The 57671-nt window shown below is 61.3% G+C and carries 45 protein-coding genes and 2 riboswitches (2 of these 47 cut by a window edge); of the genes, 27 read left to right on the forward strand and 18 right to left on the reverse strand.

Translation table 11 applies throughout. The features are described 5' to 3' along the window. The 3 genes from KVQ74_RS04180 to KVQ74_RS04190 all read right to left on the reverse strand — a co-directional run. Positions 1-988, reverse strand: partial view of a sterol desaturase/SRPBCC family protein gene (locus tag KVQ74_RS04180; RefSeq protein WP_217829740.1) — the 5' portion only. The gene continues 158 nt to the left of window position 1, outside the view; the window shows 988 of its 1146 coding nt (coding positions 1-988); its start codon is at positions 986-988; its stop codon lies off the left edge, out of view. Between the two features lie 110 nt (positions 989-1098). Next, the gene (locus KVQ74_RS04185) at positions 1099-1962 is read right to left on the reverse strand and encodes a LysR family transcriptional regulator (RefSeq protein ID WP_217829741.1); all 864 of its coding nucleotides are present in this window, start codon (positions 1960-1962) and stop codon (positions 1099-1101) included. Between the two features lie 119 nt (positions 1963-2081). Then, entirely contained in the window at positions 2082-3800 is a 1719-nt protein-coding gene (locus tag KVQ74_RS04190; protein ID WP_217829742.1) for a hydrogenase maturation protein, read from the reverse strand. Between the two features lie 352 nt (positions 3801-4152). Between KVQ74_RS04190 and KVQ74_RS04195 the strand changes: the two genes are divergently transcribed. Together KVQ74_RS04195 and KVQ74_RS04200 are read left to right on the forward strand one after the other, a co-directional pair. Then, positions 4153-4725: an antitoxin Xre/MbcA/ParS toxin-binding domain-containing protein gene (locus tag KVQ74_RS04195; protein WP_318837749.1), complete on the forward strand. Its 573-nt coding sequence runs from the start codon at positions 4153-4155 to the stop codon at positions 4723-4725. Further along, entirely contained in the window at positions 4722-5225 is a 504-nt protein-coding gene (locus tag KVQ74_RS04200) for an RES family NAD+ phosphorylase (protein ID WP_217829743.1), read from the forward strand. The genes KVQ74_RS04195 and KVQ74_RS04200 overlap by 4 nt, the downstream gene beginning before the upstream one ends. 109 nt (positions 5226-5334) lie before the next feature. On the opposite strand, the gene KVQ74_RS04205 is transcribed toward KVQ74_RS04200, so the two are convergent. Both KVQ74_RS04205 and KVQ74_RS04210 read right to left on the reverse strand, forming a co-directional pair. Further along, positions 5335-5649 (reverse strand): SCP2 sterol-binding domain-containing protein, encoded by a 315-nt coding sequence (locus tag KVQ74_RS04205; protein WP_019690779.1) that lies wholly within the window; start codon positions 5647-5649, stop codon positions 5335-5337. A gap of 48 nt (positions 5650-5697) precedes the next feature. After that, positions 5698-6408 (reverse strand): histidine phosphatase family protein, encoded by a 711-nt coding sequence (locus KVQ74_RS04210; RefSeq protein WP_217829744.1) that lies wholly within the window; start codon positions 6406-6408, stop codon positions 5698-5700. Positions 6409-6614: 206 nt separating this feature from the next. Between KVQ74_RS04210 and sohB the strand changes: the two genes are divergently transcribed. Together sohB and KVQ74_RS04220 are read left to right on the forward strand one after the other, a co-directional pair. Further along, positions 6615-7637, forward strand: coding sequence for a protease SohB (gene sohB, locus KVQ74_RS04215; RefSeq protein WP_217829745.1), 1023 nt, complete (start codon positions 6615-6617; stop codon positions 7635-7637). Positions 7638-7828: 191 nt separating this feature from the next. Further along, positions 7829-12709: an NEL-type E3 ubiquitin ligase domain-containing protein gene (locus KVQ74_RS04220; RefSeq protein ID WP_225929858.1), complete on the forward strand. Its 4881-nt coding sequence runs from the start codon at positions 7829-7831 to the stop codon at positions 12707-12709. 54 nt (positions 12710-12763) lie between these two features. Here the strand turns inward: KVQ74_RS04220 and KVQ74_RS04225 are convergent, their stop codons facing one another. Together KVQ74_RS04225 and KVQ74_RS04230 are read right to left on the reverse strand one after the other, a co-directional pair. Beyond that, positions 12764-13258 (reverse strand): DUF934 domain-containing protein, encoded by a 495-nt coding sequence (locus KVQ74_RS04225; protein ID WP_217829746.1) that lies wholly within the window; start codon positions 13256-13258, stop codon positions 12764-12766. Next, positions 13242-14900, reverse strand: coding sequence for a nitrite/sulfite reductase (locus KVQ74_RS04230; protein WP_217829747.1), 1659 nt, complete (start codon positions 14898-14900; stop codon positions 13242-13244). The genes KVQ74_RS04225 and KVQ74_RS04230 overlap by 17 nt, the downstream gene beginning before the upstream one ends. Positions 14901-15425: 525 nt before the next feature. On the opposite strand from KVQ74_RS04230, the gene KVQ74_RS04235 reads away from it, so the two are divergent. Further along, complete coding sequence (locus tag KVQ74_RS04235; protein ID WP_217829748.1) at positions 15426-16499, forward strand: ABC transporter substrate-binding protein; 1074 nt, start codon at positions 15426-15428, stop codon at positions 16497-16499. Between the two features lie 6 nt (positions 16500-16505). Here the strand turns inward: KVQ74_RS04235 and KVQ74_RS04240 are convergent, their stop codons facing one another. Beyond that, positions 16506-16724, reverse strand: coding sequence for a DUF2970 domain-containing protein (locus KVQ74_RS04240; RefSeq protein WP_217829749.1), 219 nt, complete (start codon positions 16722-16724; stop codon positions 16506-16508). 158 nt (positions 16725-16882) lie between these two features. Between KVQ74_RS04240 and KVQ74_RS04245 the strand changes: the two genes are divergently transcribed. Continuing rightward, positions 16883-22129, forward strand: coding sequence for a leucine-rich repeat domain-containing protein (locus KVQ74_RS04245; RefSeq protein ID WP_217829750.1), 5247 nt, complete (start codon positions 16883-16885; stop codon positions 22127-22129). A 49-nt stretch (positions 22130-22178) separates the two neighbouring features. Here KVQ74_RS04245 and metH read toward each other — a convergent pair whose 3' ends face one another. Continuing rightward, positions 22179-25889: a methionine synthase gene (gene metH, locus KVQ74_RS04250; protein WP_217829751.1), complete on the reverse strand. Its 3711-nt coding sequence runs from the start codon at positions 25887-25889 to the stop codon at positions 22179-22181. A 156-nt stretch (positions 25890-26045) separates the two neighbouring features. Between metH and KVQ74_RS04255 the strand changes: the two genes are divergently transcribed. The 3 genes from KVQ74_RS04255 (at position 26046) to nfuA (ending at position 30117) form a co-directional block, all read left to right on the forward strand. Beyond that, entirely contained in the window at positions 26046-28352 is a 2307-nt protein-coding gene (locus KVQ74_RS04255) for a fatty acid cis/trans isomerase (RefSeq protein WP_217829752.1), read from the forward strand. Positions 28353-28451: 99 nt separating this feature from the next. After that, entirely contained in the window at positions 28452-29474 is a 1023-nt protein-coding gene (locus tag KVQ74_RS04260) for an acyltransferase family protein (RefSeq protein ID WP_217829753.1), read from the forward strand. A 58-nt stretch (positions 29475-29532) separates the two neighbouring features. Next, positions 29533-30117 carry a Fe-S biogenesis protein NfuA gene (gene nfuA / locus KVQ74_RS04265; RefSeq protein WP_217829754.1) on the forward strand — a complete coding sequence of 195 codons (585 nt, stop codon included), beginning with the start codon at positions 29533-29535 and terminating at the stop codon, positions 30115-30117. A gap of 86 nt (positions 30118-30203) precedes the next feature. On the opposite strand, the gene cobM is transcribed toward nfuA, so the two are convergent. The 4 genes from cobM to KVQ74_RS04285 all read right to left on the reverse strand — a co-directional run bounded on the left by cobM (position 30204) and on the right by KVQ74_RS04285 (position 32363). After that, positions 30204-30950: a precorrin-4 C(11)-methyltransferase gene (gene cobM / locus KVQ74_RS04270; RefSeq protein ID WP_217829755.1), complete on the reverse strand. Its 747-nt coding sequence runs from the start codon at positions 30948-30950 to the stop codon at positions 30204-30206. A gap of 92 nt (positions 30951-31042) precedes the next feature. After that, entirely contained in the window at positions 31043-31456 is a 414-nt protein-coding gene (locus KVQ74_RS04275) for a cobalamin biosynthesis protein (RefSeq protein ID WP_217829756.1), read from the reverse strand. After that, positions 31453-32154 carry a CbtA family protein gene (locus KVQ74_RS04280; protein ID WP_217829757.1) on the reverse strand — a complete coding sequence of 234 codons (702 nt, stop codon included), beginning with the start codon at positions 32152-32154 and terminating at the stop codon, positions 31453-31455. Before KVQ74_RS04280 ends, KVQ74_RS04275 begins: the two co-directional genes overlap by 4 nt. An 11-nt stretch (positions 32155-32165) precedes the next feature. Then, positions 32166-32363 (reverse strand): CbtB domain-containing protein, encoded by a 198-nt coding sequence (locus KVQ74_RS04285; protein WP_007959524.1) that lies wholly within the window; start codon positions 32361-32363, stop codon positions 32166-32168. Between the two features lie 122 nt (positions 32364-32485). Next, a riboswitch (cobalamin riboswitch) is annotated at positions 32486-32704 on the reverse strand. Positions 32705-33243: 539 nt separating this feature from the next. Beyond that, a riboswitch (cobalamin riboswitch) is annotated at positions 33244-33455 on the forward strand. Between the two features lie 99 nt (positions 33456-33554). Between KVQ74_RS04285 and cobW the strand changes: the two genes are divergently transcribed. The 4 genes from cobW (at position 33555) to KVQ74_RS04305 (ending at position 40149) form a co-directional block, all read left to right on the forward strand. After that, complete coding sequence (gene cobW / locus KVQ74_RS04290; protein ID WP_217829758.1) at positions 33555-34625, forward strand: cobalamin biosynthesis protein CobW; 1071 nt, start codon at positions 33555-33557, stop codon at positions 34623-34625. Positions 34626-34628: 3 nt separating this feature from the next. Then, positions 34629-38399 carry a cobaltochelatase subunit CobN gene (cobN, locus tag KVQ74_RS04295; protein ID WP_217829759.1) on the forward strand — a complete coding sequence of 1257 codons (3771 nt, stop codon included), beginning with the start codon at positions 34629-34631 and terminating at the stop codon, positions 38397-38399. 65 nt (positions 38400-38464) lie between these two features. Continuing rightward, positions 38465-39466 carry an ATP-binding protein gene (locus KVQ74_RS04300; RefSeq protein WP_217829760.1) on the forward strand — a complete coding sequence of 334 codons (1002 nt, stop codon included), beginning with the start codon at positions 38465-38467 and terminating at the stop codon, positions 39464-39466. Then, positions 39448-40149, forward strand: a complete 702-nt coding sequence (locus tag KVQ74_RS04305) for a vWA domain-containing protein (RefSeq protein ID WP_217829985.1) — start codon at positions 39448-39450, stop codon at positions 40147-40149. Before KVQ74_RS04300 ends, KVQ74_RS04305 begins: the two co-directional genes overlap by 19 nt. 18 nt (positions 40150-40167) lie before the next feature. Here KVQ74_RS04305 and KVQ74_RS04310 read toward each other — a convergent pair whose 3' ends face one another. Then, positions 40168-41391, reverse strand: coding sequence for an NADH:flavin oxidoreductase/NADH oxidase family protein (locus tag KVQ74_RS04310; protein WP_217829761.1), 1224 nt, complete (start codon positions 41389-41391; stop codon positions 40168-40170). A gap of 79 nt (positions 41392-41470) precedes the next feature. Here KVQ74_RS04310 and KVQ74_RS04315 point away from each other — a divergent pair, with 79 nt between their 5' ends. Both KVQ74_RS04315 and KVQ74_RS04320 read left to right on the forward strand, forming a co-directional pair. Beyond that, complete coding sequence (locus KVQ74_RS04315; protein ID WP_217829762.1) at positions 41471-41899, forward strand: MerR family transcriptional regulator; 429 nt, start codon at positions 41471-41473, stop codon at positions 41897-41899. A 321-nt stretch (positions 41900-42220) separates the two neighbouring features. Then, entirely contained in the window at positions 42221-43780 is a 1560-nt protein-coding gene (locus KVQ74_RS04320; protein WP_217829763.1) for a TerC family protein, read from the forward strand. An 83-nt stretch (positions 43781-43863) separates the two neighbouring features. Here KVQ74_RS04320 and KVQ74_RS04325 read toward each other — a convergent pair whose 3' ends face one another. Further along, entirely contained in the window at positions 43864-44763 is a 900-nt protein-coding gene (locus KVQ74_RS04325; protein WP_217829764.1) for a hypothetical protein, read from the reverse strand. A 122-nt stretch (positions 44764-44885) separates the two neighbouring features. Further along, positions 44886-45317: a thioredoxin family protein gene (locus KVQ74_RS04330; protein WP_217829765.1), complete on the reverse strand. Its 432-nt coding sequence runs from the start codon at positions 45315-45317 to the stop codon at positions 44886-44888. Between the two features lie 336 nt (positions 45318-45653). On the opposite strand from KVQ74_RS04330, the gene KVQ74_RS04335 reads away from it, so the two are divergent. From KVQ74_RS04335 to KVQ74_RS04380, 10 genes are all read left to right on the forward strand, one after another. Further along, positions 45654-45902 (forward strand): type II toxin-antitoxin system Phd/YefM family antitoxin, encoded by a 249-nt coding sequence (locus tag KVQ74_RS04335; protein WP_217829766.1) that lies wholly within the window; start codon positions 45654-45656, stop codon positions 45900-45902. Then, on the forward strand, positions 45892-46173 hold the full coding sequence (locus tag KVQ74_RS04340) for a type II toxin-antitoxin system RelE family toxin (RefSeq protein WP_217829767.1): 282 nt from the start codon (positions 45892-45894) through the stop codon (positions 46171-46173). The genes KVQ74_RS04335 and KVQ74_RS04340 overlap by 11 nt, the downstream gene beginning before the upstream one ends. Before the next feature lie 296 nt (positions 46174-46469). Continuing rightward, on the forward strand, positions 46470-47318 hold the full coding sequence (locus tag KVQ74_RS04345; RefSeq protein ID WP_217829768.1) for a transporter substrate-binding domain-containing protein: 849 nt from the start codon (positions 46470-46472) through the stop codon (positions 47316-47318). Positions 47319-47369: 51 nt separating this feature from the next. After that, a complete protein-coding gene (locus KVQ74_RS04350; protein WP_217829769.1) occupies positions 47370-48032 on the forward strand; it encodes an amino acid ABC transporter permease in 663 nt (220 codons plus the stop codon). A gap of 9 nt (positions 48033-48041) precedes the next feature. Then, a complete protein-coding gene (locus KVQ74_RS04355; protein ID WP_217829770.1) occupies positions 48042-48704 on the forward strand; it encodes an amino acid ABC transporter permease in 663 nt (220 codons plus the stop codon). Then, positions 48701-49492, forward strand: a complete 792-nt coding sequence (locus KVQ74_RS04360) for an amino acid ABC transporter ATP-binding protein (RefSeq protein WP_217829771.1) — start codon at positions 48701-48703, stop codon at positions 49490-49492. The genes KVQ74_RS04355 and KVQ74_RS04360 overlap by 4 nt, the downstream gene beginning before the upstream one ends. A 31-nt stretch (positions 49493-49523) precedes the next feature. Beyond that, a complete protein-coding gene (locus tag KVQ74_RS04365; RefSeq protein WP_217829772.1) occupies positions 49524-49913 on the forward strand; it encodes a RidA family protein in 390 nt (129 codons plus the stop codon). Between the two features lie 153 nt (positions 49914-50066). Further along, positions 50067-50831, forward strand: a complete 765-nt coding sequence (locus KVQ74_RS04370) for an IclR family transcriptional regulator (RefSeq protein WP_217829773.1) — start codon at positions 50067-50069, stop codon at positions 50829-50831. Positions 50832-50870: 39 nt separating this feature from the next. Next, positions 50871-52088, forward strand: coding sequence for an amino acid deaminase (locus KVQ74_RS04375; protein ID WP_217829774.1), 1218 nt, complete (start codon positions 50871-50873; stop codon positions 52086-52088). Next, a complete protein-coding gene (locus tag KVQ74_RS04380; RefSeq protein ID WP_217829775.1) occupies positions 52088-53020 on the forward strand; it encodes a sugar kinase in 933 nt (310 codons plus the stop codon). The genes KVQ74_RS04375 and KVQ74_RS04380 overlap by 1 nt, the downstream gene beginning before the upstream one ends. 89 nt (positions 53021-53109) lie before the next feature. On the opposite strand, the gene KVQ74_RS04385 is transcribed toward KVQ74_RS04380, so the two are convergent. Beyond that, entirely contained in the window at positions 53110-53385 is a 276-nt protein-coding gene (locus KVQ74_RS04385; protein WP_003225447.1) for a peptidylprolyl isomerase, read from the reverse strand. Positions 53386-53436: 51 nt separating this feature from the next. Next, positions 53437-55974: a PAS domain-containing hybrid sensor histidine kinase/response regulator gene (locus KVQ74_RS04390; protein ID WP_217829776.1), complete on the reverse strand. Its 2538-nt coding sequence runs from the start codon at positions 55972-55974 to the stop codon at positions 53437-53439. A gap of 132 nt (positions 55975-56106) precedes the next feature. On the opposite strand from KVQ74_RS04390, the gene KVQ74_RS04395 reads away from it, so the two are divergent. Continuing rightward, positions 56107-57216 carry a PilT/PilU family type 4a pilus ATPase gene (locus KVQ74_RS04395; RefSeq protein WP_217829777.1) on the forward strand — a complete coding sequence of 370 codons (1110 nt, stop codon included), beginning with the start codon at positions 56107-56109 and terminating at the stop codon, positions 57214-57216. Positions 57217-57442: 226 nt separating this feature from the next. Then, a protein-coding gene (locus KVQ74_RS04400) for a hypothetical protein (RefSeq protein WP_217829778.1) crosses the window boundary here: on the forward strand, positions 57443-57671 show its 5' end (the start). The gene runs 3458 nt beyond the window's last position; the window shows 229 of its 3687 coding nt (coding positions 1-229); it begins with the start codon at positions 57443-57445; the stop codon falls past the right edge of the window.

Consider the following 57671-nt stretch of genomic DNA (forward strand, 5'->3'; position numbering starts at 1 on the left):
AGCGTGTGCCATTGCCCTCGGCCGAGCATTCGTAGGTCAACAGCAACGACAGGCCATGATCGCCCTGGGCCCGCGCGCACCAGCGCCGCCCCGGCAGGTATTCGCTGACCTCCCAGCTCAGGTGACCGTCACGGCCGCCGGCACGAATGTCCTCCTCGAAGCGCGACCCGGCATGCAACGGGCCGGCGGGGCCGTCGATCTTCAGCGACGACGGATGCCACTGTGGCCAGCGGCTGACGCTGGCGGCGTAGGCGAGGATGGCTATCGGGTCGCCAGCGATGTCGATCTGGTGCTGCATGCGGGTCATGGGCGTTCTCGAGTGGCTCAGGGGCGTGGGCTGCGGTTCCCAATAAAGGGTGCCGAACAGGTAGTCCATCAACGGCAGGACGATATTGAAATTGCGTTCCTGCATGCGCTCGCGGCGATGATGCAACTCGTGCAGGCGGCGCATCTGACTGACCCAGGGCAGGCGGGTCAGCGGGTTGGCCGGCGGCAGATGCTCCATGGCGTGAAACACTTCATAGGTCAGGTAACCCAGGACCATGCAGCCACCGAACAGCCCGGCGACGTTGGCATTGATCTGCGCGACCAGCCACCACAGCGGCAGGGTGATGAGCAGCGTATGCAGGACGATCAGCCACGCCGGGAACAGGATCACGCGCCAGTCGCGGGCGCTGTCGTAGGTCATGTGGCCGGGGGTGAAAAAGCTGTGATGGTCGCCGGCATGGCGGGCGTAGAACATTTTCGCGAAGCTTTTCTTGTGATGCCCCAGATGCCGGTGCACCACGTACACGGCGAAGTTGAAGAACAGCAGCGTCAGCGGCACCGTCAGCCATTCCAGCGCCCGCACCTGATACACGCCGCTCCAGAACGCACCGATCGCCAGCACGCCGAACAGCAGCACGAATGCGCCGTGCAGCCACGGGTTGTACAGCGGATGAATCGCCGCGCGATAGCGGCTGCGGAATGCCTCGGTGGTCTGCCTCACTGCGGTCACCTGTGGAATTGTTGTTATTCCAGCAGATTAGCCGATCCCGCCGCTCAGGCTTGATGTCACAAATGCCATGATCCGGTGTAAAGCGACCAGGGCGTCGAGGGTCAGCTCAACGGATTCCAGCGTTGCGACCAGTCGTCATCGTCCTTGATCACGTCGCGCAGCAGGTCGAATGCGTGCTGCAGGGTGGCCGAGTCGCGATCCCGGGAGTAGACAAGGTAGGTCGGGTAGCCGAATTCCGGGGCCTTGGTCACGGTTTCCAGAGCGCCGCTTTCCAGATAGGTGCGAACCACACGGGTGCGGAAATAGCCGCTGCCGCCGTTTTCCAGAATGTATTGCAGGGCCAGCGGGCCGAGGTTGAAGCTCAAGGCAGCTTTGGCTTTCGCCGGCAGGGCGGCGTCGTGCTGGCGACGGAAATCCGAACCCCAGTCGATGTAGACATAGGGATCGGGTTGTCCGGGCGTTCTGACCAGAATCAGCTTCTCTTCGAGGACTTGCTCGACCTGCAACCCCGGCCAGTATTCCGGTTGGTAGACCAGCGCGGCGTCAAGCACGCCGAGTTCGAGCTGGCGCAGCAGATTTTCGCTGTCGCGCACCTCCATGCGCAGGGCATGACTGGGGATGGCTTCACTGAGTTTGGCGGCCCAGCGCAGCATCAACGGGTTGCACAGACTGACTTCGCCGCCGATGTGCAGCACATCGCGATACCCCTCGGGCAGCGGCAGGTCGCGGCGGGCGGCCTCCCAGGTCTGCACCAGTTGGTTGGCATAGACCACGAACGCTTCGCCATTGGGTGTCAGTTTGGCGCCGGCGCGATTGCGCACGAACAGGGTGCTGCCCAATTGGCTCTCGAGCTTCTGTACCCGCGCGGTGATGGCGGTTTGCGTGACGAACAACTTCTGCGCCGCCGCCGCGAGGCTGCCGTGGCGAACGATTTCCAGAAAGGTACGGGCGAGGTCGATGTCCATGGGCGGGCCACTGCTTGAGGTGCGCGCATTGTAAGGGCAGCTTCGGGACCGCGTCATCGTTCAAAAAAACTGTACCCTTCCCACTCCCGGAGGAAGAGGGGAAGGGCAGACACCACCGATCAGCCCGCCAGTTCGACGTCACGCACCCGCGCCCAATCCGCGATCAACCGTGCCGGAGTCCCGCAAACCTTGCGCTTGTACACGAAATGGCGGCACTTCTCGGCAAACTGATTACGGTTGTACAGCATGTCCTCCTGCATCTCCTGCAACTCGGTGTCCCGGCATTGCCCGATCAGCACATGATCGACCCGCAACTTGCGCTCGCGCACGGCGGCGTAGGTTGGGTCGCCCAGAACGCCGTTGGCCCGTTGCAGCAGCCACAGGGCGAACTCTTCCGGGCAACGTGGCCCGATTTCCTGAACCATGCCCAGTTGCAACGCCTGGCGGGCGCTGACCGGCAGGCAGGCCTGGGTCAATTGCTCGGCCATGGCCGGGCCGACCGCCCGGGGCAGGCTGTAGGTCCAGTATTCCGAACCGTACAGCCCCATGCTTTTGTAATGCGGATTGAGCACCACGTCGGCCCGGGCAAACACAATGTCGGCCGCCAGCGCCAGCATCACCCCGCCGGCACCGGCATTGCCGGTGATACCGCTGACGACCAGTTGCCGGGCACTGAGCAGTTCTGCGCAGACGTCGTCGATGGCCTGGATATTGGCCCAGGCTTCGGCACCCGGATCCTCGGCGGCCTGAATCACGTTCAGATGCACGCCGTTGGAAAAACTCCCGCGTCCGCCCTTGATCAGCAGCACCTGAGTGTCGCGGGCCTTGGCCCAACGCAGGGCTTCGACCATTCGCCCGCATTGCTCGGTGCTCATGGCGCCGTTGTAGAACTCGAAGGTCAGTTCACCGACATGCCCGGATTCGCGGTAGCGGAGCGGTTGATAGGCCTCCTCGCAGAACGGCGAACGGGCGACCGACCAGTCCAGCACCGGCAGCCCCGCCAGTTGCCCGGCAAGCACATGCCGCGCCGGGCGTTTGAAGGTTTCCTCGCCGGGCTGCGGTTTGCGCCGCAGCGAGCCGATCCACAGACTCTGATCGCCGGTCGCTACCAGAATCGCATCGTCATGCACAGCGAGGATTTCCCCCGGCCTGCCGGTGCGCTCGTCCGGGTGTGCGTCGTACACGTAGTACTGCCCGCCGGCCAGACTCGCAAGGACGCCGGGCTGACCGTCCGCCGCATCGATGCAGCGCTTGATGAAGCGTGAGCAGTCATGCCAGCTGAAACTGCGATCGTCCTGCTTCATGTTCGGCTGCAAGCGCCCGCGTACTTTCGGATCGTTGTAATCGAGCGCTACCGGGACGAAACCGTCGATGAATTTCTCCACCACTTCGCGGATGCAGCGAATCGCCGCATCGCTGACCCGGCCGTTGTACAGCTCGGACTTGCGCAGCCCCGCCGGCAGATTGAATTCGCAGGTGGCCCACACCGGGCCAGCGTCCATTTCTTCCACCGCTTGCAGGGCGGTGACGCCCCACGACGGCAGCTCACGGGTGATCGCCCAATCCAGTGCGCTGGCGCCGCGATCACCAACGATGCCGGGGTGGATGATCACCACCGGGCGTTGCGGATGGCGCCACAGCGCCTCGGGTACGCGATCCTTGAGGAACGGGCAGATCACCAGATCCGCGCCGCTGTTTTCGATCTGTTCGCACACGGCGGTTGCGTCGGTGAACAGCACCACGCTGGGCGAATGCCCGGCCTCGCGCAGCTCCAGCCAGGCGCGTTGCGTCAGGCCGTTGAACGCCGACGCCAGCAGAATGATGTTGAGTGGTCGCATGCTTGCTCTTCCTTGAGGTGCTTTTCCTTGATGGGGACAGCCGCAGGCTCCCGGGGAGCCGTCCGTGGCTTTCGATGGAAGCGCAAGGGTAGAGAGTGTCGTCGACCGTGCCAGTGACCGAGATCAACGTTGTGTCAGCCAATGTTTCTGCGGCGACCAAGGGGCTTTTTTGCGGCTTTTTCGTTCGGAAAACCCATCGGCGTCCTACGGAAAGTGGAGATTTTTGCTCCTGGGGCGGGATATTTCCGACGACATTTTAGGGTTGGCCGTCGGAAGTGCGGTCGATAGCATCGGTCGTGACATGAAGTCACTGAGCGGCGTAAGCGCTCGGAGCCCTGACAACGGATGGATTATGCGAACCCTACCTATCGAGAACGAAACGACCTTTTATTCTCCTCGCCATTCCTGGCGCGATGACCGTGCCAGATGTCCCATGGAGGGCGATGCGATGCCACCAGCAAAAGCGCCCCGGCTCTCGGGGCTGAAGAGGGTCGAAGGCAAACCTGTCGAGGTACTGCTGCACGGCCGGCAATGGGACGAGGACCCGATGTATATCGTTCACTACACGCAGCAGGGCTTTGACCTGCGGGACGTGGCCAACATGATTTCGACCTCCGAGCTGTACCGGGAAAACGAGCTTGTCCAGCTCATCACCGGCAAGTCCGTCCCCACCGTGCGGCGTCTGCTCAAGGACGTGAAGCCGACTCGGCTCAGTCGGCAACAGAGCATGATCGCTTTCCAGTACGCACAGGCGCTGGAGCTGGCTGTCCACGTACTTCACGATCAGGAGCGGGCCGAGGCATGGTTGAACAAGGCGACCAAGTGGCTGAATGGCTACAGGCCGGTGGAACTGATCGAGAATCCGCTCGGATATAAAATGGTGGATGAGTATCTGAACCGGATCAAATACGGGGTTTATCAATGAACCCGCTGCCTTGGGATGAGCGCTGGTACGCGTGGCGGCTGGACCCCGAGGTGTATCGGTGTACCTGGGACAGCGGTATCGGTTCGGAACTCATGGGTGGGCGATGGAACCGACCTGGCCGGCGCGTCGTTTATGCGTCGGTCGATCCGTCCACGGCCATACTGGAGGTTGCGGCGCATGGCAGTTTTGATGCACTGGATAGAGAGCCCCATGTGCTGACGTGCTTTGAGGTGACCAACGCCGCTCAGGTCAAGATCGTCCAGCCGGAAGAGATGCCGAACCCGAACTGGCTGATCCCCGCGCAACCGTCGCCCAATCAGCAACACTTTGCCGATGCGTTGCTGGCCGAGCATCCGTTTGTGCTCGTTCCTTCGGCGGCAACCCGCCATTCGTGGAATTTGCTGGTGAGCTGCGAACTGGCGGAGGGACAGTTCAGGCTGGTGTCGCAAGAGCGCTTCGGCCTGGACACGCGGTTGCTGAAAGAACTGGCATTGGCCTGATCGGTCCCGATGGTTTTCTGCATCACCTGCGCACCGCTCAAGCTTGATCTACCCCTGAAACGACAAATCCCGCCACGGGGGCGGGATTTGTTTTTCGCTGACCGAAGTCTTACGAAGGGAACAGCTCGGACAGCTTCATGGCCAGCATCATGTCGCCTTCAGCGCGCAGTTTGCCGCCCATGAATGCCTGCATGCCGTCGGTCGAACCGTCGACGATGCCTTCCAGGGTTTCGCCGTCCATCACCAGAGTGACCTGGGCGTCCGGGTTCTCGCCTTCTTTCAGTTCGCAGGTGCTGTCCTTGACGATCAGCGAGAAGTTCTTGGTGTCGTCGATGCGGAAACCGAAGACCAGATCCAGACCGGCAGCAGCGGCTGGGTTGAACTTGGCTTTCATTGCTTGTACGGCATCAGCTACGGAGGTCATGGTTCGATCCTTTTTGGTTGATTGCAGCAGGGTCACAGTAATCCGGACTCAGCGGAAGGTGATGAGTTCCGGGGCCTTCAGCAGTTGCAGATGCGCATGACTGTTGAAGGAAGCCAGAGCCACCTCGCGACCGCGAAACTTCAGCTGGTTGAGCGAGGTGTTGACGATTTGCCAGTTCAGTTCAAAAGCCTGTCGGGCAGGCACTTGGGTAATCAGGTGGAGCAGGGCGGTGATGGTGCCACCAGAGGTGAATACCGCGATTTTCTGGGTGTTGTCGGCTTGTTCGAGGATGCGTTGCAGTCCGCCCTGGACTCGTTCGACGAACCCCAGCCAGCTCTCCAGGCCCGGTGTGTCGTAGGTGCCGGCCAGCCAGCGCTCGATGATCAGGGCGAAAATACGCTGGAACTCGCCACGGTTCTGTGCGGCGTTGCGCAGGATCTCGAGGGCTTCGGGTTCGTCCGGCAGCATGGCCGGGAGCAGGGCGCGGATCACCGCGTCGGCGTCGAACTCGTTGAAGGCGGAATCGATTTCCAGGGGTGGCACCGGCAGGCCGACGGCGGCGAACTGCTCCAGCGCGCTGTTGGCGGTGTGCTGCTGGCGACGCAGATCACCGGACAGGCAGCGATCGAAGCTGATTCCCAGCTCGGCGAGGTGCCGACCGAGGATTTCCGCCTGACGCACACCGGTGGGGGACAGGACGTCGTAGTCGTCTGCACCGAAGGAGGCCTGGCCATGTCGAATCAAGTAGATGCTGCCCACGTCCGCGTCATCCCGGTACGTTGAAGGTTGAGGCGAGGTTATGGGGATGCAGGTGAGCTGTCAATGAAAAAACATACGCTTGTTTGAAATGCCCGTTACAGGCCTGTTTCCAGAGGTTTCACGGCTGGCCGATGAAGCAGCGCATGGGTATGCTGGACGTTATCCCGCGCGTGTTACACATCGGCGCATCGTTTGAAGGAGTCCTCGTGGAGTTTTTGACTGAATACGCCAGCTTCCTGGCCAAGACCGTGACACTGGTCATCGCCATCCTGGTGGTGCTGGCCAGTTTTGCTGCGTTGCGCAGCAAGGGCCGCCGCAAGTCGGCCGGCCAGTTGCAAGTCAGCAAGCTCAATGATTTCTATAAAGGCTTGCGTGAGCGGCTGGAGCAGACCTTGCTCGACAAGGACCAGCTCAAGGCTCTGCGCAAGGGCCAGGCCAAATCCGAGAAGAAACAGAAGAAGCAACCCGATACCAAACCACGGGTGTTCGTGCTGGACTTCGACGGCGACATCAAGGCCTCGGCCACCGAAAGCCTGCGTCATGAAATCACCGCGCTGCTGACCCTCGCCACGCCGAAGGACGAAGTGGTGCTGCGCCTGGAGAGCGGTGGTGGCATGGTTCACAGCTATGGCCTGGCATCGTCGCAACTGGCGCGTATCCGTGAAGCGGGTGTGCCACTGACTATCTGCATTGACAAGGTCGCGGCCAGCGGCGGCTACATGATGGCGTGCATCGGCGAGAAGATCATCAGCGCCCCCTTCGCGATTCTCGGCTCCATCGGCGTGGTCGCGCAGTTGCCCAACGTCAACCGGCTGCTGAAAAAACACGACATCGATTTTGAAGTTCTGACCGCCGGCGAGTACAAGCGCACCCTGACCGTGTTCGGCGAAAACACCGAGAAAGGCCGGGAGAAGTTCCAGGAAGACCTGGATATCACTCACCAACTGTTCAAGAACTTCGTCGCCCGCTATCGCCCGCAACTGGCGATCGATGAAGTGGCGACCGGCGAGGTCTGGCTCGGCATCGCCGCGCTGGACAAGCAACTGGTGGACGAACTCAAGACCAGCGACGAGTACCTGGCCGAGCGCGCCAAACAGTCCGAGCTTTATCACCTGCATTACGCCGAACGTAAGAGCCTGCAGGAACGTATCGGCATGGCCGCCAGCGGTTCGGTGGATCGCGTGCTGTTGAACTGGTGGAGTCGCCTGACCCAACAGCGTTTCTGGTAAGTCCTGTCAGGAGTTCTGTTTGCAATACCGCAAACAGAACTCCATGCACTTTAAAAAGTGCGGTACATAGATACTTCAACGTTTCATATTGTTGTTGCCTGAGCCTATGTAACGATCAGCTATTCGCGCTTTTTCCGGAAAAACTTCAACCTTAAGCTGTGTGTTCTTAACAGCAAGAAGGTTGTTTTTACATGGAAGTTGAAAAAAACAATACCACCGTGCCCGGAATGACACCGGCCCAGCAAGGTGTATTTTTCGATCTGCTGAAAAAGCAGATACCCGCGTGGATGCTCCAGGCGCCGGAAGATGTGCGTACGGCGCTGTATAAAAGCCTGAAGTCCAGTTATCAATCGCGAAGCACCGTGCTTGACGAGTTGCGCGCCTTCAAGTCACCAGAAAAATTCTGTGCACCGTTGCTGGCCCAGGCCTTGTCAGCCAAGTTGGTTGAGCCTGTGCAGGTTGAAGGCGTGGTTTTCCAGCATGTGCGTTCGGCCTCCAGTCTGCTCGGGCTGCGCAAGAAACTGGTGTTGCCGATCGCCAGGGATCTGTTGACGGCGGCCTGTGAAAACTTTGAAGCCAGCGAGACTGACGCCGGCAACTATCACGAACGATCGCTGATATACATTCCGGATCGTATTACGGGTCGTGGCAATAAACTTCTCTCGATCGAACCCCATGAGTTTGCGCAATTGTGCCGCGCACTGGATCTGGGAAAAAGTTACCAGAATCACCTCGCTGCACTGTTTGGCAGTAAAAGCCAGGTTGGAAGTTTGCGGGAGAAATCCATTGCCTGTGCGAAAGATCAGTTTGAAGTTGAAAGGCATCTCGCCTACATGCAGAAGCATATAAGCGAAGATGTTTACACGATGTTGAAGTCCGTCAGCGAGAACAAGTCGTCGATAACCCTGGGTAAAAACTCGCTGGGTTATCAGCGTCTGGAAATGCTCGATATCAAACTCCACGGCCCGATGTTCGTCGGCCCTGTCACCGAACACAAGGATGGTGACTTCCGTTGCGTCGTCTACCTGCCGGGCGATCCGCTGCATCCATTGAAGGAGTACGCCTCGTTCTCTCAGTTTGAGGTGGAACTGAGCAGGCGCCTGCGAACGCCTGAGTTCCGCACGTTTTTCATGCGGTACATCAAACTGAAGGACCGGGCCACGTTTCTCTCCAATCTTGACCAACGCCTGATAACCGTCAGACACCCCAGCCTGCACAAGGAGTCGGTGTATGTGCAGATCAGTGGCTTCGATCTGGACACCGAGAACAAATACGATGTGTTTCTGGCGATGTTTCAGCATCACGCCGAGCAGGTGCTGGCCAACGCGCGTTTGCTGGTGGTGCCGACTGACGATGAGGACGAAAAAAGCCGACTGGCGAGGCTCGACACCTACCAGACCATCGGCTTCAACGCGGTGCTGTTCTTTGCTTCATTCGTTCCGGTGGTGGGCGAAATCATGTTCGCCGTGGCCGGTATCCAATTGCTCACGACGGTGTATGAGGGCATCGCCAGCTGGGCTGCCGGGGAGCAGGAACAGGCCACGGACTATTTGTTCGAAACCCTCGAAAACCTGATTCTGATGGCGGCGCTGGGGGTTACCGGCAAAGCGGTCAGCGGCACTTACAAGGCGATCATGGCGAGCGATTTTGTCCTGCGCTTGCGTGAGGTGCCGGTTTCACCCGGGGCGATGCGTTTATGGAAAAGCGACCTCTCGGCTTATCGTGAGCCTCAAATCATCCCCCGTGGGATCCGGGTGGACGAGCAGGGGCTGGTCTCACAGAAAAACAATCGCTACCTGCGCATCGGCGCGGACAACTTTGCCGTGCAACCCAGACAGCAAACCGATGTGTGGGAAGTCCAGCCTCCGCAACAGACTGGCAGCTATTTGCCGGTACTCGAAACCAACGGCGCCGGGGCATGGCGACATGATTCCGAGTTGCCCCAGGAATGGAATCTGCTGACCTTGTTCCGACGTCTGGGCTATCGCGAGGAAGAGGTGTCGGATGTGCAGGCCTTGCAGGTGTTGGCCGCCATCGGTGTCGATGAAAACCAGTTGCATCGTCTGTTTGTCGACCGGCGAAAACCGATGGCAACTCTGGTCGACACGGTCCGGCGATTTCGCGCCGATACTGCCGTCGAGCAGTTCATGCAAGCGCTGGGTGAAACCACATCCGCCCCCATGGCCGATGCCGATCTGCAGTTGTTTTTGCTGACTTCCGCCAGCAACTGGCCGAAAGATCTTGCCGTGAGCGTCGTCAGCGCCCTGGGTAACGAGATCACCCGCTACGGTCCGGCCAAGGCTTCGCGGCCTTTGAAGATTGCCCAGGATCTTTTGCACAAGGGGCAGTTCTATCCGGTGCTCCTGGCAGGCCTTGATAACCCGCAGCGCACGCTGCTACTGGGTACGGCGTCGAATGAACAGGCCAGCCAGATTTCCCGTCTCACGCAATTGCTCGCCAGGCAGGCCGGGCGCTCGCGTCTGGCGCTGTTCAACCGACTGGACCTGCGTACCGACATTGCCAAGGCGTCGATGGCCGCCCCGGTGCGCAAGGCGTTTGCCGGGTTGCCGGGTGCGGTGGTCGACGAACTGGCACTCAATGCCGATGCCAGCGAGTGGCTGGAACTTGAGGACGACAAGCTGCCGCTGCGCCTTGCCGAAGAGGCGCGACGCTATCAGCAAGTGGTGAACTTGAACCGTGTCTACGAAGGCCTGTACCTGGATGGAGCCAGTGACCTGAGCACCGATATGGTGGTGCTCGATACCCTGGGTAATCTGCCAGGATGGCCGCAGGATGTGTTTATCGAAATCACCGAGTGGGCGGTGCCGTCCGAGGACAAGGCCAGACTTGGCCCGGCCGATGCCCGCTACAAAGTGTTCATCGAGGCGTTCGAGGATCGTTATCAAGCGGTCGATGCCGACGAGAAGGTGCTGGCGAAACACTCCTCACGCACCCGCGCGCATTATTTTCAGACCCTGTGGCAAAGCCTGCCTGAACATGCGCGAAAGGCGCTGGGCGTGGAGGCGGACGACGCGGGTGTCGGCTTGCGCGAGAAGATCACTGCACTGGCCCTGCAACGACGTGAACTCGTTGCGCGACTGGTGAGTAAGGAATCTCTGCGCGTAGGCTACCGCTCGCCCATGGGCCTGGCTGATCCACGAGTCGTGCGTCTGGTGAGTCTGACCCAATCGGCACCGGTTGCCCAGGTGGCGCGGTCAGCGGCGCTGGCTCGACGGGCGCGGGAGCTTTACCCCTTGCAGTCGCCTGCGCAGATTGAAAGCTTTCTGACGTCCCTGGGCAGCGATGACGTGGTGGCAATCCGCACCCTTGAAGGCCTCAGGCAGCAATACCTGACGATACGCAACACACTGGAGCGCTGGGTGCACCGTGAAACCCACTATCAGACAGGGGACGGCCCACGCCTCACGGTGCCCGCGCACAACAAGGCGCGGGCAGCCCAGGCCATCCTGCTGGCTTGGCGCAGGGAGTCGGGAACCGCCGGGCACCCTTCGGAAATGCTCGACAACCTGACGTTCGACGCACAGCCGCTGGGTGAATTGCCAGCGATCATCGGTGACTTCCGACACATTGGCGTGCTGGAGATGGACAACGTCGGCGCCAGCGCCGGGTTGAACACGTTTTTGCACAACTTTCCCAACCTGCACTCGCTGAGCCTGACCGGCAACGGCCTGACCCGTGTGCCCCAGGCGATCGATGCGATGTCGCGCCTGACCCATCTGGACCTGAGCAACAACCAGATTTTCCTTACGGCCGAGGCGGCGGTGTCGCTGGGTGCCAAGGATCATCTGCAATGGCTCAATCTGAGTTTCAATCCTTCGCTGGGGCGGATGCCGACGGTCTCGGCGATGCGCAAGCTGCAGCACCTTGCCCTGCGCGGCACCGGTATCAGCGAGTGGCCCGAAGGGCTCGACGAACTGCTGGAGCTGCAAACCCTGGACTTGCGCGACAACCTGATCGAGACGCTTCCGGAGGCCGTCTTCAAGGCTCGACAGGCGCTGAATCATGGCACTAACGTCGATGGCAACCCGCTGTCTGCCACCAGTCTGGCGGCGATTGCCGATTACCAGCAGGCCGAGGGCGCCAGCCTTGGCGTGATCACCGCCGACTACATCGATCCGCCTGTCGCTGCGTCGGGTTCCGACGCACGCGGCGCCCATTGGGTGTCCGGTCTGTCGCTCGATGACGTGGTGCAGATGCAGGCAACCTGGGCTTCGCTGTCGGCCTATCCGAATTCCCGGGATTTCTTTCTGGTCCTCGAACAGTTGCGCAATACCGCCGACTACACCCGCCAGCACACGCTATTGGCCGCGCGAGTGTGGAATGTGTTGCAGGCAGCGGCAGAAGACGACAGCTTGCGCAGCGCACTGTTTCGCATGGCCCGGATCGGCCGGGTCAGTGCCAATGAGCCATCGGGGTTGTTCAGTGATCTGGAAGTCAGGGTGCTGTGCTATCGGGCCACAGAAGCGGCGCGTACCGGCGTCCAGTCCCTGGAGGGAGAACTGGTGCGTCTGCTGCGTGGGCTGTTCCGTCTGCAGGAGGTGCAGAAACAAGCGATGATCGACATCGGCATCCGCGTGCTCGACGACTCGATCACCCGCCAACAGGCGCTGGAGCTGAGCCTGAGTTACCGGGTCAGGCTGGCGCAACGCCTGGATCTGCCGGCCCAGCCCCGGGCGATCAACGTGCAACTGGATGTCGAGGTCACCGAGCAACAGTTGGACAAGGCTTACAAGGAAGTGGCGAAGGCGGAAAACTCACCTGCGTTGCTGGAGTCGATCAATGCGCAGTCGTTCTGGTCCGATTACCTGAATACGACCTATCGCGGGCAATTTGTGGCCGTGCTGGCGCGTTCTGCCGATGCGCTGGCTGAGCTGGAGGCACAGGCTGATTTGTCGCGCGCAGCGGCGACGCAGCGGATGATGGCGATTTTTGAAAACTATCGGAACGAGAACCTGCAGTTGCGCAAACAGTTGACGCAACAGGCGCTGGCGCGCCATCCGGGCCTGGCGATGCCCGCTGCACCGACGCCGGGGCGGCTGACGAAGGGCTGAGGCGAAGGCGAAAAAAAACCTGAGTCCGGGCAACCGGACTCAGGTTTTTTTGTATCAGCGGCGACGGAACAGCGGCAGCGGTTCGTCGGTGGCGGCCTGGTAGGTCACCGAGAAGTCCTTGAGGCTTTCCAGTGCGTCGTACGGGTCTTTGTCGGCGCGCAGGGCGAAGGCATCGAAACCGCAACGGCGCATGTAGAACAGCTGGTCGCGCAGCACGTCGCCAATCGCCCGCAATTCACCTTTGAAACCGTAGCGGTCACGCAGCAGGCGCGCGTTGGAGTAGCTGCGGCCATCGGTGAACGCCGGGAAGTTCAGGGCAATGACCTGGAACTGTGCGACGTCGTCACCGATTTCCTCGGCTTCTTCATCGGCGTCCAGCCATACACCCAGGCCACCATCGCGGGCCTTGAGCATGCGCCCGTGTTCGCGCCACAGCTGCAACGGGACGATGTAGTCGTCGCAGTTGCTGATCTCATCGATATTGAAATCCTTGGGCAGCAGGTGCCAGGTTTCGTCGATGACCTCGTTGTTCTTAATGATTCGCTGCATAGACGCGTTCCTTGAAGAGGTCGATGCCAATACGCTGGTAGGTGTCGATGAAACGCTCGTCTTCGGTGCGTTGTTCAACGTACACGTCGATCAGCTTGGAGATCACATCCGGCATGTCGTCCTGGGCGAAGGACGGGCCGAGGATCTTGCCCAGGCTCGCGTCACGGCTGGCGCTGCCGCCGAGGGACACCTGATAGAACTCTTCGCCTTTCTTGTCCACCCCGAGGATGCCGATGTGGCCGACGTGGTGGTGACCACAGGCGTTCATGCAGCCGGAGATGTTCAGGTCCAGCTCGCCGATGTCGAACAGGTAGTCCAGGTCGTCGAAACGGCGCTGGATCGATTCGGCGATCGGGATCGATTTGGCGTTGGCCAGGGAGCAGAAATCACCGCCAGGGCAGCAGATGATGTCGGTCAGCAGGCCGATGTTCGGCGTGGCGAAACCTTGCTCGCGCAGCTCGCCCCACAGGGTGAACAACTGGCTCTGCTCGACGTCGGCAAGAATGATGTTCTGTTCGTGGGAGGTGCGCAGTTGACCGAAGCTGTAGCGGTCGGCCAGATCGGCCACGGCGTCGAGCTGCTTGTCGGTGATGTCGCCCGGCGCAACGCCGGTCGGCTTCAGGGACAGGGTCACGGCCACGTAACCCGGCTTCTTGTGCGCCAGGGTGTTACGCACACGCCAGCGGGCGAAGCCCGGATGCTCTTTGTCGAGATCGGCCAGCGCGGCGGTCTGGTTGTCCAGCGCGCGGTAGTCCGGGTCGACGAAGTGCTTGGCGACGCGATGCACTTCGGCTTCGGTCAGGGTGGTCTGGCCGCCGCGCAGGTGTTCCATTTCGGCGTCGACTTTCTGGGCGAAGACTTCCGGAGTCAGTGCCTTGACGAGGATCTTGATCCGCGCCTTGTATTTGTTGTCGCGACGGCCATAGCGGTTGTAGACCCGCAGGATGGCGTCGAGGTAGCTCAACAGGTCCTGCCACGGCAGGAATTCGTTGATGAAGGCACCCACCACCGGGGTACGGCCCAGGCCACCGCCGACCAGCACGCGGAAACCCAGCTCGCCAGCGGCGTTGTGTACCGGCTCAAGACCGATGTCGTGGACTTCGATGGCCGCGCGGTCGGAGCTCGCACCGTTGATGGCGATCTTGAACTTGCGCGGCAGGTAGGCGAATTCCGGGTGGAACGTAGTCCATTGACGAACGATTTCGCACCATGGACGCGGGTCGATCAGCTCATCGGAGGCGACACCGGCGAACTGGTCGGTGGTGACGTTGCGCAGGCAGTTGCCGCTGGTCTGGATCGCGTGCATCTGCACGGTGGCCAGTTCGGCGAGGATGTCCGGAATGTCTTCCAGCGCCGGCCAGTTGAACTGCACGTTCTGCCGGGTACTGATGTGGGCGTAGCCCTTGTCGTAGTCGCGGGCGATCTTGGCCATCATGCGCATCTGACGCGAGGTCAGTTGGCCGTAAGGCACCGCCACCCGCAACATCGGCGCGAAACGCTGGATGTACAGGCCATTTTGCAGGCGCAGGGGGCGGAATTCTTCTTCGCTCAGCTCACCTGCCAGATAGCGTCGGGTCTGATCACGGAACTGCTTGACGCGGTCCTCGATGATCCGCTGATCGTACTCGTCGTATACGTACATATAAGTCCTGTTCTCAGGCTTGGGTCACTCGGGTGGGCACTCGCGTTTTCGCTTTGCCGGAGTCCGATATGCCTCTGCAATTCTGCGCGCACGGCCGCGCACTCCCAACGGAGCCGGGGCAATATACCCGTTTGCAGTTATGCGCAAAAGTGATGTTTGAGTATATGTAAAGAACCAAATCGCCTAACGAGAATCACTGTCAACTAACCCACATTTGTCGTGCGGACAATCATCGTCTTAACTGTGGTCGAGTCTTTCTGCAATCACCGATAAAACCGACAAGAGGCGATGCAATGAGCAACCCGACCAAAGCAAGGAAAAGCGATAGCAGCGTCGATGCCTGGGCGATTCTGTTCCTGATCATTCTGGTTGTTGGAACGGCAGTGTTCTGGGTCAGTCATCAGTAAACGACCTGTCCGGGTCCACTTCCGACATCTGTCGGACGAAAAGGGGGATCAGACGCAGAAAGCCGCTGTTTCGATGGCTATAATGCGCCGCCATTTTTTCCCTGGGCCCGGACGATTCATGCTCAAGTTCCTCCACATCGCTGTTCTGCTGCTCGGCGCGGTTCTGGGAACCGGTGCGCGGGCCGAATCCGTGCTGTTTCTGAATCCAGGCTCGAGCGACGAAGCGTTCTGGGTCAGTTACTCGCAGTTCATGCAGGCGGCTGCCCGGGATCTGGGGATGGATCTGCAAATCCTCTATGCGCAGCGTCAGCCGGAGCAGACCCTGGCCCAGGCGCGAATCGCCTTGCAGGGGTCGAAGCGTCCCGACTACCTGGTGTTCGTCAACGAGCAATACGTGGCGCCGCAGATCATGCGCATGGCGAACCGGAGCGGGGTGAAGCTGTTCATCGTCAACGCCGCGCTGACGCCCAATCAGCAAAACCTGGTGGGCGAGCGTGCGGACCGGATCGGCAGCCTGGTGCCCAATGACGAGGAGGGCGGCTACCTGATGATGAAGGAGCTGATCCGTCTGCACCGGCCGGTCGCGTCCGGTGAGCGGATCGAGCTGCTGGCCTTCTCCGGATTGAAAATCACCCCGTCGGCGCAATTGCGCGAGAAAGGCATGCAGCGGGCGCTCGCCGAGCATCCCGAGGTGCGTCTGCGGCAATTGGTCTACAGCGGCTGGACCCGGGAACGCGCCTATGAACAGGCCCGGCAACTGCTGGGGCGCTATCCGGACGTTTCACTGGTGTGGTCGGCCAACGACGAGATGGCGTTCGGCGCAATGCGGGCGTTTTCCGAAGCGGGCCGGGTGCCGGGCAAGGATGTGCTGTTCAGTGCGGTCAATACTTCTTCGGCGGCGTTGCAGGCGCTGGTCGATGGCCGTCTGAGTGCGCTGCTCGGTGGCCATTTCACCCTGGGCGGCTGGGCGCTGGTGGAGTTGCATGACTATGCGCAGGGTGTCGACCTGAGCCGGTATGGCGGGCGTGACCGGCAGATTCCGCTGTTGCAACTGATCGGCAAGGAGCAGGCGCGCCGGATGCTCGCCATGGGCGAGTCCCCGGATTACGGCGTGCACTTTCACAAGCTTTCGGCCAAGGGACGACCGGCTTCGTACCGTTATCCGTTCACCCTGCAGACCCTGATGCACTGACGCGTCTCAGACCCCTGCCAGATGCACCACCAGTTGGACGATGCCGAACAGCGTCAGGGCGAACACCGCCGTGAAGGCAATTCCCAGGATCACGAAATGGCTGGGCTTGCCGTGGGTGAAATCCCTTGCCCGGTTCTTGCCGCTTTGTACCCCGAACGCCGCCGCCATGACGCTGTGCAGCATCTGCCAGAAGGTTGGGGGCTTGTTGTCGACTGGATCGTCCATAAATCCCTCGTCTTGAAGTTGGCCCATTGAGCATAGCCAATCCTGCGCCCGGCGCGGAAAAGCCTTGTATAGCGTTCGCCGCCGCGCCGATAACTATCTACCGCAATCCGGTCCGCGCCGAATGATGTGCTGACGCTCCCATTTACCGGAGCGAGAGCATGTCTGAAACACTTCTGCCTGACCCGCCAATCACCGAACCCCGGCGCCTGACCCGCAGCATCCACGCTGCGCGCCTCGAACAGTCCATTCCCCCCTGGCTGACGGAGGCCGCACCACCGCAGCGCGCGGCGTTGAAAAAGGCCAGGGCGCCACTGCCGGACTGGTATCGAAAAGCCACCCGAGCGCAACGCAAGGCGTTCGATGACAGTCTGGCGGCCAGCTTCAGCGCCCAGAGCCGGCTCGGCAAGACCATGGCCGGATTGCAGGACATCCATGCCTTCGCCGAACCGTTGCTGACCAGAACCCTGAAGAACCTGTTCAATGTGGAGCTGGACGTCAATAACACCTTCCTGCATCTGATCCAGTCAGTCGACGCGGGGATCTGGAAAATCGAGATCGGCGCCTTCGAACTGTCGAGAATGTCGTTGTTGCAGGCCGCGCTGCATAACGTTGAAGAGGCTGAATGTGAGCCGGACGCGTTCCATCGGGCGTCCGGGTTCTCGGTAAAGTCGGCGCAGTCGGGCCAGCCGGAGGCGATCAGCCCGGCAATGACGGTTAGCCAGTTCCTCAAGACCTGCCGGGTGCTGGACATCGGCGCGCTGTATCAGCAGTACCTGAAAAACTTCCTGTACCCGCAAGATCCGCAAACCCGGCAAACCCACCGCGAGCAATTCATCACCGCGCAAAAAACCGCATTGCGTGCGGCGGCCGAGCAGGCGCTGCTGCAAAAGGACATCGAGCCTGAGGATTACGCTTCGATCCTGACGATCATTGCGGGTGAGCGGCAACCCCGGCAGGGCAGCAAACACATCTGGTTCTGCGATCTCAATCTGATGCGGCACCGGTTGACGGGGTGCGTCTGGTTCGCGATCGGCGAGCCGTTCAAGCGTCTGGATGAGCTGATTCTGTACATTCCCGATGACCCGCAGCATCCGTTGAAGCGCTACCGGGCCGATCAAGTGGAGCCGATGTTCAGACAGCGCTTTACCGAGCGCGACGGAGCGGCCGCCGACGGCAGCCCCACGGCCTATCAGCGTTTTTTCAGCCGCTTCGTGGCGTATGCCGATCGTCCGCACTATTTCAGCCAGTTCACCCAGGATGCGCCGGACGCCTCGTTCAAGAGCAGACTGGAGCCGTGGTTGCTCACGATCAATAACCTGATCAACGGCCTCAGCCCGGTGCCAAACCTGTTTATCAACCACTTTCCGCCGGCGCCGACGCCGAGGCAGGTGCCAAACGATGACCCGTTTCTCGGCTTGAGCCACCTGCCGTTCAAGGCGCAGTCGTACTGGGACGACAACATCGACCTGTGGGATTACCTGTTCGAGCGCCATCGCGAACAGATGATCGAGGATGCGCGCCGCTATGCCGTGCCGTCGGCGGACATCGATGCCAAGGTGCGCAAGGAACTGTTCGCCAGGTTGCTCGACATCGGCATGCTGGTGCTGAACACCGTTTCAATGTTCGTGCCGGTGTTGGGTGAAGTGATGATGGCGGTGATGGTCTGTCAGTTGCTGGGAGAGTCGATCGAGGGGGTGATCGAGTGGAGCGAGGGCGACCGGCAAGCGGCCAAGGCGCACCTGCTCGATGTTGCCGAGAATCTGTTGCTGGCCGGCGTCACGGCGGGCATCGGCAAAGGCGTCTCCAAATGGCTGGCGGTGCCGGCGGAACCGGTGATCGAAGACCTGCATTCGGTGACGCGGGCCGATGGCAGCAGCCGTCTGCACAAGGCCGACCTGGCGGGTTATGAGGTCACCGGCGAGTTCATGGCCGATGCCGGTCCTGACGCCCAGGGCCGATATGAGCTGGATGACCGCTCGTACATCCGCATCGATGGGCGGGTTTACGAGCAGATTTACGACCCGTCCCTCGACCGTTGGCGAGTCAGGCATCCCGTCGAACCAAAGGCCTATCGACCGATCCTGACCCACAACGCGGCCGGTGCCTGGCGCCATACCCTGGAGAATCCGCTGGGCTGGAGCCGTCTGAAACTGTTGCGGCGCATGGGCCATGTCACCGACGCCTGCTCCGACGAGCAATTGCTCAAGGTCGCCGATATTTGCGGCGTCAGTGACAACGCGTTGCGCAAGATGCACATGGACAATCGGCTGCCGCCGCCGGAATTGCTTGATGCGCTGCGATTGTTCGAAGCCGATCGGGATGTCACCCAGGTGATCGAGCAAGTGGTCAGCGGACACGCCATCGACGAACGTTATCTGTACGCGGTGCCGCTGGTGACCCGGCTGGAGCACTGGCCGGCCGGGCGGATTTTGCAGGTCTTTGAAAAACCGCGCATGACGGGCGTGCGTGCCGAATACGGACACGAGCGCCTGTCGGCCGATACCCCACGCAGAACCCCGATCCGCATGAGCCGGTTCGATGTGCTGAGCGGCGAATTGCCGATGCGCATTCTCGCGGCGCTGGACGAATCCGAAATCAGCACGTTGCTGGGCGCCGAAGCCGCGCAGAACCGGGGCTGGCGACCGCAAGCGCTGCGGGACCGGATCGGCGCTTTCGCCAGGAGCCGACGACGGGGACTGTTCGACGGGTTTTATCGCAGCGCCACACTGGCCGATCCTGGGATCGGCAAATTGCGGCGGGTCTATCCGGGACTCAGCGATGCCGCCGCGCAGGACATTCTCGTCCATGCCGACGCCGAGGCCATGGCAACCCTGCAATCCACTGCGCGGGTGCCGGGCAAAATGCTTGAGGAAGCCCGCTGGCATGCGCGACGCGGCCGCTTGACTCGTGCACTGGCTGGATTGCACATGGAAAACCTGCCGTCGGCCGACACCCGGCGCGTCGCCTTGCATACCCTGAGCCGGCTGCCGGGCTGGCCGGATGATCTGTATCTGGAAATCCGCGAGGGTCATCTCGACGGGCGGCGGCTCGACAGCATCGGCAATCGAACGGCCGGGCAGCATTGCCGGGTGGTGAAGAAAGGCCCGGTGTTTCAGGCGATCAATGCGCGGGGCGAAGCGCTGAATGAGCCCGCTGCGTCCACAGACAGTTTCTATGCCGCGCTCATGCACGCTTTGCCGGTTGAGGCCCGCCAGGCACTGGGTGTCCCTCGTGTGACACAGGGCGCCATGCTGCGCCGCGCCATCAGCGCCCACGCCACGGCGCATATCAACGACACCGCCGCGATTCTGGTGCCAACGGGCAAGGCAAAACGTCGGTTCAAGCCGCCGCAGCGGATCAGGGAGCGTCTGCTGGGTTATCCCGCCAGCGGGGCGGGCATGGTCGGTTCTTCAGGCTTGAACATGGCGCTGGTGACGCGCCTGCAGGGGCTCTATCCGCCGTTGAAGATCGCCAGGGCCAACGGCTTTCTGCTCAAGTTGCTGAGGGCCGGGAAAAGCGAAGCGCAGATTCTGCAAATGCTCGAAGAACTCGGACAGCAATGGTTGGCGTTCGAGCAGGCGCTGGACGGCTGGGTCAGCCACGGCGGCAACTGGCAGCAGAAAAACGCGATTGCCAACAACCTGAAAAATGCCTGGCGCCGAAGACCTTTCGTGGATGAGCACCCGGCCTATGCTCAGCTGGATCTGGTCAGCGACGAGCCGTTGCCTGCGCTGTCGGCGGATTTCTCGCACATTTCCACCTTGCATCTGCGTGTGCCCGGTTCGACGGATCAGCAGATCCGCGCGTTGCTGCGCAACTTTCCCGAACTGGAACACCTCGACCTGAGCGGCAACCGGCTGACGAGCGATCCGCTTTCCCCGCACAACGCGGCGCGGCTGCGCCAACTCGATCTGTCCGACAACCTGCTGTATCGGCTGGATGTCAGCGCGATGCATCGCCTGGAAAGCCTGAATCTGAACCGCACACACTTGCAGGAGTGGCCCCGTGGCGCAGAAAGCCTTCGGCACCTGAGCTGGCTGGACTTGCGCAACAGCCGCATCCGCCAGTTGCCCGCCGAGTTACTGTCGCGCAACGAACTGCTGCTCAATACCAATTTGACGGGCGTACCGTTGACGGAGCAGGCGCGCCTGCAACTGGAACTGGCTCACCAACGCTGCGAATTTGCCCTGGGCCTGCCCGACGGCGCGCTGGCGCGGTTTTTTCGTGAGGACGTCTCTTACTACGACACCCAGCCGTTCGAAAACGGTTCGCTGCTCGCCAGCCGCTTGCTGCCGTTGCCGCCGGAGCTAGCGGCGGTTGCAGACCAGCCGTCATTCATCCAGCGTTTGCGCAGGATTGACCCCTCCCTGACCGAGGAGAGCGCAGCGGACGTCGTCCGGGGCTTGCGCAATGGCGCCACCGACGCACAGGTCAACGCGCGGATTGTCGATTGGGGCCTGCGCTTCGAGTCGATCACCCGGCAGTTGAACGGCTGGATCTTCACCCGACGCACCGGCAGCGCACTGTTTGGTGGACGCTGGCGTTCTTCGCAGGGGCGCCGCGAAGCCGCGATGCGGATGATCGAACACTGGAAAAAAGGTCTGGTGGAGGAAGTCGGCGGCGGCTCCTGGGTGCTGGACCTGTCGAACATCCACGGATTGGGGGCGCTGCCCCGACTGCCCGCCGAATTCGAGCATATCGACGCGTTGAACCTTCGCGGGTTGGCCCTGAAAGAAGCGGATCTGGCGGACTTCCTGCCGGCCTTCACGCGATTGCGCTGGATCGAGCTGGGGCTTAACAAGCTGCGTCGCCTGCCGCGAGCCATCGCCGGCATGGAGCATCTGGAGGAGCTGGGGCTGTCCGGCAATCGCCTGGGCGATCTTGCGGCCATCGCCCAGGAACTGAGTCGCCTGCAACGTCTCACTTACCTGAGGCTGAACTACAACCGTGTGCGCGCGTTCAATGGCGAGGCCCTGCAAGCCTTGCCCGGATTGCAGAGGCTGGAGCTGAACTACAACCAGATCAGCCTGTTCAGCGGGCCGGTGCCTGATGGGCTGCAAAAGCTGTATCTGAACGGCAACAACCTGCGTTATTGGCCGGACGGCGTTCTACAAGCGCGCAACCTGGAAAAACTCAGCCTGACCGGCAACCCGATCAGTGAACTTCCGCCCGAGATGTTCGATGGCAGCCATGATCTGTTGCTGGCGGGAACGCGGATGTCCGCCAATTTCCGTTTTCTGTCCAAGGACAGTCTGCTGCGGATCAAGGCTTACATGGACAGGGTGCGCGCTCACAGGGCACTGGGGATTACGCGCGATACCCTGGAGAAATGGCTCGCCGACAGCGAGTGGGGGGCGGCGGATGCCGGGTCTGAAAGTTCATCGGTCGAGGATCTGGAAAAATAGCCGGCCGGCCCTTGTGTCGCCGCAGCGGACACAAGGGCCTGTGCGAGGCTTACTCGTCGTAACCCAGGTTTGGCGCCAGCCAGCGTTCGGTGACGCTCAGTTCCTGGCCTTTGCGCGAGGTGTAGCTTGCGACCTGATCCTTGTCGACTTTGCCCACGGCGAAGTACTGCGCCTGTGGGTGGGCGAAGTACCAGCCGCTGACCGCCGCCGCCGGGAACATCGCGTAGTGCTCGGTGAGGAACACGCCGCTGCGGCCGGCGCGCAGTTCTTCTGCTTCAGGGTCGAGCAGCTTGAACAGGGTGGCCTTCTCGGTGTGATCCGGGCACGCCGGGTAGCCTGGCGCAGGGCGGATGCCGGAGTATTGCTCCTTGATCAGCGCCTCGTTGTCGAGGGCTTCATCCTTCGCGTAACCCCAGTGCTCTTTACGCACCTGTTCGTGCAGCCATTCGGCGCAGGCTTCGGCCAGACGGTCGGCCAGGGCCTTGACCATGATCGAGTTGTAATCGTCGCCAGCGTCCTGATAGGCCTTGGCCACTTCCTCGGCGCCGATCCCGGCGGTGGTGATGAAGCCGCCGACGTAGTCGGTCACTTCGCTGTCCTTGGGCGCGACGAAGTCAGCCAGGGAGAAGTTCGGCTTGCCGTCGGTCTTGATGGTCTGCTGGCGCAGGTGATGCAGGCGCGCCATTGGCTTGCCGTCATCGCCGTACAACTCGATGTCGTCGTCATGCACCTGGTTGGCCGGCCAGAAACCGAACACCGCACGGGCGCTGATCAGTTTCTCGTCGATCAGCTTGGTCAGCATCTCGCGAGCGTCCTTGTACAGCGCGGTAGCGGCTTCACCGACCACCTCGTCTTCGAGGATGCGCGGGAACTTGCCGGCCAGGTCCCAGGAGATGAAGAACGGTGTCCAGTCGATGTACTCGGCCAGGACGTTGAGGTCGATGTTGTCCAGCACGCGGGTGCCGGTGAACGTTGGCTTGACTGGCTGGTAAGTCGCCCAGTCGAACTGCGGTTTCTTGGCGATGGACGCCGCGTAGCTCAGACGCTCGGTGCGGGCGCTGCGGTTGGCGGTGCGCTCACGCACATCAACGTACTCGGCGCGGGTCTTCTCGACGAAACCGGCCTTCAGTTCCTTGGACAGCAACTGTGTGGCCACGCCGACCGCGCGGGAGGCGTCGGTGACGTAGACCACGGCGTCGTTGCTGTACTTCGGTTCGATCTTCACCGCCGTGTGTGCCTTGGAGGTGGTCGCGCCGCCGATCATCAGCGGCAGGTGGAAGTCCTGGCGCTGCATCTCGCGGGCCACATGCACCATCTCGTCCAGCGACGGTGTAATCAGGCCGGACAGGCCGATGATGTCGCATTTCTCCTCGCGCGCCACTTGCAGGATCTTCTCCGCGGGCACCATCACGCCGAGGTCGACGATGTCATAGCCGTTGCAACCCAGTACCACGCCGACAATGTTCTTGCCGATGTCGTGCACGTCGCCTTTCACGGTCGCCATGAGGATCTTGCCCTTGGCTTCCGGCTTGTCGCCTTTTTCCAGTTCGATGAACGGAATCAGGTGGGCCACGGCCTGCTTCATCACGCGGGCGGATTTCACCACCTGCGGCAGGAACATTTTGCCGGCGCCGAACAGGTCGCCCACGATGTTCATGCCCGCCATCAGCGGGCCTTCGATGACCTCGATCGGCCGCGCGAACGACAGACGCGACTCCTCGGTGTCCTCGACGATATGGGTGGTGATGCCCTTGACCAACGCGTGTTCCAGACGTTTGTTGACGTCCCAGCTGCGCCATTCTTCGGTCTCGGCTTCCTTGACGCTGCCGTCGCCCTTGAACTTGTCGGCGATGGCGAGGAGGGCGTCGGTGCCTTCCGGGGTGCGGTTGAGGATCACGTCCTCGACGGCGTCGCGCAACTCCTGCGGGATCTGGTCGTAGATTTCCAGTTGGCCGGCGTTGACGATACCCATGGTCAGGCCATTGCGGATCGCGTACAGCAGGAACACCGAGTGGATCGCCTCGCGCACCGGGTTGTTGCCCCGGAACGAGAACGACACGTTGGACACGCCGCCGGAGCTCAGGGCATACGGCAGTTCGTCACGGATGTAGGCGCAGGCGTTGATGAAGTCCACAGCGTAGTTGTTGTGTTCTTCGATGCCGGTGGCCACGGCGAAGATGTTCGGGTCGAAGATGATGTCTTCCGGCGGGAAGCCGACTTCGTTGACCAGAATGTCGTAGGAGCGTTTGCAGATTTCCTTCTTGCGCGCCTCGGTGTCGGCCTGGCCGACTTCGTCGAACGCCATCACCACCACGGCGGCGCCGTAGCGCTTGCACAGTTTGGCGTGGTGGATGAACTGCTCGACGCCTTCTTTCATGCTGATCGAGTTGACGATGCCCTTGCCCTGGATGCACTTGAGGCCGGCTTCGATCACTTCCCATTTCGAGGAGTCGATCATGATCGGTACGCGGGAGATGTCCGGCTCACCGGCAATCAGATTGAGGAAGGTCACCATGGCCTTCTTCGAATCGAGCATCCCTTCGTCCATGTTGATGTCGATCACCTGGGCGCCGGCCTCGACCTGTTGCAGGGCGACTTCCAGGGCTTCGGTGTAGTTGTCTTCACGGATCAGGCGAGCGAACTTGGCGGAACCGGTGATGTTGGTCCGCTCACCGACGTTGACGAACAGCGAGTTGCGATCGATGGTGAACGGCTCCAGACCCGACAGGCGGCAGGCCTTGGGGATGTCCGGAATCTGCCGTGGCGCATAACCGGCCACGGCCTTGGCGATGGCTTCGATATGGCCCGGAGTGGTGCCGCAGCAACCGCCGACGATGTTGAGGAAACCGCTCTGGGCGAACTCTTCGATGACCTTGGCGGTTTCCGACGGCAGCTCGTCGTACTCGCCGAATTCGTTCGGCAGGCCGGCGTTCGGGTGCGCGGAAACGTGGGTGCTGGCCTTGTCCGAGAGTTCTTCCAGGTACGGCCGCAGCTCGCGGGCGCCGAGGGCGCAGTTCAGGCCGACCGAGATGGGCTTGGCGTGGGCCACGGAGTTCCAGAACGCTTCGGTGGTCTGGCCGGACAGGGTACGGCCGGAGGCGTCGGTAATGGTCCCGGAAATCATGATCGGCAGTTCGACGTGCAGTTCTTCGAACACGCCCTGCACGGCGAAAATCGCGGCCTTGGCGTTGAGGGTGTCGAAGATGGTTTCGATCAGGATCAGGTCGGCGCCGCCCTCGATCAGGCCTTTGGTGGCCTCGGTGTAGTTCTCCACCAGCTCATCGAAGGTGACGTTGCGGTAGCCGGGGTTGTTGACGTCGGGCGACAGCGAGCAAGTGCGGCTGGTCGGGCCGAGGACGCCGGCGACGAAACGCGGCTTGGCCGGGTTCTCGGCAGTCTTGGCGTCAGCGATCTTGCGTGCCAGGCGTGCGCCTTCTACGTTGAGTTCGTAGGCCAGTTCTTCCATGCCGTAGTCGGCCATGGAAATCCGGGTGGCGTTGAAGGTGTTGGTTTCGAGGATGTCGGCACCGGCGTCCAGATAGGCTTTCTCGATGCCGCCGATCACGTCCGGACGGGTGATGACCAAGAGGTCGTTGTTGCCCTTGACGTCACTCGGCCAGTCGGCGAAGCGTTTGCCACGATAATCCTGCTCTTCGAGCTTGTAGCTCTGGATCATCGTGCCCATGCCGCCATCGAGAATCAGGATGCGCTCTTTGAGAGCTTGCTTGAGAGCTTGAAGGCGGACGCTGCGATCGGACATTGGGACTACTCGAAAAAGACCATGACGAAGGGCCGGAATCATAACAAACTTGTGTGGTTTTGGAGCATGCGGCGCTTTTGCATGAATATCGCTCATGTTGGTACGGCCGTCATAACGGTAGAATCGCGGCGTTTTTTCAGGATCGGGATCAGGGACATGTCGTATCGCGTCATCAGCATTGCGTTGCTGCTTTTTAGCTGGGGCGCGTTTGCCCAGGATCCTGCTGTCTCGTCTGCGGTTTCTTCCTCTATTTCTTACACCCGCGATATCCAGCCGATCTTCACCGAGAAGTGCGTGGCCTGCCACGCGTGCTACGACTCCGCCTGCCAGTTGAACCTGGGCAGCGGCGAAGGTGCGAGCCGGGGCGCGAGCAAAATGCCGGTCTACGATGGCGACCGCAGTCAGGCGGCGCCGACCACCCGATTGTTCTACGACGCCTTCGGCAAACGCGCCTGGCAGCAGAAAGGCTTCTATTCGGTGCTCGACGCCCAGGGCAGTCAGGCGGCATTGATGGCACGCATGCTTGAGCTGGGGCACAAGACTCCGTTGCAGCCCAACGCCAAGCTGCCCGAAGACATTGTTCTGGGTCTCAACCGCGAAAACCTGTGCGCAATGCCCGCCGAGTTCGACGGTTACGCCGGCGCCCACCCTAAAGAAGGCATGCCGCTGGCGGTGACCGGCCTGACCAACCAGCAATACCAGACGTTGCAACGCTGGCTGGCGTCCGGCGCGCCTATCGACGAACAGGGCCTGGCCCCGAGCGCCAAGGAAGCGATGCAGATCGTGCAGTGGGAAAACCTGCTCAACACCCCCGGTGCCCGGCAGAGCCTGGTCGGTCGCTGGCTGTTCGAACACTGGTTCCTGGCGCACATCTATTTCAAGGACGGCGAGCCGGGGCATTACTTCCAGTGGGTGCGCTCGCGCACGCCGACGGGGCAGCCGATCGACCTGATCGCCACCCGTCGCCCCAACGACGATCCGGGCACTCAGGTGTATTACCGCCTGTGGCCGGTGCAGGGCGTGATCGTTCACAAGACCCACATCACCTATCCGCTGAGCGCGGCGAAGATGGCGCGGGTCAAGAGCCTGTTCTACAACGGCAACTGGCAGGTCAACGCCTTGCCGGGCTACGGGCCGCAGAGCCGGGCCAATCCGTTCGCCACCTTCGAGGCGATTCCGGCCCAGGCGCGGTATCAGTTCATGCTCGATAACGCCGAATACTTCGTGCGCACCTTCATTCGCGGGCCGGTGTGCCGGGGGCAGATCGCGACCGACGTGATCCGCGACAACTTCTGGGCGTTGTTCCAGGCGCCGGAACATGACCTGTACATCACCGACCCCAACTACCGTGGCCAGGCCACGCCGCTGCTGGCGATGCCGGGGCAGAACGACGACGTCGGCAGTGTCCTGAGCCTGTGGCACAACTATCGCAACAAGCGGAACAAGTACGAAGCGCTGCGCCGCGACAGCTACGCCGACCTGCCGGCGCCGAGCTGGTCGACCCTGTGGGCCGGCAACGACAACGCGCTGTTGAGCATCTTCCGCCACTTCGACAGCGCCTCGGTGACCAAAGGCCTGATCGGCGAAGTGCCGCAAACCCTGTGGCTGTTCGACTACCCGCTGCTGGAGCGCACCTATTACCAGTTGGCGGTCAACTTCGACGTATTCGGCAACGTTTCCCATCAGGCGCAGACCCGTCTGTATTTCGATCTGATCCGTAACGGCGCCGAGCAGAACTTCCTGCGCCTGATGCCGGCCGACTCCCGCGAGAACTATCTCGACGATTGGTATCAGAGCAGCGGCCAGTTCAAGATGTGGCTGGATTACGAAGCCATCGACGACGACAAGCCGACCGGGCTGAAACTCGACGAAAAGGACCCGAAACGTGATTTCGCCATGCAGTTGCTCTCGCGTTACGGCGACCTCAATGCGCGGCCGGACCCGATCAACCGCTGTGAAGATGCCTATTGCTCGCGGCCGAACATTGACCCGGCGCTGCAAAACGCCGAACAGGCCCTGAGCCGTCTGACCTCACGCCCGGCGGCAGGCCTCAAGGTGATCGATCAGTTGCCGGAAGCGACCATGCTGCGCATTGAAACCCGCAGCGGCAAACGCGAGGTCTACAGCCTGCTGCGCAACCGCGCCCACAGCAACGTGGCGTTCCTGCTCGGTGAGTCGCTGCGCTATCAGCCGGGCCTCGACACCGTGACCATCTATCCGGGCGTACTCAGCAGCTACCCGAACTTCATGTTCAACATCCCGGCGGACGAAGTGCCGGCGTTTGTCGATGCCATGGAAGCGGCCAAGGATGCACCGCAGTTCGAGAAAATCGTCGAACGTTGGGGAGTCCGTCGCAGTCATCCGCAATTCTGGTTCTATTTCCACGACCTGAGCCAATACATCCACGAAACCGATCCGGTGGAAGAGGGCGTGCTGGACATGAACCGCTACGAGAATCTTTGATCGTTTGGTGAAGCCCTGCTGTCCCAACCTCAAGGACACCGCACCGCCCACAGGATGTGACGGGCGGTGGTGAGTTGAGGTTGTGACCGGGAGCGCCCAATGCTGATTTCAGTCCAGGCCCTGCGTGCCTTCGCGGCGTGGGCAGTGGTCGGCCATCACTTCATGCAGATATTCTTCGGCTTCCAGGCCCGTGGCCCGCTGGGCCAGCTGTTCATCGACAAAGGCGCGGTGGGTGTCGATATTTTCTTCGTCATCAGCGGTCTGGTGATCTTCCTGTCCACCGAAGGCAAGGCGTTGCCGCCGACGCGGTTTCTGTTGTATCGGCTGTTTCGCATCGTGCCGGCGTATTGGCTGTACACCGTGTTGATGGCGTTGCTGGTGGTGTTTGCCCGACCGCTGTTGCCGGATCAAACCCTGGACTGGAACCACTTGTTGCTGTCATTGCTATTCATCCCCACACAAAACCCCGGTGGCTACGGCTTCTATCCGACCCTGAATGTCGGCTGGACGCTGAATTACGAAATGCTGTTCTACGTGCTGTTCGCCTGGGCGCTGTTGTTTCGCTTGCAGGTGCGTCTGTGGGTGGTTGCAGCGTTGTTGTTTGCGGTTTGCCAGACATGGACCGGTTTGGGCTGGATCAGCGAGTTCTATCGCTCGGACATCGTTTACGAGTTTCTGCTGGGGATCGGCATTGGCATGCTCTATCGTCGGGGCTGGTTTCGCAGCGGTTTTTACCGGCCGTTGCTGGGAATCGGCGCCGCGCTTATGGCGATTTATCTATTGCCGCCAGCTCCACGGTTACTCGCCTGGGGCGTGCCGAGTGCTGTGCTGGTGATTTCCTGCATGTCGCTGGAATCTCGCTTCGAGCATAACCGGCTACTCAAGCTGCTCGGCGACTGTTCCTACTCGGTTTACCTGATGCACGTACTGGTACTTTCGATGGGTGGATTCCTTGCCCATCGTTACGGCATCGACCCGTATATGATGTTCATCCTTTGTGTAATCGCAATCGCCGCCGGTTCATGGCTGAGTTATCAATGGGTTGAAAAGGCCAGTTATCAATGGCTTAAAGCGCGATTTGAAGGTGAAGTGTTCGAGAAACTTTCCCGACAAAAATACTAGGACTTTGTCCGGCGCACCGATTGGCGTAAACTCCGCCACAAGCCTGCGAGGAGTTTCCATGACCGCTATTACCATCACCGACGCCGCCCATGATTACCTGGCCGATCTGCTCTCCAAGCAGAACACCCCGGGCATCGGCATCCGCGTTTTCATCACCCAGCCTGGCACCCAGTACGCAGAAACCTGCATTGCCTACTGCAAGCCAGGGGAAGAAAAACCTGAAGATACCGCGCTGGGGCTGCCTAGCTTTACCGCTTACATCGACTCGTTCAGCGAGGCGTTCCTTGAGGATGCCGTCGTCGATTACGCCACCGACCGCATGGGCGGCCAGCTGACCATCAAGGCGCCAAACGCCAAAGTCCCGATGGTCAACGCCGACAGCCCGATCAACGAGCGCATCAACTACTACCTGCAAACCGAAATCAACCCTGGGCTGGCGAGCCACGGCGGTCAGGTCAGCCTGATCGATGTGGTCGAGGACGGCATCGCCGTTCTGCAGTTCGGCGGCGGTTGCCAGGGCTGCGGCCAGGCCGACGTGACCCTGAAGGAAGGCATCGAGCGCACCTTGCTCGAGCGCATTCCGGAGCTCAAGGGCGTTCGCGACGTGACCGACCACACGCAGAAAGAAAACGCCTACTACTAAGGCGTTCGCTGCGAACATAAAAAACGGCGCACCGTGAGCGCCGTTTTTTTATGCCTGAAACTCAGGATTTGCCCGCCAAGTGGCCGCTACGGCCGATACAAATGCGCATGCCCCGCGCGATACAGCGACGACTCACTGAAATGATCGCTGCCCAACACCCGGCCCACCAGAATCAACGCCGTGCGTCGAAAACCCTTGGCGGCGACTTTCCCGGCGATATCCGCCAGCGTTCCCACGACCAAATCCTGATCCGGCCAGGTCGCGCGGTGAATCACCGCAATCGGGCAATCGGCGCCGTAGTGTGGCAGCAGCTCGGCGAGGATCTTTTCCAGATGATTGACCCCCAGATGAATCGCCATGGTCGCGCCGTGCTGCGCCAGACTGCCCAGTTCTTCCCCGGCGGGCATTGCGGTTTTGTCCGCGTAACGGGTCAGGATCACGCTTTGCGAGATGTCCGGCAGGGTCAGTTCGGCGCCCAACAACGCGGCGCAGGCGGCGGTGGCGGTGACGCCGGGGATGATTTCGAACGGGATGTCCAGCTCGCGCAAATAGCGAATCTGCTCGCCGATCGCACCATACAGACTCGGATCGCCGGAATGCACCCGGGCCACATCCTGTCCCCGGGCGTGGGCGGATTTGATCAGTTCGATGATTTGTTCCAGATGCAATTCGGCGCTGTTGACCACCGTTTCGGCTTGATGACCTTGCAGCACCGCCGCCGGCACCAATGAGCCTGCGTAGATGATGACCGGGCAGGTGCGGATCAGCCGCTGGCCTTTGACGGTGATCAGTTCCGGGTCGCCGGGGCCGGCGCCGATGAAGTAGACGGTCATCGCTGAATCCTGTGAGAAAGGGCAGGGTGAGGCGGTATCAGAGCGCTTCAGATGAAGAATGCTCATGATCGATGGCGGGGATTATCGGGATTTCAGGCGGCGCCGGCCAATGCCAAAGTCGCCTGGGCGTATTTCTGCCGGGAAATCAGCAGTTTTGCAGGGGCCTGGATCAGCTGTTCGGCAAGGGCCAGGGCGGCACTTTCCGCCACGCCGTAGCAGCCGGTGCGCTCATAGGCGATTTGCGAACGGTGACTCAATCGCGGCTGGTAACCGGCCAGTTCCTCGCGGCTGAAGTAGAGCAGGGGCAGCGCCAATTGTGCGGCAAGTTCTTGCAGGCCCGGTTCGTCACGTTTGAGGTCGATGCTGGCCAACGCCTTGACCGCCCGCAGTTCGATGCGATGAGCCTGCAAGGCCTGGTCGAGCAGCGCACGCAGGGTGCTGGCCGGGCAGCCGCGCTGGCAGCCCAGGCCGACCACCAGGGTCGGCGCTGCGCCAGCATCGGTCATGCGTGGTATTGACCGTCGTTCTTGCGGCGGAACAACCAGGCGCTGATCAGGCCCAGGGCCAGCCAGAACGCCACGTTGGTCAACTGCGAAGCGATCTTGAACTGAGCTTCCAGCGCTTCCGGAGCGAGCATCGAATGCACTTCCGGTTGCGGCGCGCCGATCACATGCGGCACGGCGATGATCGCCACGCCAAGGATCTTCATCAGCCAGTTGCGGCTGAACGCGATCAGCGACAGGCCGACAGCGGTGGACGCGGCGGTGCCGATCCACCACATCTGCCGCGAGGCCAGATCGGCGGCAGCGGTGCCCGGCAGCTCCGGCGGCAGGCCCATGGTCGGCGCGAGCACGAAGGTCGCATAACCGGCCAGGCCCCAAAGCAGGCCTTGCGAGGTTTTGGTCGGCGCACGCAGGGTGTACAGACCGGCCAGCATCAGGGCGAAACCGACAGCGACGACGAGGTTGCCGCCGGTGGTCGAAACCACGCGCTGCCAGCCATCTTCCGGCTCCCAGGCTTCGGCGTCGTGCGTGTGCGCGGCGGTGCCGGCGGCGTGTTCGTGAACTTCAGCCACTGGCTCGGATTTCTCGAAGGTTTCCGCCTGGAGAATCAGCGGCGACACCCAGAAGCTTTGCAGCAGGGTCAGCAGCAGGGCGGCCAGCAGGCCGGTGAAGCCTGCGGTTTGGGCAATGCGCTTGATCATGTCGTCAGCTCTCAGTGGCACGGGAACGCGGCGCTGTGGCGGGTATCGTGGGCGGCGTTGTGCACCGCTTCGATGTGCGAGAAACCGGCGAAGTAGACCAGGCAGGCACCGAGGATCGACGCGCAGACGGCGGCGGTCAGGCGCTGGCTCAGGGTGGTGGTGCTGGAGATCTTGTCCGAATTGCTGCCGGTGCTGCTGATGATCGACATGGCGCTTCCCTCTGGAGTGTCAGCGGGTGAACGGAGCGCATGAAAACCCCTGCGGGTCAGGCACGCAGAGGCTCGAACAGCGCCCGCCCACCGCGGGTTTGTTATGTTCAGCGACGCAAGGTACGCGCTGTGTGTTGCGGGCCGGTCTCCGGGCTCGCGAGGGGTGGCATCTGGCCTACCTGCAAGCATCACCTTCCCATGCCGTGGCACAGTGGATCTGACGCTTCTCTCGCTTACCGTTGCGGGGGCAGCACCGGACTGACATGGCTTTTGAGTAAAGCACATGATTCATCGGTTTCCCGTTTCACCCTTTGCAGGGCACCCGTAACAAGGTGTGTAGGAGAGCATGGTCTAGGGATTTGAGTCAATTGAATGGGGGGTATATCCGTTTTATGGAGTGTTGCGGCTGGCGGTTTCGCCCTTACGGCGAGTCACCTTTTCCAAACGCCGAAAAGGTAACCCAAAAGGCTCTACCCTGACGTACGGCCCCTCGCTTAGGCTCGGGGTTCCTTCGTTGCGGGATTGATCCGGGGGCATCGCCTACGGTTTGCTTCGCTGCACCTCCTCTCGATGTGTTTGGCTTCGCCAAACGGTCGCTACGCTCCCACCCCCGGATCAATCCCTCCACTCAGCCTGCCGACGGGCCTCGAGATCAAAAGCTGTACTCGAGCTAACACTCATCGTGTTGAGTGGTGAGGGGCTCTGATCTGGCTTTTGGTGTAGCTCTCAATTTTTTGCCCCTTCGGCAAGCCGAGCGGGGGTGTTTTCCTGCCAAAAGTGACTCGCTGTAAGAGCGAAACCGCCAGCGGCAGCACCCGAAGCAACGGATATGCCCCCAATCTCAAAATCCACCAAGCATTGACCCATCCCCATACCCTGCGTAGCCTTGCGCTTTCGAGGTTCTTCGGCGCGTGCCGAAGCTAAGAAGGGAACGCGGTCCAAGCCGCGGCTGCCCCCGCAACTGTGAACGGTGCTGTTCGCTGCCACGCCACTGCAGGCTCCCCTCACGGAGCTCGCGGGAAGGCGCAGCGAATGCCGGGCCAAGTCCCGAACGCCGTCAGCCAGGAGACCTGCCTCGATACAGATTCTCACTACAACCGGGCGGGGTGATCCGGTGGCGAACGCTTCCGGCGCGTGTCTGCGTGGCCGGTTCTCGTCCCGTATGCCCGCCACCTTGCCAAAGGGCATCCGATGAAAACACTGGCCAAACTTCCCGTCACCATCGTCACCGGTTTTCTCGGCTCGGGTAAAACCACCCTGCTGCGGCACATGCTCGACAACGCCCAGGGTCGCCGTATCGCGGTGATCGTCAACGAGTTCGGCGAGCTGGGCATTGACGGTGAAATCCTCAAGCAATGCACCATCGGCTGCACCGAAGAAGAAGCCACCGGCCGCGTCTACGAACTGGCCAACGGCTGCCTGTGCTGCACGGTGCAGGAAGAGTTCTTCCCGGTGATGCGTGAACTGGTCGCCCGTCGCGGTGATCTCGACCACATCCTCATCGAAACCTCGGGCCTGGCCCTGCCAAAACCGCTGGTGCAAGCCTTCCAGTGGCCGGAAATCCGCAGCGCCTGCACTGTTGACGCGGTGATCACCGTGGTCGACAGCCCGGCCGTGGCCGCCGGCACCTTTGCTGCGTTCCCGGATCAAGTCGACGCCCAGCGCAAACTCGACCCGAACCTGGATCACGAATCGCCGCTGCACGAACTGTTCGCCGATCAACTGGCGAGCGCCGACCTGGTGATCCTCAACAAGGCCGACCAAGCCAGTCCGGAAGATCTGGTCCGCGTGCGCCTGGAGGTCGCCGAAGAGCTGCCGCCAGCGGTAAAAATCATCGAAGCCAGCAACGGCCGTCTGCCGCTGGACGTGCTGATCGGCCTTGGCGCCGGTTCCGAAGAGCACATCGACAGCCGCCACAGTCATCACGACCATCATCACGATGGTGATGATGACCACGACGACCATGATCACGACGCCTTCGACTCGATCTCCATCGAGCTGCCGCAAGCCGACGAGAGCCTGCTGCTCGACGCCCTGACGCAACTGGTGGTTCAGCACGGCATCCTGCGGGTGAAGGGTTTCGCGGCGATCCCGAACAAGCCGATGCGCCTGCTGATCCAGGGCGTGGGCACGCGTTTCGACAAGCACTTCGACCGTCAGTGGGGCGCCGATGAAGCGCGCGTCACCCGGCTGGTGCTGATCGGCCAGGAACTGAACGCTGCCCGGCTTGAAGCGCAACTGCGCGCCGCACTCAGCGTTTAAGCCATGCACCTGCTCAGGACCCAGCCCGGCGGTTTCGTGTCGGATGACAACATCGCCGACCTTGGACAAACCCCCGCCGAACTGGTGATCCTGTGCAGCGGCGATTCCAGCCTGGCGCTGCTCGCCGAAGCGGCGCAGCAGTTGCCCGAGGATTACCCGAGCCTGCGTCTGGCCAACCCGATGCAGGTGCAGAATCACGCGTCGGTGGATCTGTACGTCGACGAGGTGCTGCGCCACGCCAAGGTCATTCTGATTTCCCTGCACGGCGGGATCGCCTATTGGCGTTACGGGGTCGAGCGTCTGGTCGAACTGGCCGAGCGCGGGGTGCAGGTGATTCTGGTGCCGGGTGATGACCGTCCCGATCCGGAGCTCAGCGACCTGAGCACCGTCGGCGCCGAGGATCGCGACCGGCTCTGGCAGTTCCTGCGCCAGGGCGGCATGGGCAATGCGCTGGATTTTTTCCGTTGTCTGGCCAACCGTTGGCTGGCGCGCGATTACCCCTGGGGCGAGCCGCAAACCCTGCCGCGCACGGCGATTTACCATCCAAATCAAAACACCGCCGCACTGAGCGACTGGCAAGCCGATTGGTTGCCCGAACGCCCGGTGGCGGCGGTGTTGTTTTATCGCTCGCATTTGCAGGCGGCGAACACCGCGTTCATCGATGTTTTCTGCCAGCGTTTACAGGCGGCGGGGCTTAATCCGTTGCCGATTGCCGTGGCAAGCCTCAAGGAGCCGGGTTGCCTGTCGGTGGTCGAGGACTGGCTCGATGAAGTCTCGGCCTCGGTGATTCTCAACACCACCGGATTTGCCCAGTCCAGCCCCGAAGCGCCACATCTGCGGCCGTTTCGGCGCGATATCCCGGTGATCCAGGCGATTTGTGCCCAGGACAACGAACCGGGCTGGCGCGAAAGCGAGCAGGGCCTTGGCCCGCGAGACCTGGCGATGCACATTGCATTACCGGAGCTCGACGGGCGGATCATCAGCCGCCCCATCAGTTTCAAGGACCTGGCCTGGCGCAGCGAGCGCAGTCAATCCGACGTGGTCTGCTACCGGGCGGCGCCCGAACGGATGGATTTTGTTGCCGAGCTGGCGCGGCGCTGGAGCGATCTGGCGCGGGTGCCGAACGGCGAAAAACGCATCGCGTTGATCCTCGCCAATTACCCGACCCGTGACGGGCGCATCGGCAACGGTGTCGGACTCGACACGCCGGCGGCGGCGCTGAATATCCTGCGCGCGTTGCAGGCCGAGGGCTATCCGCTGACGGCGCAGTTGCCGGACAGCGGCAGCGAATTGATTCGCCAATTGCTTGGCGGCGTCAGCAACGACCTCGACACGCTGGATCAGCGGCCGTGCATGCAAAGCCTGGCGATGGATGACTATCTGGCGATGTTCAACCGCTTGCCCGAAGCCAATCGCGCGGCGGTGCTGGAACGCTGGGGCACGCCGCAAAACGATCCGATGTGTCGCCAGGGGCGGATGATGATTGCCGGCCTGCGCCTGGGCCTGACTTTCGTCGGCATTCAGCCGGCGCGGGGGTATCAGGTCGATCCGAGCGCGGTGTATCACGACCCGGATCTGGTTCCGCCCCACGCTTATCTGGCGTTTTATTTCTGGCTGCGCCACACCTACGGCGCCCATGGCGTGATCCACGTCGGCAAGCACGGCAACCTCGAATGGTTGCCGGGCAAGGGCGTGGGGCTGTCCGAAAACTGCTGGCCGGACGCGCTGCTCGGCCCGCTGCCGAATATCTATCCGTTTATCGTCAACGATCCGGGCGAGGGCGCCCAGGCCAAGCGCCGTACCCAGGCGGTCATCATCGACCACCTGATGCCGCCGCTGACCCGCGCCGAAACCTACGGCCCGTTGCGCAACCTGGAACTGCTGGCCGACGAGTATTACGAGGCGCAACTGCTCGATCCCCGGCGTGCCCGGGAATTGCAGCGCGACATTCTGCAACTGGTGCGCGAGGCGCAGATCGACCGCGAATTGCAACTCGACGCCAGTCTCGACAGCGACGCCGATGCCGCGATCTGGCTGCCACGGCTGGACACTTATTTGTGTGATCTGAAGGAATCGCAGATCCGCGACGGTCTGCACATCTTCGGTGAATCGCCGGCCGGGCAGTTGCGCATCGACACGTTGCTGGCGTTGCTGCGTATTCCGCGAGGGGATGGCAAGGGCGCGCAGTCGAGTTTGTTGCGGGCGTTGGCGAGGGCGTTTGCGCTGGGCTTCGATCCACTGGATTGCGCACTCGCCGAGCCTTGGGGCGGGCCGCGTCCACAAGCGTTACAAGCTGTGAGCGATGATATTTGGCGCACCGCCGGGGACACTCGCGAACGTCTTGAGTTGTTCGCCGCGCAACTGATCACGCAGGCACTGACCCACCCGGTCCCGCACGAAGAAACGCAATGGTCTGAAGTCAACACGATACTCAGCCACCTGCGCGACGTCGTCGCCCCACGCCTCGACGCCTGCGGCCCCGCCGAAATGCGTGGTTTGCTCGACGCCCTGAGCGGACGTTTCGTCCCCGCCGGCCCGAGCGGTGCGCCAAGTCGCGGGCGCCTCGATGTGTTGCCGACCGGGCGCAACTTCTACTCGGTGGACGTGCGCAACCTGCCGACCACCACCGCGTGGCGCATCGGTTTCCAGTCGGCCACCCTGATTCTCGAGCGGCATTTGCAGGATCACGGCGATCATTTGCGCCAGCTCGGTCTGTCGGTCTGGGGCACGGCGACCATGCGTACCGGCGGCGATGACATTGCCCAGGCGATGGCGTTGATGGGTGTGCGTCCGGTGTGGGCCACCGGCAGTCAGCGGGTCGATGATTTCGAGATTCTGCCGTTGAGCCTGCTCGACCGGCCTCGGGTCGATGTGACGTTGCGGGTTTCCGGATTTTTCCGCGACGCCTTTGCCAATCTGATCCGCCTGTTCGATGCGGCGGTGCAAGCCGTGGCGGAGCTGGATGAGCCGGACGATCTCAATCCGCTGGCTGCCAGGGTCCGAGCCGAGCGCGAAGCCTTGTTGCAATCCGGGCTGGACGAAGACGCAGCGCGGCGTCAGGCCGGCTGGCGGATCTTCGGCGCCAAACCCGGTGCCTACGGCGCGGGCGTGCAGGGCGCGATCGACGGTCGCCTGTGGCAGAGCCGCGAGGATCTGGCCGAGGTCTACCTGAACTGGGGCGCCTACGCTTACGGCGGTTCCGACGAAGGCACTGCGGCCCGTGAACAGTTCGTTCAGCGCCTGAGCCAGGTGCAAGCCGTGTTGCAGAACCAGGACAATCGCGAGCATGACCTGCTCGATTCCAACGACTATTACCAGTTCCAGGGCGGTATGCTCGCGGCGGTGGAGAGCCTGCGCGGCGAAGCGGCGGCGAGTTATCACGGCGATCACAGCCAACCGGACCTGCCGAAGATCCGCACCTTGAAGGAAGAACTGAACCGGGTGATCCGCGCCCGGGCGGCCAATCCGAAATGGATCGACGGGGTCAAGCGCCACGGCTATAAAGGCGCCTTCGAACTGGCGGCGACGGTCGATAACCTGTTTGCCTTCGATGCGACCACGCAGTTGATCGACGATCACCAGTACGCGCTGCTCGCAGATGCCTATTTGCTGGACCCGGCGACCCGGGATTTCGTCCGCGAGCACAATCCCCATGCACTGCGGGACATGACTGAGCGGATGCTGGAGGCGCAGCAGCGCGGGATGTGGAAGGCGCCCGGGGATTACCGTGAGGCGCTGGAGAATTTGCTGCTGGATATTGAGGAAGAGGGGTGACAGTTTCAAAGCCCCTCACCCTGTAGTTCCAACGCACACCGAAGACCACGACAGAGAAAATCCAGATGACCGACACCCCCCATTTCCCGCTCTCCGCCGTGGTCGGCGCTGATGACCTCAAGCTCGCCCTGTACCTCACCGCGATCGATCCGAAAATCGGCGGCGTGCTGATCGAAGGCCCGCGTGGCATGGCCAAGTCGACCCTGGCCCGAGGCCTGGCGGATCTGCTCGCCAGCGGTCAGTTCGTCACCTTGCCGCTGGGCGCCACCGAAGAGCGGCTGGTCGGCACCCTCGACCTCGACGCCGCACTGAGTGACGGTCGCGCACAGTTTTCTCCCGGCGTGCTGGCGAAGGCTGATGGCGGCGTGTTGTACGTCGATGAAGTGAATCTGCTGCCGGACCATCTAGTGGATCTGCTGCTCGACGTCGCCGCCAGCGGCACCAACCTGATCGAGCGCGACGGCATTTCCCATCGGCATTCGGCGAAGTTCGTCCTGATCGGCACGATGAACCCGGAAGAGGGCGAATTGCGCCCGCAATTGCTGGATCGTTTCGGCTTGAACGTCGCCCTTGGCGGTCATACCGCGCCGACCGAGCGTGGGCAGATCATCCGCCGTCGTTTGGATTTCGACAGTGACCCCCAGGGGTTCTGCGCGCAGTGGGAAACCGAGCAACAGGCGCTGCGCTCGCGCTGCGAAAACGCCCGTAAGGCGTTGCCGGGCATTCCTTTGGATGACGCCGCGTTGGCGCAGATTACCGAGCGTTGCTTTGCCGCTGGCGTCGACGGTTTGCGCGCCGATCTGGTTTGGTTACGGGCAGCGAGGGCGCACGCGGCCTGGCGTGGCGCTGCGCAGATTGCCGAGCAGGACATTGACGCTGTGGCCGAATTCGCCCTGCGTCATCGCCGCCGTGAACACGCCGCGCCGAGTCCGCAACAACCGCCGCAATCGCCGGCCACCCACCCGGCCAATCCGAGTGAAGGGCAGGGCCAGTGGGGCGATTTGCCGGCGCCGGCACTCGCCACCGGCGCGCGCCGTGAAGTGCCGGGCTGGCCAAAAAAGCCGTAGGCATTCGCCCCCGATCCGACGCGGGGGCGAATGCCAGACCCCGCGCCGGTCGGCTGGACAATGGACGCCAGGGCAAGCGTCACGCCGCGCGCAGCGGTTCGGTCAACTGGCCGGCAACGCTGCTCAACGGACGCCCCCGGAGCCGTGCCGATCTGCTGTTCCAACTGCGTACCCGCACGCCTCACGAGTTGTGGCTGGTGATCGTCGATGCGTCGGCCTCGACCCGACGTCATCAAGCGTTGAGCGATGCCAAGGGCTTGCTCGCGCAACTGTTCGATGACGCCTACCGACAGCGTGCGCGGCTCGCGTTACTGACTGCCAGCGGCAGCGTGCCGCGATGGCAGGTCCAGGGGTTGAAGGCCTCCAGCGGATTGCGGCTGTGGCTCGATGGTCTGGGCGCGGGCGGCGGCACACCGTTGCGCGCGGCGCTGGTGCAGGCCGAGCAATGGTTGACGGTGCGGCGCAAGCGCTTTCCCGCCGAGCAGCAGCGCTTGTTGGTGGTGACTGATGGGCGCTTGAAAGCCTTGTCCGGACTGCCGCTGCTGGCGTGTCCGGGGTTGTTGATCGACATCGAGCGCGGGCCGATCCGCCTGGGCCGGGCCAAAGAGCTGGCGCAGGCGTTGGGCGCGGATTATCGGCATATCGATGGGTTGGATTCGGTCACAGGAATCAGCGGCGGCTGAGTCAGTGAGCCTCAGCCCTCACACCTCCATCGCCTGCCGATACTGCCGGGTCCGACGACCCAGATAGATCTGGTCACGAATCAGCGCCCACAGCGCCGACACCCCAGGACGCGGTGTGCGTCCACGGCTCAAACGATCCATCTGAAACCGCACCACGGCCATGTTCGCCAACGATGCCAGCGCTTTGCGTTTCCAGCGGATCGGTGGCAATTGCGGCTGGCTGTCACGGCCTTCGCGCCAGTGCTTGACCAGATTTGGCTCGATGGCCAGCGCCGTGGCGATCCCGGCCATGGCGACACCGCTGTCCAGCACTTGCTCGACAATCGGCAGACGGCGAATCCCGCCCGTGACCATCACCGGCATCCGCGCCACGCTGGCGAGTTCACCGGCCATTTCCAGAAAGTACGCCTCACGGGCCAGAGTCCGTCCGTCGCGCGCTTCGCCCTGCATGGCCGGAGCTTCGTAGCTGCCGCCGGAGAGTTCGAGCAGGTCGATCGGCAATTCGTTGAGCCACTCGATCACCTGACGCGCGTCGTGGGTGTCGAAGCCGCCGCGTTGAAAGTCCGCCGAGTTGAGCTTCACCGCCACGCAGAACTGCGGTGAAACCGCCTGACGCACCGCTTCGACCACCGACAGCAGCAGGCGCGCGCGGTTTTCCAGGGAGCCGCCCCAGCGGTCGGTACGACGATTGCTCAGCGGCGAAAGAAATTGGCTCAACAGATAACCGTGCGCCGCATGAATCTGCACGCCGCTGAAGCCCGCTTTCTCGGCGAGGGCGGCGCTGGTGGCGAAACGCTGGATGACCTCTTCGATGTCGTCGTCGGTCATGGGCTTGGGTTGGGCGAACATCTTCGAGAACGAACCCATTTCCAATGCGACCGCCGACGGCGCCAGGGCTTGCTGGCCGAGTTTGGCGAAGGTCTGGCGGCCGGGATGATTGAGCTGCATCCAGAACTGCGCGCCGCCACTGCGACCAATCTTCGCCCACTGCTCGAAACGGCGCAGATGCCGTTCATCCTCCAGCACCACACCGCCGGGACCGGTCATCGCGCGACGGTCGATCATCACGTTACCGGTCAGCAACAGCCCGGCGCCGCCGGCCGCCCAGGCTTGATACAGATTGAACAGCGCTTCGGAAGGTGCCTGCTCGCGATCGGCGAGGTTTTCTTCCATGGCGGCTTTGGCGATACGATTGCCGACGGTCTGACCGTTGGGCAGTTGCAGAGTTTGGAAGGGCGACATGCTTGACTCCTCATCAGTGATGGGGAGAGGCTAAGCTTAAAGTTAACTTTAATGTCAAGCGTGTAAATCGAGGGTGAAAATGAAGATTGGAGAACTCGCGCAACAGAGTGGCCTGAGCGCTTCGCGAATCCGTTTCTATGAAGCTCAGGGACTGATCCCCAAGGTCGAGCGCCTGGGCAATGGTTATCGGCGTTATCCGCCGCAAGTGCTGCAATCGCTCCACATCATTCAACTCGCGCAGCAGGCCGGATTCAGCCTTGAAGAACTCAAGGCGCTGTTGCCGGACAACGCCACCGGCGAGTTCAAGGAAGAGGAACTGGTGGCGGCGCTGACAGGCAAAGTCGAGCAGATCGAAGCGATGCAGGCGCACCTTGCGCAGAGCAAGGCCCATCTGTTGGCAACGATCGAAAACGTTCGCTCCCGGCCCGAGGGCATGAGTTGTGGCGCGAACGCCGACCGGATGCTGGAAAAACTCAAGCTGCGGGACGGATCGTCAGAGAATTCATAAGCGCCACAGATCCCTCGTGGGAGCGGACTTGCCCGCGAAGTTTTTGAAGGCTGTACAGATTTTGAAATGATTTCCAGCTGTGGGAAAAGTTACCTCAGCCTGTACTCTGCGAGTCCTTTTTTCCTTTCAGGACTTGCATGAACACCCTCACGGAGCCCCCCAGTTACCCCTTCACCTCGCGCCATGGCGCGGTCTTGACGCACTCGCAGCATCCGGTCTTCCGACTTCCGACTATCGTTGACAGCGCAGCCTTCGAGCTTTCGCGCCGCGCTTTGCCGTGTCCGGCAGCCTGAATTCACTGAAGAGAGATCGAGACATTTTATGGAATGGTTAGCGGATCCCACGGCCTGGTTGGGCTTGTTGACATTGATCGTGCTGGAGTTGGTGCTGGGCATCGACAACCTGGTGTTCATCGCGATTCTGGCGGACAAGTTGCCGCCCCATCAGCGCGACCGCGCGCGGATCATCGGCTTGAGCCTGGCGTTAATCATGCGCCTGGGCCTGTTGGCGAGTATTTCCTGGCTGGTCACCCTCACGCAGCCGTTGTTCGAAGTGTTCGGCAAGAGCTTCTCCGGCCGTGACCTGATCATGCTGTTCGGTGGTGTGTTCCTGTTGTTCAAGGCCACCATGGAGTTGCACGAACGGCTGGAGGGCCATGTCGGCCAGCGCACCAGCAACACCGCTTATGCATTGTTCTGGCCGATCGTGGCGCAGATCGTGGTCCTTGACGCGGTGTTCTCGCTGGATGCGGTGATTACCGCTGTGGGCATGGTCGATGAACTGGCGGTGATGATGATCGCGGTGATCATTTCCATCGGCCTGATGATCGTCGCCAGCAAGCCGCTGACCCGCTTCGTCAACGCGCACCCGACGGTGATCATGCTGTGTCTGGGCTTCCTGATGATGATCGGTTTTGCCCTGACCGCCGAAGGTCTGGGCTTCCACATCCCGAAAGGCTACCTGTACGCGGCAATTGGTTTCTCGATCCTGATCGAGGTCTTCAACCAGATCGCCCGGGCCCGACGCAAGCGTTCGATGCAGGGCCTGCGTCCGATCCGTGAGCGCACGGCGCATGCGGTCATGCGTTTGTTGGGCGGACGCAAGCTGGCGGTCGAGGAGGTCGGCGAGGAAATTTCCGACTTGCTCGACGACGGTGAAGCGCCGAATGCGGAGCTGTTCGACCGCCGTGAACGGGTGATGATCAGCGGCGTGCTGCAACTGGCCGAGCGCCCGATCCGGACCTTGATGACCGCGCGAGCCGATGTCGATCACGTTGATTTGGCCGACGATACCGAGACGATTCGTACACGATTGATGCACTCGTCCTACTCGCGCCTGCCGCTGATTCGTAACGGCGCGGTGGATGAACCGCTGGGCTTCGTGCACAAGAAGGAATTGCTCAAGGAATACCTGGCCGGCAATGAGCCGAATCTGGAACACCTTGCGCGCAAGACCATCAACCTGCTCGACAGCTACTCGATCCTCAATGCGCTGGAGCAAATGCGCGCGGCGTCGACCCACATTGCGTTCGTGGTCAACGAGTTCGGCGACTTTGTCGGCGTCCTGACCATGACCGACATTCTTGAGTCGATCGCCGGTGAACTGCCGGACGCCAGCGAAATCGCCGGTCCGGACGTGGTCGAGGAGCAGGGCGGATTTGTGGTCAACGGTGCCTTGAACCTGGCGCGGATCCGCCAGCACACCGGTTTCGGTGCCGAGCCGACCGAGGACTACCAGACCCTGGCCGGGTTGGTGATGAGTCTGCTGGATCGCTTGCCGATCAAGGGCGACCGCTTAGTGCATGACGGCTGGGGCATGACCGTGATGGCGGTCGAGGAGCGCAGGGTGACAAGAGTGTTGCTGGTGCGCGAGGCGGATTGATGATCGATGCGCGGTGTTCCGGGCGTTTGCCTGGAACACCGTGCTTGCTGCCGGTCCAGGTTATCCGGCGTTATTCGAAAGGTTCAGCGTTTAGCACTCAAACCGCTCGGGTTGGAGGAGCGATCGTTTTCGCTACCCTTTGTCGAGTCAGGTTTCGGCCGAATAGACTTCAGTGTTGGTAACACATCCTTCAAGAACGGCCCCAGTTTCTTGAACTTGTCTAAATATGCATTCAGAAGTTCTTTTCCATCGTGTTCGAGGGATTGCCGGAACAGGCGTGACATGCTCAGCACGTCGAGCAAATCACTAAACGGCCAGAAAATGCCGTCCTGGGTGGCGATGGCAACTTTCATCGGGTGCCCGGCACCCCCTTCGGTTGCTTCGTGCAGGCGACCCAATAGCTGAAGGTAGGCGAGCATTTCAGTGAAATCCCAGCCGACCTGCCCCCGCAATAGTTTTTCAACCGAAATCTCGCCAGTCTTGTCGACGGTGCTACCGAAGATATTCAAGTACGGGTGAGCCGTCAGAGCCAGCGCTCGTCCTTCGCCAAAGGCGTTGACACCCTTGCTCTGTGCCTTGGCATCGGCTCTTTTTCCGACCACCAGAAAGTGACCGGCCTTCGACAGCGTCACGAATTTTTCGTGTTCCTGCTTGCCTGGATCCACCAGCGACATCAGATCAAAGATGAACTTGCCCGATTCCGTGGACGATTTGGAAAGGCCGGATTTGAATTCCAGTAAAAAGTAACGCTGTTGCGCCGAGGTCAGTACATCTCCGGTGGCATTTTCCGCAGCCCCGTCCAGCTTTGCGAGCAGCGGTGGAGCCGGAGAACACAGTTTGCGCTGGAGGAAGCTGGCCACTGAATTGTCAATCGTCAGGGAGTCCATAAACTGCGCCACGGTTTTCTGCCATTGAAGGTCCCTGAACGCGAGGATCAGTGTGTCCTCCCATGGAAACCTGTTTTTTGATGTGGATCCGCTCAAGGCTTAATTCCCTTTTGATGAAGGCGATAGCAACGCGCCATTATCCATGGACGGGCATCCGGGTAAAACCATTGAAGCCTGATTGAGGGTCCTCTGCTTTTATGGCTCTGGGTGGGGCACTTTCAGGCGAAGCTCCGTCGACGTACATCGGGAATGGTGCGCAGGGTGCAAAGAGTGCGGCGCAGCCAGGCGAGATCGTGCAGCCGCTTGCGCCGTGGGGCCGGTGCCTTGACCTTGCCGATGTGCTCGGCGAAGACCCGAACCAAGGTGCCCTCGTCACGGATGCCTTTAAGGTGTTTCAACAGTTTGCCGTCCTTGTAGAACAGCATTGTCGGCGTCCCGGTGACCTTCGGATGGCGCGGGCACTCGCTGGTATTGAGCATGTAGATGCTGGCCCGATGCCGATACGGCTCGGCAACCCGGCGAAAGATCGGCCCGGCGATTTCGCAGGCAAAGCAATGCTGATTGGCGAAATACAGGATGACCGGGCGCCAGGTGTGGAGGGCTTTGCGATAGACCGGAGGCAGGCTTGGCTGCTTGGAGTTCCTGCTCATCGGTGTCTCCTTGTGAGTGATCGTCAGCGATCTCTCGACCTTAAGGTCAGAAGACAAACCGGTCTACTGTCAGAAATTACAGGTGTTAACGGGCGCATCAGAAACCTATCTCTCCGAAGAGCAGGAAAAATCTGACAACTGATAGAGAAATGCAGAATCGTGAGCCGTGGTAGGTTTTAAGTCGTTTTTTCTAATGCAATCAGATGCGGCTTGAATGGGAAATTGAGGGTTATGAACACGGATCCTGATGTAGCTTTTACATCCAAGAGGTATAGGTCGGGTGCGCCTTGGAGTGCTACTTTTAGCACCTTTCAAAGCACTCTTAGGAGCAATCTCATGACGCATATCGTTCTTTCGCAGGTGGTGGCCAGCATTTCTGAACTAAAAAGAAACCCTATGGGCACAGTAGCCGCCGGGGGCGGGCTCTCCGTGGCTATCCTGAACCGGAATGAGCCGGCGTTTTACTGCGTCCCTGCCAAGGCGTATGAGGCAATGATGGCGCGCCTGGAAGATCTCGAACTGATCGCTCTTTGTAAAGAGCGAGAGAACGATCCTACTGTGAAGGTCTCGATTGATGACCTATGAGTTGGAGTTTTCTGAGAAGGCCTGGAAGGAATGGAAGAAACTCGCAGCGGATCTGAGGGCACAGTTCAAGAAGAAACTTCAGGAGCGACTGGTCAATCCGCATGTTTCCGCTGATCGACTTCGAGGTTTGGGGAATGCATACAAGATCAAACTTCGGGGGGCGGGGTATCGAATGGTTTATCGCGTCAGGGATGAAGCATTGATCGTCACTGTAATCGCGATAGGAAAAAGAGAGCGGGACGACGTTTACAAAGACGCGGCCAAGCGTTGATGGTGAAAGCTCAAAACTGAACGTCTTTCCGGTTCCCTGGCAATGCTGCACCGAACCAGTTCAACCGAACCCAATTGGGAACCTGCTACTCGACCGATGTAGCCAACGGTAGCGCAGCGAACATGACACCTCGCGTAACACCCGCCACCCAACATCCCGCATCCCCTTGATTCCAAAAACATTTCAAACCTCTACAGATTCCTGGCGAATCCTGTGGCACACTTTCTGCTGTCTATTCCGTTGTTACAAACCGTGTTCCGGTATAGCGGAATAAACATCCTCCTGGAGTGCTTGCCATGCATCGCCGACCTTCCTTGTTAAAAGCATGTGTTTTTGTTCTCGCGGCTTCGTCCGCTGTCATGGGCATGGCCCAGGCGGCCGACAGTAAGCTCGACAGCGTTCTGGCCCGTGGAAAACTGATTGTGGGCACCGGCAGCACCAATGCGCCGTGGCACTTCCAGGGCGCGGACGGCAAGTTGCAGGGTTTTGATATCGATATCGCCAGGATGGTGGCCAAGGGATTGTTCAATGATCCGAGCAAGGTCGAATTCGTGGTGCAGTCGTCTGATGCACGGATTCCCAATCTGCTGACCGACAAGGTCGATATGAGCTGCCAGTTCATCACCGTCACCGCCAGTCGCGCGCAACAAGTGGCGTTCACCTTGCCGTACTACCGCGAAGGCGTCGGCCTGCTGCTGCCGGCCAACAGCAAGTACAAGGAAATCGAAGACCTCAAAGCCGCCGGTGACAGCGTGACGGTGGCCGTGCTGCAGAACGTATACGCCGAGGAACTGGTGCATCAGGCGCTGCCCAAGGCCAAGGTCGATCAGTACGACAGCGTCGATCTGATGTATCAGGCCGTGAACTCCGGCCGCGCCGATGCCGCTGCCACCGACCAGTCTTCGGTCAAATACCTGATGGTGCAGAACCCTGGTCGCTACCGCAGCCCGGCTTACGCCTGGAGCCCGCAGACCTATGCGTGTGCGGTCAAGCGCGGCGATCAGGACTGGCTGAACTTCGTCAACACCACCCTGCATGAAGCCATGACCGGCGTTGAGTTCCCGACCTACGCGGCCTCGTTCAAACAGTGGTTCGGCGTGGATCTCCCAAGCCCGGAAATCGGTTTCCCTGTTGAATTCAAATGATCCCGTGAGAGTGGGGCGCCGCTGCGCGCTCCGCTCAAGGTACTGCCGACCATGAACTATCAGTTGAACTTTGCCGCCGTGTGGCGCGATTTCGACACCTTGCTGGCGGGGCTCGGTCTGGGCCTGGAGCTGGCACTGGTGTCGATCGCCATCGGCTGCGTGATCGGCCTGCTGATGGCGTTTGCCTTGCTGTCGAAGCATCGCGCCCTGCGGGTGCTGGCATCGGTGTACGTGACGGTGATCCGTAACACGCCGATTCTGGTGTTGATTCTGTTGATCTACTTTGCATTGCCGAGCCTGGGCATCCGTCTGGACAAGATTCCCTCGTTCATCATCACCCTGTCGCTGTATGCCGGGGCGTACCTGACCGAAGTGTTCCGTGGCGGCTTGCTGAGCATTCCGAAAGGGCAGCGCGAAGCGGGGCTGGCCATCGGCCTGGGCGAGTGGCAGGTGAAAGCCTATGTCACCGTGCCGGTGATGCTGCGCAACGTGCTGCCAGCGCTGTCGAACAACTTCATTTCGCTGTTCAAGGACACCTCGCTGGCCGCCGCGATCGCGGTGCCGGAGCTGACCTATTACGCGCGCAAGATCAACGTCGAGAGCTACCGGGTGATCGAAACCTGGCTGGTGACCACGGCGTTGTATGTCGCGGCCTGTTACCTCATTGCCATGCTGCTGCGGTTTCTCGAGCAGCGTCTGGCGATCCGCCGCTAGGAGGCTGCGATGTACGAATCCCCCAGTTGGTTGCATGAGTTGTGGATCGCCCGCGAAGCCTTGTGGCAAGGCTTTCTGACCAGCGTGCAGGTGTCGGCGCTGGCGATTCTGTTCGGCACGCTGGTCGGTGTGTTCGCCGGCCTGGTGCTGACCTACGGCAAGTTCTGGATGCGCGCGCCGTTCCGCTTTTACGTTGACCTGATTCGCGGCACGCCCGTGTTCGTGCTGGTGCTGGCCTGCTTCTACATGGCGCCGGCGCTGGGCTGGCAGATCAGCGCGTTTCAGGCCGGCGCCCTGGGCCTGACGCTGTTCTGCGGCTCCCATGTGGCCGAGATCGTGCGCGGTGCGTTGCAGGCCTTGCCTCGCGGGCAGATGGAAGCGAGCAAGGCCATCGGCCTGACGTTTTATCAGTCCCTCGGCTATGTGCTGTTGCCCCAGGCGTTGCGGCAAATCCTGCCGACCTGGGTCAACTCGTCCACCGAAATCGTCAAGGCGTCGACGCTGCTCTCGGTGATCGGTGTGGCCGAACTGCTGCTCAGCACCCAGCAGATCATCGCGCGGACGTTCATGACCCTGGAGTTCTATCTGTTCGCCGGTTTTCTGTTCTTCGTCATCAACTACGGCATCGAATTACTCGGCCGGCACATTGAAAAGCGGGTGGCCTTGCCATGACTCAAGCTCAAGTTGCTTCACAGACTCAACCGCTGCTGGACATCCGTGGCCTGCATAAACAATACGGCGCGGTGGAAGTGCTCAAGGGTGTCGACCTGAGCATGCAGCGCGGCAATGTGGTGACGCTGATCGGCTCCAGCGGTTCGGGCAAGACCACGCTGCTGCGTTGCGTGAACATGCTCGAGGAATTCCAGGGCGGGCAGATCCTGCTCGACGGCGAATCCATCGGTTATGACGAACTCAACGGCAAACGCGTGCGCCACGCGGAAAAAGTCATCGCCCGCCATCGTGCGATGACCGGCATGGCGTTCCAGCAATTCAACCTGTTTCCGCACCTCACCGCGTTGCAGAACGTCACCCTCGGCTTGTTGAAGGTGAAAAAGATGCACAAGGACGAGGCCGTCGCTCTGGCCGAAAAGTGGCTGGAACGGGTGGGCCTGCTGACGCGGCGCGATCACTTTCCCGGCCAGTTGTCCGGCGGCCAGCAGCAGCGCGTGGCGATCGCCCGGGCCATTGCGATGAACCCGAGCCTGATGCTGTTCGACGAAGTCACCTCGGCCCTCGACCCGGAGCTGGTCGGCGAGGTGCTGAACGTGATCAAGGGCCTGGCCGAGGACGGCATGACCATGCTGCTGGTGACCCACGAAATGCGTTTTGCCTTCGAGGTCTCGGACAAGATCGTTTTCATGAATCAGGGGCGTATCGAAGAGCAGGGACCTCCCAAGGAACTGTTCGAACGCCCGCAATCGCCGCGTCTGGCTGAGTTTCTCAAAAGCACGCGGTTCTGACTTTTCACTTTTTCAATCAGGAGAAACATCCATGAACATTACTCGATACGGCACCGGCAGCACCGCCGCCGGCGGCCAGCCACGTCCATTCGCGCGCGCAGTTGAAGCCGATGGCTGGCTGCACGTTTCCGGCCAGGTGCCGGCGGTGGATGGCGAGATCATTGTTGGCGGCATCGTCGAGCAGACTCACCAGACCATGAAGAACCTGATCGCGATTCTCGAAGAGGCCGGTTATGGCCTGGAAGATGTGGTGCGGGCCGGGGTGTGGCTGGACGATCCACGGGATTTCAGCAGCTTCAACAAGGTGTTTGGCGAGTACTTCAAGCCCGAGCATGCACCGGCCCGGGCCTGTGTGCAGGCGAGCATGATGGTCGACTGCAAGGTCGAGATCGATTGCATTGCGTACAAGAAGAAGGCTTGAGAGCGGCGTCGGCTGACCGGGCGTAGCCCCTCACCCTGACCCTCTCCCGAGGGAGAGGGGACTGGTTTGGGCGAGGGGTGAGGGCTGCGACCCAACTGACACAACGCCAAGGGCCAGTTACCATCCCGGCACTTTGAATGGGAATCCAATGACATGACCGAAGACACCATCAAGCGCCGGGCACGCGGTCTGGACCGGGCGTTCGACATCCTCGATTTTCTCAAGGAAATCGGCCAGCCATTGCGCCCGAACGACATCGCCAACGGCATCGGCAGCCCGAAATCCACGGTCTACGAACTGGTCGCCTCGTTGCTCGAAAGACGGATTCTCGAACCGGTGGGCAAGGAGGGTCACGTCTATCTCGGTCGCCAGCTCTACTTCCTCGGGCAGGCGCACCTGCGGCATTTCGATCTCAGTCGCGAGGCCGATCACGCCTTGCAGGAAATCGTCAGCCAGACCCGGGAAACCGCGCAGATGTGCCTGCTCAACGGGCGCAAATACACGGTGGCGCTGATGAAGGAAGGGGAGCGGCATTTCCGTATTTCTTCCGACATCGGCGAGAACGCGCCGATCCCCTGGACCGCGTCCGGACGCCTGTTGCTGGCGCACCTGAGCGACCAGCAGATCAGCGACCTGATCGACCCCGACGATTTCATCCTGCCCGATGGCGAACGCTTGCCGATGGAGACGTTTCTCAAGGAAATCCGTCAGGCCGGGCTCGACGGTTTCTTCTCCTTCGACAGCGTCGCCGACACCTTCACCCATTGCTTCGCCGCGCCGGTCAAAGACCCCGGCGGCATTGCCATTTGTACCCTGTGCATCGTCGCGCCGCGCGCCGATGCCAAGAACAATTACAACGACTACCGCCGGGTCTTGATCGAGAGCGCCAACAGCCTCGCCCGGCGGATCAACGAATAAACGCGACCGCCAGCGGGCGCGAATGCGAGGAGTTCGACCATGACGACTGCCAACAACACTGCTGCCGTGGAAAAGGGCGACGCCGCCATCGGCGCACAACTGGTGCGCGACATCAGCCTGCCGGCGCTGGTGCTGCACCGTGAAGCGCTGGAGCACAACATCCGCTGGATGCAGAAATTCGTCAGCGACAGCGGCGCGCAGCTCGCCCCCCACGGCAAGACCAGCATGACCCCGGCGCTGTTTCGCCGACAGTTGGATGCCGGCGCCTGGGGCATCACCCTCGCCAGCGCGACCCAGACCCGCGCGGCTTACGCCCACGGCGTGCGCCGGGTGCTGATGGCGAACCAGTTGGTCGGCACGCCGAACATGGCGCTGATTGCCGATCTGCTGGCCGATCCGGCTTTCGACTTCTATTGCATGGTCGATCACCCGGACAACGTCGCCGACCTGGGCGCCTACTTCGCCTCGCGCGGCGTGCGTCTGAACGTGATGATCGAGTACGGCGTGGTCGGCGGCCGTTGCGGTTGCCGCAGCGAGCAGGAAGTCATCGAACTGGCGAAGGCCATCGGCGCCCAACCGGCGCTGGCGCTTACCGGCATCGAAGGTTACGAAGGGGTGATCCACGGCGATCACGCGGTCAGTGGCATTCGTGAGTTCGCCGCGTCGCTGGTGCGGTTGGCGGTGCAGTTGCAGGACAGCGGCGCGTTCGCCATCGCGAAACCGATCATCACGGCGTCGGGTTCGGCCTGGTACGACCTGATCGCCGAGTCGTTCGAGGCACAGAATGCCGGCGGGCGCTTCCTCAGCGTGCTGCGGCCCGGCAGTTACGTGGCCCACGACCACGGCATCTACAAAGAAGCGCAATGCTGCGTGCTCGACCGACGCAGTGATTTGCACGAAGGCCTGCGCCCGGCGCTGGAAGTCTGGGCGCATGTGCAGTCGCTGCCGGAGCCGGGTTTCGCGGTGATCGCCCTGGGCAAACGCGACGTGGCGTTCGATGCCGGTCTGCCGGTGCCGCTGCTGCGCTACAAGGCCGGCGTGCTGCCGGCGATGGGCGATGACGTCGGTGCGTGCAAGGTGACCGCAGTGATGGATCAACATGCGTTCATGACCGTGGCGCCGGGTGTCGAATTGCGCGTGGGCGACATCATTTCCTTCGGCACCTCGCACCCATGCCTGACGTTCGACAAGTGGCGGGTCGGGTTGCTGGTGGATGAACAGTTGTCGGTGATCGAATCGATGGAAACCTGTTTCTGATGAACACGCTCAGCCCTCTAGGCCCGAACACCCCGCGCATCGCCCTGATCGGCGAATGCATGATCGAACTTCAGCAGCGCGCCGACGGCAGCCTGCAACAAAGCTTCGGCGGCGACACCCTCAATACGGCGGTCTATCTGTCCCGCGCCATGGGCGACAAGGCCCGGGTCGATTACGTCACCGCGTTGGGCGATGACAGTTTCAGCGATGCGATGTGCCAGATCTGGGCCGCTGAAAATATCGGCCTCGATCAAGTCCAGCGCCTGCCGGGCCGCTTGCCGGGCCTGTATTGCATCCAGACTGACGCCGCCGGTGAGCGGCGTTTTCTCTACTGGCGCAACGAAGCCGCCGTGCGCGACTGCTTCACCACCCCGGCCGCCGCGCCGATTCTGGCGGCCTTGCCGGATTACGACGTGCTGTATTTCAGCGGAATCACCCTGGCGGTACTCGGCGCGTTGGGACGGGAGAAGTTGATCGAAGTCTTGATTGAAGCGCGTCAACGCGATGCGCGGATTGTCTTCGACAACAACTACCGGCCACGACTGTGGGCTTCGCGGGAAGACGCGCAGGCTGCGTATCGCAGCGTGTTGCCGCATGTCGACCTGGCGTTGCTGACGGTGGATGACGAACAGGCGTTGTTCGGTTTTGCCGACTGTGACGCAGTGTTCGAGGCGTACGCGCAGATCGGCACGCCGGAGGTGGTGCTCAAGCGTGGCGCCGAGGCGTGCCTGATTCGCTGCGACGGGGAGCATTTTGCGGTGCCGGCGCAGAAGGTCGAGAAGGTTGTCGACACCACGGCGGCGGGGGATTCGTTCAGTGCGGCGTATCTGGCGAATCGCCTGATGGGTGGCAGTCCTGCCGAGGCCGCGGAGGCGGGGCATCGCTTGGCGAGCCGGGTGATTCAGGTGCCGGGGGCGTTGATTCCCAGATAAGTGCTGGATGGCCCGCTCCCACACTGTTGTGTCCGGCACAGCACCTGTGGGAGTGGGCTCGCCCGCGAAGAGGCCCGCAAGGCAACCCCTCAGTCGCGGAAAAACACCTGCACCAGGTGATAACCGAACTTGCTTTTGATCGGCCCATGTACGGTGCGCAGCGGTTTCTTGAAGATCACTGCGTCGATTGCACCAACCATCTGTCCTGGCCGCACCTCACCCAGATCACCACCGCGTTTGCCGGACGGGCAGGTCGAGTATTTCTTCGCCAGCACATCGAACGCCTCACCCTTGGCGATGCGTTGCTTGAGTTGTTCGGCCTCTTCGGCGGTTTTCACCAGAATGTGGCGGGCTTGGGCTTTCATCGTGCAATACCTGATAGCGGGGTGACGGCGGGGCGCGGATTATGCCTCAACTCAAGGCGTTTGGCTGATCATCGTGCGGATCTTGCCGGCCAGCAGATCAATGGAAAACGGCTTGGCGACCATGTCCATGCCGTCCTCGAGAAAGCCCTGGCGTTCGGCGGCGTTCTGCGCGTAACCGGTCATGAACAACACTTTGAGCCGTGGCCGGTGCTGCCGGGCAATCTCGGCCAGTTGGCGGCCGTTCATCCCCGGCAGACCGACGTCGGTCACCAGCAGGTCCACGCGCATGTCCGATTCCAGCAACGGCAGGGCGCTTTTCGCGTCCTCGGCTTCATGGGCGCGGTAGCCCAGTTCCTTGAGCAGATCGACCACCAGCATGCGCACCGCCGGATCGTCCTCGACCACCACCACGGTTTCCCCGGCAGCGGCGGTTGGCGCTTCGCTGCGCGGTTCTTCCTGCGCGTAATGCGTTTCCAGTGATTGCAGGCGCGGCAGATACAAACGCACGCAAGTGCCCTGACCGGGCAGGCTGTCGAGGCTGACATGCCCGCCGGACTGCTGGGCGAAACCGTAAATCATCGACAACCCGAGGCCGGTGCCCTGGCCGATGGGTTTGGTGGTGAAGAACGGGTCGAACGCTTTGGAGCGCACCGAGGGCGTCATGCCGGTGCCGTTGTCGCTGACCGCGAGCATCAGGTAGTCGCCGGCCTTGACCGGTTCCAGGGTGGTGATGTCGTTGCCGTCGAGGTAGACGTTGGCGGTTTCGATCAGCAGTTCGCCGCCGTCGGGCATCGCGTCGCGGGCGTTGATGACCAGATTGAGCAGGGCGTTTTCCAGTTGGCTGACATCGGTGCTGACCGGCCACAGATCCTCGGCCAGGCGCAGGCTGAGTTCGATCGGATCGCCCTTGGTGCGGCGAATCAGGTCTTCCAGGGAATGAATCAGTTCGTTGACGTTCAGGGTCTTGCGGTCCAGCGACTGACGACGAGAGAACGCCAGCAGACGGTGGGTCAGGGCGGCCGCGCGGTTGGCTGAAGACACCGCCGCTTCGGTGAAACGGCCGATTTCATCGGTGCGGCCACTGTCGATGTAACGCTGCATCAGATCCAGGCTGCCGATGATCCCGGTGAGCATGTTGTTGAAGTCGTGGGCGATGCCGCCGGTGAGCTGGCCGACCGCTTCCATTTTCTGCGCGTGGCGCAGGGCGTCTTCGGCGCGTTCGCGTTCGAACATCTCGTTCTGCAGACGCTGGTTGGCCTGGGCCAGTTGTTCAGTGCGGGCGCTGACCCGTTCTTCCAGCGTTTCATTGAGGTTGCGCAGCGCTTCTTCGGTCTTTTTGCGCTCGGTTTCGTCGATCACGAAGATGTAGAAACCGTTCACCGCACCGTCCGGGCCGAGGCGCGGCAGGTAGTTCATCAAGGCGTGGCGCTGACTGCCATCGCGATGGGTCGTGTACAGCGTGAACGAGCAAGGGCGGCCGGCGAGCGCTTCGTCGATGAACGGCGCGCGCTGGAAGTAGCCTTCATCGCCGAGCACTTCGCGAATGGTCCGGCCGTACAGTTCCTGCGGTGTCAGGCCATACCAGTCGAGGTACGCGGCGTTGTTCAGGCGAAAGCGTTGTTCGTGGTCGACGTAGCTGATCAGAATCGGCATCGCGTTAATGATCAACTGCAACTCGGTCTGACTCTGACGCAGCGCCTGCTCGGTGTGTTTGCGCTCGGTCAGGTCCAGCGCTGCGCCGAGAAAACGCATGGGACGACCGTGATGATCCTTGTAGCAGCGCCCGCGCGCGAATACCCAGCGCAGCTCGCCGTTGGCCTGCAACAGCCGATACTCCTCGGCATACTCGGTGCCGTGGGTGATGCAGTGGCGGATGCTGCGGGCAATGAACGCGCGATCCTCGGGGTGCACGCCATGCAGGTATTCACTGATGGGCAGTTGCCTGGACAGCGCCGGATCGACGCCGTGCAACTGGGCAAAATGAGCGTCGGCGATAAAGCGGTCTTCGCCGATGTCCCAGTCCCAGGTGCCGACGGCGTCGGTGGCCGCCAGAGCCAGTTGCAGGCGCTCCTCTGTCTGCTGCTGGGCCTTGAGGCTTTCCTCGGAACGCTGTTGCAGCTCAAGGGCGATGCGTCGGCGTTCGTTGGTTTCAATGGCAGTGACCAGAATCCCCGCGACCCGGGCACTTTCATCACGGATCGGGCTGTAGGTCAGGTCCAGCCAGAAGTCGGAATCCTTGCCGTCCCGTTGCAGGGTGAAGCGCCGTTCACTGTAAGTACGCACCTGGCCTTGTAGGACGGCGCTGTAAATCGGGTCGGTAAAGTCTCGAAGTTCCGGCCATATCTGGTGTGCAGGTTGTCCGAAAGCGTGCGGATGCTTGTTGCCGGCCAGCAGGGCGAAGCCGTTGTTGTAGATCTGCGTCAGCTCCGGCCCCCACAGCAGCAACATCGGCATCGGTGAGTGAATCACGATGTCCACGGCGGTGCGCAGGCTTTGCGGCCAGGTTCCGGCAGCGCCCAGCGGGCTGCGGCTCCAGTCGGTGCGGGCGATCAGCGCCTGGGCGTCGTCAGTCATCGGTACAGCATTCATCACGTCAGTCCTGGGCATCGGTCGGTGAGGCGGCGTCTACTATGGTTACAAGGCGGTAGACGCTGCATGGCCCATTGCGTCACTGCACCGGGCCGATTCTGTTCATTGAAAACCTCGTGGGTGCTTTTTGCCATGGAAATCGATGCGTTATTGGTACGCCTGTCCAGCCAGCATGGCTCCGATCTGTTCCTGTCCACCGGTGCGCCGCCCTGTGCGCGGATCGATGGCGTGCTGACACCCTTGAGCGAGCGGCCCTTCAAACCCGGCGAAGTGGCCGCGATTGCAAACTCCCTGATGGACGCCGAGCAGCGCCGAGAGTTCGACCGGGACCTGGAAATGAACCTGGCCATTTCGCGTACGGGCATCGGTCGCTTCCGCCTGAACATCTTCAAACAGCGCAACGATGTGTCGATGGTGATTCGCAACGTCAAACTCGACATTCCGCGTTTCGAAGACCTCAAATTGCCGGCGGTGCTGCTGGAGACGGTCATGCTCAAACAGGGGCTGATCCTGTTCGTCGGCGCCACCGACTCCGGCAAATCGACCTCGCTGGCGGCGTTGATTGATCATCGCAACCGCCATAGCAGCGGGCACATCATCACCATTGAAGACCCGGTGGAATACATTCACCGGCACAAGAAATCGATCATCAATCAACGGGAAGTGGGGGTGGACACCCGCAGTTTCCACGCCGCCTTGAAAAACACCCTGCGCCAGGCGCCGGACGTGGTGCTGATCGGCGAGATCCGCGACCGCGAAACCATGGAGCATGCATTGGCCTTCGCCGAAACCGGGCATCTGGTGCTGTCCAGCCTGCACGCCAACAACGCCAATCAGGCGCTGGATCGGGTCATCAACCTGTTTCCCGAAGAGCGGCGGCCACAACTGCTGCAAGCGCTTGGCAATCATCTGAAGGCGATTGTCTCGCAGCGCCTGGTGCGGACCCTCGATGGTCAGCGGCGTGCGGCAGTGGAAGTGATGCTCGGGACGCCGACCATCGGTGACCTGATCCGGCGCAATGAGTTGGGCGAACTCAAGGGCATCATGGAAAAGTCCGCGCAGTTGGGCATGAAGACCTTTGATACGGCGTTGTTCGAGTTGGTGTCCGAGGGTGTCATCAGCGAAGACGAAGCGCTGAAACATGCCGACTCGGTCAATAACCTGAAGTTGCGCATGAAACTGACGGGCGAGACCGATGCAGTACCGGATTCATCTTCCGGTAAATGGGGCTTGATGGATTAGTTGTTTTATTTATTTCAAATTGATGGAAAAACCAGCTCATTGAATTCTGCTGGCCAGTTCGGTTGTGGGAAGTAATCTGGCCGCCGCTGAATAGTTTGGCAAATTCAATTGACAGGTTGGTTTTATGTGCTCCGAAATAACAAACAGGTTTTATCGAATAGCTTCAATCGCTCATCAGGAACAATCCGCTCGGGAACAGGCCGATATAGCCGAACGGTTACAGATATTGCAGCAACTGAAGGATGCCCTTGTAGAACAGGAGGGGGCGGACAGTGTCAGTTGGCAGGGTTATGAAGTGAAGTTGCAGGAAACCTCGTCGCTGCACGAAGTCTTCATGCCCGGTCGGGTCATCTGGAACCAGATGCTCAAGCACACGCTGGTGTTTGAAACAATCCGCGACCACAAGCCCAAGTCCCTCTATTACATCCGAATCACGGGGGAGGCGAAGATCGAAA

Origin of the sequence: Pseudomonas botevensis (assembly GCF_019145475.1) — a bacterium.
In the GTDB taxonomy this organism is placed as follows: domain Bacteria; phylum Pseudomonadota; class Gammaproteobacteria; order Pseudomonadales; family Pseudomonadaceae; genus Aquipseudomonas; species Aquipseudomonas botevensis.

What these genes read in the sequence shown, in the direction of transcription:
- KVQ74_RS04220 (WP_225929858.1), top strand. Translation starts at nt 7,829, where the DNA reads ATGGAAGTTGAAAAAAACAATACCACCGTGCCCGGAATGACACCGGCC.
- KVQ74_RS04335 (WP_217829766.1), top strand. Translation starts at nt 45,654, where the DNA reads ATGACGCATATCGTTCTTTCGCAGGTGGTGGCCAGCATTTCTGAACTA.
- KVQ74_RS04300 (WP_217829760.1), top strand. Translation starts at nt 38,465, where the DNA reads ATGACCGACACCCCCCATTTCCCGCTCTCCGCCGTGGTCGGCGCTGAT.
- metH (WP_217829751.1), bottom strand. Translation starts at nt 25,889, where the DNA reads ATGTCCGATCGCAGCGTCCGCCTTCAAGCTCTCAAGCAAGCTCTCAAA.
- KVQ74_RS04315 (WP_217829762.1), top strand. Translation starts at nt 41,471, where the DNA reads ATGAAGATTGGAGAACTCGCGCAACAGAGTGGCCTGAGCGCTTCGCGA.
- KVQ74_RS04360 (WP_217829771.1), top strand. Translation starts at nt 48,701, where the DNA reads ATGACTCAAGCTCAAGTTGCTTCACAGACTCAACCGCTGCTGGACATC.
- KVQ74_RS04375 (WP_217829774.1), top strand. Translation starts at nt 50,871, where the DNA reads ATGACGACTGCCAACAACACTGCTGCCGTGGAAAAGGGCGACGCCGCC.
- KVQ74_RS04385 (WP_003225447.1), bottom strand. Translation starts at nt 53,385, where the DNA reads ATGAAAGCCCAAGCCCGCCACATTCTGGTGAAAACCGCCGAAGAGGCC.
- cobN (WP_217829759.1), top strand. Translation starts at nt 34,629, where the DNA reads ATGCACCTGCTCAGGACCCAGCCCGGCGGTTTCGTGTCGGATGACAAC.
- KVQ74_RS04365 (WP_217829772.1), top strand. Translation starts at nt 49,524, where the DNA reads ATGAACATTACTCGATACGGCACCGGCAGCACCGCCGCCGGCGGCCAG.
- cobM (WP_217829755.1), bottom strand. Translation starts at nt 30,950, where the DNA reads ATGACCGTCTACTTCATCGGCGCCGGCCCCGGCGACCCGGAACTGATC.
- KVQ74_RS04230 (WP_217829747.1), bottom strand. Translation starts at nt 14,900, where the DNA reads ATGTACGTATACGACGAGTACGATCAGCGGATCATCGAGGACCGCGTC.
- KVQ74_RS04320 (WP_217829763.1), top strand. Translation starts at nt 42,221, where the DNA reads ATGGAATGGTTAGCGGATCCCACGGCCTGGTTGGGCTTGTTGACATTG.
- nfuA (WP_217829754.1), top strand. Translation starts at nt 29,533, where the DNA reads ATGACCGCTATTACCATCACCGACGCCGCCCATGATTACCTGGCCGAT.
- KVQ74_RS04235 (WP_217829748.1), top strand. Translation starts at nt 15,426, where the DNA reads ATGCTCAAGTTCCTCCACATCGCTGTTCTGCTGCTCGGCGCGGTTCTG.
- KVQ74_RS04205 (WP_019690779.1), bottom strand. Translation starts at nt 5,649, where the DNA reads ATGACCTCCGTAGCTGATGCCGTACAAGCAATGAAAGCCAAGTTCAAC.
- KVQ74_RS04310 (WP_217829761.1), bottom strand. Translation starts at nt 41,391, where the DNA reads ATGTCGCCCTTCCAAACTCTGCAACTGCCCAACGGTCAGACCGTCGGC.
- KVQ74_RS04345 (WP_217829768.1), top strand. Translation starts at nt 46,470, where the DNA reads ATGCATCGCCGACCTTCCTTGTTAAAAGCATGTGTTTTTGTTCTCGCG.
- KVQ74_RS04340 (WP_217829767.1), top strand. Translation starts at nt 45,892, where the DNA reads ATGACCTATGAGTTGGAGTTTTCTGAGAAGGCCTGGAAGGAATGGAAG.
- KVQ74_RS04255 (WP_217829752.1), top strand. Translation starts at nt 26,046, where the DNA reads ATGTCGTATCGCGTCATCAGCATTGCGTTGCTGCTTTTTAGCTGGGGC.
- KVQ74_RS04200 (WP_217829743.1), top strand. Translation starts at nt 4,722, where the DNA reads ATGAACCCGCTGCCTTGGGATGAGCGCTGGTACGCGTGGCGGCTGGAC.
- KVQ74_RS04350 (WP_217829769.1), top strand. Translation starts at nt 47,370, where the DNA reads ATGAACTATCAGTTGAACTTTGCCGCCGTGTGGCGCGATTTCGACACC.
- KVQ74_RS04280 (WP_217829757.1), bottom strand. Translation starts at nt 32,154, where the DNA reads ATGATCAAGCGCATTGCCCAAACCGCAGGCTTCACCGGCCTGCTGGCC.
- KVQ74_RS04355 (WP_217829770.1), top strand. Translation starts at nt 48,042, where the DNA reads ATGTACGAATCCCCCAGTTGGTTGCATGAGTTGTGGATCGCCCGCGAA.
- KVQ74_RS04225 (WP_217829746.1), bottom strand. Translation starts at nt 13,258, where the DNA reads ATGCAGCGAATCATTAAGAACAACGAGGTCATCGACGAAACCTGGCAC.
- KVQ74_RS04390 (WP_217829776.1), bottom strand. Translation starts at nt 55,974, where the DNA reads ATGAATGCTGTACCGATGACTGACGACGCCCAGGCGCTGATCGCCCGC.
- KVQ74_RS04245 (WP_217829750.1), top strand. Translation starts at nt 16,883, where the DNA reads ATGTCTGAAACACTTCTGCCTGACCCGCCAATCACCGAACCCCGGCGC.
- KVQ74_RS04240 (WP_217829749.1), bottom strand. Translation starts at nt 16,724, where the DNA reads ATGGACGATCCAGTCGACAACAAGCCCCCAACCTTCTGGCAGATGCTG.
- KVQ74_RS04190 (WP_217829742.1), bottom strand. Translation starts at nt 3,800, where the DNA reads ATGCGACCACTCAACATCATTCTGCTGGCGTCGGCGTTCAACGGCCTG.
- KVQ74_RS04395 (WP_217829777.1), top strand. Translation starts at nt 56,107, where the DNA reads ATGGAAATCGATGCGTTATTGGTACGCCTGTCCAGCCAGCATGGCTCC.
- KVQ74_RS04260 (WP_217829753.1), top strand. Translation starts at nt 28,452, where the DNA reads ATGCTGATTTCAGTCCAGGCCCTGCGTGCCTTCGCGGCGTGGGCAGTG.
- KVQ74_RS04195 (WP_318837749.1), top strand. Translation starts at nt 4,153, where the DNA reads ATGCGAACCCTACCTATCGAGAACGAAACGACCTTTTATTCTCCTCGC.
- cobW (WP_217829758.1), top strand. Translation starts at nt 33,555, where the DNA reads ATGAAAACACTGGCCAAACTTCCCGTCACCATCGTCACCGGTTTTCTC.
- KVQ74_RS04330 (WP_217829765.1), bottom strand. Translation starts at nt 45,317, where the DNA reads ATGAGCAGGAACTCCAAGCAGCCAAGCCTGCCTCCGGTCTATCGCAAA.
- KVQ74_RS04380 (WP_217829775.1), top strand. Translation starts at nt 52,088, where the DNA reads ATGAACACGCTCAGCCCTCTAGGCCCGAACACCCCGCGCATCGCCCTG.
- KVQ74_RS04185 (WP_217829741.1), bottom strand. Translation starts at nt 1,962, where the DNA reads ATGGACATCGACCTCGCCCGTACCTTTCTGGAAATCGTTCGCCACGGC.
- KVQ74_RS04370 (WP_217829773.1), top strand. Translation starts at nt 50,067, where the DNA reads ATGACCGAAGACACCATCAAGCGCCGGGCACGCGGTCTGGACCGGGCG.
- KVQ74_RS04285 (WP_007959524.1), bottom strand. Translation starts at nt 32,363, where the DNA reads ATGTCGATCATCAGCAGCACCGGCAGCAATTCGGACAAGATCTCCAGC.
- KVQ74_RS04275 (WP_217829756.1), bottom strand. Translation starts at nt 31,456, where the DNA reads ATGACCGATGCTGGCGCAGCGCCGACCCTGGTGGTCGGCCTGGGCTGC.